The organism is Microbacterium sp. LB12, from assembly GCF_037150835.1.
Taxonomy (GTDB): Bacteria; Actinomycetota; Actinomycetes; order Actinomycetales; family Microbacteriaceae; genus Microbacterium.
In genome coordinates this window covers 1-56,118 of sequence record NZ_JBBCPF010000015.1, presented here as the reverse complement: position 1 = coordinate 56,118, position 56,118 = coordinate 1, and the positions used below count along the sequence as shown (strand labels likewise).

Below are 56,118 nucleotides of genomic sequence, written 5' to 3'. Positions count from 1 at the left end.
TCGCGGTGCTGACCGTGCGCAACATCCTTCTCGTCGTCCTTCTCGTGATCGGTGTCCGCGCCCTGCTGCGCGTGCCCGCAATCCGCCGTTCGAACCCCCAGGAGTGAAACCATGCTGATCGCCTTCTCCGTCGCCCCGAGCGGCACCCCCGCCGAGGGACCCGAACGCGCCGACGCCTCCGTGCACGACGCCGTGGCCGCAGCCGTGCGGGTGGTGCGCGAGTCGGGTCTGCCGCACCGCACCACGAGCATGTTCACCGAGATCGAGGGTCCGGACTGGGACACGGTCATGGATGTCGTCAAGCGTGCGACCGAGGCGGTAATGCCGTTCGGCTCGCGGGTGTCGCTCGTGCTGAAGGCCGACATCCGCCCGGGCTACTCCGGCGAGCTCGATGCGAAGATCGAGCGCCTGGAGGCGGCGATCGAGGAGTCCGACGGCCGCTAAGCTGATCCGGTGAATCCCTCGACTGAATCGAGGGGTGCGGCGAAGTGGGCGCTCCTCTCTCTCGCCATCGGCAGTTTCGGCATCGGCATGACCGAGTTCGTGGTCATGGGGCTGCTGCCGAACATCGCCGCCGACCTGCTGCCGTCCCTGTGGGCGACCAGCCAGGAGGAGGCGCTGAGTCAGGCCGGATGGCTCATCTCGCTGTATGCCCTCGGGGTGGTGATCGGTGCGCCGACCATCGCCGGCTTCGTCGCACGCTTCCCGCGGCATCGCGTGATGATCGTCCTCGCGCTCGCGCTCACCCTGTTCAACCTGCTCACGGTGGTCCTGCCCACGTTCGAGCTCGTCGCCGCGTCCCGGTTCCTCGCCGGTCTGCCGCACGGCGCGTACTTCGGCATCGGCGCACTCGTGGCGGCCGACGTGATGGGGCCGGGCAACCGTGCCAAGGGCGTCGCCTTCATCCTCACCGGGCTCACGGTCGCCAACGTGGTGGGCGTGCCGCTGGGGACCTTCCTCGGCCAGCAGTGGGGCTGGCGCGCGGCCTTCGCCGTCGTGGCCGTGGTGTTCGCTCTGGCGACCGTGTGCATCGCACTGTTCGTCCCGGAGCACCCGGGCGACCCCGGCCGCACGATGCGCCAGGAGCTGCGGGTATTCCGCATCCCGCAGGTGTGGTTCACGCTCGGCGTCGGGGCGATCGGCTTCGGTGGCTTCTTCGCGGTGTACAGCTACATCGCGCCGCTGGTGACCGAGGTCGCCGGATCGCCGGAATGGGTCGTGCCGATCATCCTCGTGCTAATGGGCGTGGGTATGACGGCCGGCAACCTGTTGGGCGGCCACCTCGCCGACATCGACCTGCGACGCACGTTGCTGGCGGGCCTCGCCGCGATGGCCGTCGTGTTCGCGCTCCTCGCGTTCCTGTCGTTCTGGATCGTCAGCCTCGGGCTGCTCGTGCTGATCGTGGGCTTCGTCTCCTCGGTGCTGAGCCCGACCATCCAGACGCGGCTCATGGACGTGGCCGGCGACAACCAGTCGATCGCCGCCGCGATGAACCACTCGGCGCTGAACATCGGCAACAGTCTCGGTGCGTTCCTCGGCGGCATCGTGATCGCCGTCGGCTGGGGCTTCACGGCACCCGCGTGGACGGGGGCGGCCCTCGCCGCTGCCGGCCTGCTGATCGCGCTGCTGTCGTATCGCGTCGAGGCCCGTCGCCCGGCCGCGGTGATCGTCGGGTCGTAGAGTGACGGGGTGAGTGCGCCCCAGGAGTCACTGCCCGTCGCCGGTACCGCGGTTCTGCTGCGTACCGCGGATCCCGGGTTCGAGGTGCTGCTGATCCGTCGCCCTGATCGGGGCTCCTTCGCGGGGGCGTGGGTCTTCCCCGGCGGCAAGGTCGAGCCGGGCGACCTCCATGCTGGTGATCCCGAGATCGAGGATGCGCGCCGTGCGGCGGTCCGGGAGACCTTCGAGGAGGTCGGGCTCACCGTGGACGGGCTCACCGCGCTGTCGCAGTGGCAGCCGCCGATCGAGGCGCCCACGCGCATCCGCACCTGGTTCTTCCTTGCGGAGGCGCCCGATGCCGAGCCGTCGCCGTCCGCCGACGAGGTCGCCGAATTCGCCTGGGTGAGTCCCGGCGAGGCACTGGCCCGGCATGGAGCGGGCGAGTGGACGCTGTACCCGCCGACCTGGATCACGCTGCACCAGCTGTCGGCGTTCGCAGACGCGGCAGGGGCCTTGGCCTCCACCGGTACGACGCAGCTGTTCCAGACCCGCGTGCTCGACGCCGGCCGCACGTTCGCCTGGGAGCAGGGACGCCTCGACGCCGGTGCTCTGCCGTGGCGGTTCACCGCCCGCTGAGCGGGTCAGTTGGCGAGCAGCCGCCGCAGGTTGGTGCCCACCGCCTCGGTCTCGATCAGGAAGCCGTCGTGCCCGAAATCGCTCGAGACGACCACCGCCTCACCGCCGATGACATTCGGGATGCTGCGGGCGATGCGCTGCTGCCCATCGACCGGGAACAGCCGATCGCTGTCGATTCCGAGCACGAGCGTGGTGGCCGTGACCGCGTGCAGCGCCTCTTCGACGCCGCCGCGTCCGCGACCGACGTCGTGCGAGTTCATGGCCTCGACCAGCGTGATGTAGCTGTTGGCGTCGAAGCGTCGCGTGAACTTGTTGCCGTGGAAGTCGAGGTACGACTCGACGGCGAACCGGCCCCCGTGTCCGAGCGGCGAGACATCGGACTGCCATGACCGCTGGAAGCGCTGGTTGAGCTCGATCGGGCTGCGGTAGTTCAGCAGCGCCATGCGCCGCGCCAGCGCGAGTCCACGGTGCGGACCGTCGCCGTCGGCGAGGTCGTAGTACTCGCCGCCCTGATATCGCGGATCCATCCGGATGGTCTCCAGCTGCACCGTGTTCAGGGCGATCTGATCGGCTGTCGTCACCGGGGGAGAGGAGAGCACGGCGAGCCGCTGCACCCGTTCGGGGTGGGTGACCGCCCACTCCAGGGCGTGCATGCCGCCCATCGATCCGCCGATGACGGCGGCCCAGGCGTCGATCCCGAGCGCGTCGGCGAGGCGCACCTGCGCCGCCACCTGGTCGCGGATGGTCAGGTACGGGAAGCGGGAGGCCCACTCATAGCCGTCGGGGGCGACGCTCGCGGGACCCGTGGAGCCCTGGCAGCCGCCCAGCATGTTCGGGGCGATCACGAACCACCGGTCGGTGTCCAGCGGGGCACCGGGGCCGGTGATGTCCTCCCACCAGCCGACGGTCGGGTGGCCGGAGCCGGCGGCGCCGCGCACGTGACTGTCGCCGGTGAGCGCGTGCAGCACCAGGATGGCGTTGTCGCGGGCGGCGTTCAGCTCGCCCCAGGACTCGTAGGCGAGGCGGATGCCGGGAAGCTCCGCGCCGCTCTCCGTCGCGAAGGCTCCGAACGCGGCGAAGCGGCGGCCGCCCACGGGGTCGCCGTCGCGCCATGCGCCGGTCGCCGGCGGTCGCGCGCGGAGCAGCCGGACGTCGGCCTCCGTCACGGGTGCCGACGGCACCGTGTCCTCGGAGGTCGTCTGCCAGTCCATGCCTCCATTCTCGCCTGGCGGGACGCCCGTCGGCGGCAGGTTACGGCCCGGTGTCGTCGTGTGCGGCGACGCACGCGTCTCAGCGCACGCGCGTGACGGTGGCGAGGTGGTCGCTGTTGCCGGCGGGCATCGTGGTCGAGGTGATCACTTGGAGTCCCCGCACGAACACCTGATCGATGCGGACCAACGGGACGCCTGCGGGCCAGGTCAAACCGAGTGTCCCGTCCGTCGGACGCGCCCAGTCCGCCTCGGAACGCAGGGCCGACAGACTCGGGTCCGTCGACGGGGCGTTGAAGTCCCCGACGGCGATGAGTGCGTCCGCCGGGTCGGCGGCGACCTGCGCCGCGAGACCGCTGAGCATGGTGTCGCGATCCTGCTGATGTCCGGGGCGCACCGACGCGGCGTGCAGCACGTACACGGCGACCGGCGCGGTCGGCGCCTGCACCTCGACGCGCAGTGCACGCTTCCAGCCGAGCCCGAGCGTGAGCGGCTCGACATCGGTGAGCGGGTATCGGCTCCAGACGGCGACGGTGCCGACCGCGTAGGTGTGCGGGTACTCGGCCGCGAGAACGTCCTGCGCGGCGGCGAGGCTGTCGCCGTCGAGCTCCACCAGCGCGATCACGTCGGCGCCGGTGCTCGCGAGCGCTGTGGCGGACGCGGCCGCACCGCCGGACTGCGCGCGGACGTTCTGACTCACGACGACCAGGTCGGAGTCCGCGGCCGTGCCGGGGAATCCGGGGAGGGCAGGGGCGATGGCGAGCACCCAGAGGAGCGCGGGAACCAGCACGAGGATGAGGGCGCGGCGGGCGAGGAACAGGGTCGTGACGAGCAGTACGAGGACGACGATGCCGAGCCAGGGGAGGATCGCCGCGACGGCGGTTCCGATGACGCCCGGAACCCAGCCGAGTGCCACGACGACAGCGAGCACGACACTCGCGACCGCGAGCCGCCGGCCGTGGATCGTCGCGGTACGCCGCACACGGGTAGGTCGTTGTTCGACGTCGATCATGCGCTCCTCACCGCGGGCATTCCATTCTCGACGGTGCTCCCTGTGGGCCGGCCGGGCGGCGGACGCGAAGATGCCCTCGACCGATCGGTCGAGGGCACCTTCGGACGGCTGAGCGTCAGGCGCGAGCGGCCTCCGACACGGCACGCGCCGCGGCGAGAGCCTGCTCCAGGTCGGCCTTGAGGTCGTCGACGTTCTCGATGCCGACGGACAGACGGACCAGGCCCGGCGTGACACCGGCGGTCAGCTGCTGCTCGGGGGTGAGCTGAGCGTGCGTGGTGGACGCGGGGTGGATGACGAGCGACCGCACGTCGCCGATGTTGGCGAGGTGGCTGAACAGCGACAGGCTGTTCACGAACTCGCGGCCGGCCTCCACGCCGCCCTTCAGCTCGAACGACAGCACGGCGCCGACGCCCTTGGGGGCGTACTCGTTCGCCTTGGCGTACCACGGCGAGGAAGGCAGGCCGGAGTAGTTGACCGTCGCGACGTCATCGCGGCCGTCGAGCCACTCGGCGATCTCCTGCGCGTTCTGCACGTGACGCTCGATGCGCAGCGACAGCGTCTCGACGCCCTGGATGAGGTTCCACGCGCTCTGCGGGGCGATCGCCGAGCCGAGGTCGCGCAGCAGCTGCACGCGGGCCTTGATGATGTAGGCGAGCGCGTCGCCGACCGCGGTCGTGTAGCTCGCACCGTGGTACGAGGGGTCGGGCACGGTGAGGCCGGGGAACTTGTCGACGTTCTTCGACCACTCGAACTTTCCGCCGTCGATGATCACGCCGCCGATGGTGGTGCCGTGACCGCCGAGGAACTTCGTGACCGAGTGCACGACGATGTCTGCGCCGAACTCGAACGGACGGATCAGGTACGGCGTGGCGATCGTGTTGTCCACGATGAGCGGCACGCCGTTCTCATGGGCGACATCGGCCACGGTGCGGATGTCGAGGATGTTGATCTGCGGGTTGCCGATCGTCTCCGCGAAGAACAGCTTCGTGTTCGGACGGACCGCGCGGCGCCATTCCTCGGCGTCGTCCTGGTTCTCGACGAACGTGACCTCGATGCCGAGCTTCGCGAGCGTGTACTTGAAGAGGTTGTACGTGCCGCCGTAGATCGAGCTCGATGCGACGAAGTGGTCGCCGGCCTGCGCGATGTTGAGGATCGCGAAGGTCGAGGCCGCCTGGCCGCTGGAGAGGACGAGCGCACCCGTGCCGCCTTCGAGGGCGGCGAGACGTTGCTCGAGCACGTCCTGCGTGGGGTTCTGGATGCGGGTGTAGATGTTGCCGAACTCCGCGAGGGCGAAGAGGTTGGCCGCGTGGTCCGCACTGTCGAACACGTAGGACGTGGTCTGGTAGATCGGCGTGGCACGGGCCTTCGTGACGGGGTCGGGGGCAGCGCCCGAGTGGATCTGCTTGGTCTCGAAACGCCAGGACTCGGGTGCGGACATGTGATTCCCCCAGAAGTAGTCGGAAGGTCGGATGGCGGATGCCGTTGCAGCGAGAGTACGGAACTCCGGTGCTTGTCAACAACAGCCGGGAAATGTGACGTAACACAGTGAAGGCGCGGAAACACGGGGCTGGACGGATCGGCGACCGTCCGTGCGGGGCCTGGCAATCGGTCGGGAACACCGTACGGTGGGAGGCATGGTGACGAGACGTGCAGTGGTGACGGGTGCGAGTTCGGGAATCGGCGCGGCGACGGTGCGTGCGCTTCGGTCGAGGGGATGGGACGTCGTCGGAGTCGCCCGCCGTGAGGACCGCCTGGCTGCGCTCGCCGCGGAGACCGGAGCCTCGGCGATCGCGTGCGATCTGACGGATGCGGCGGCGGTCGAGGCGTTGGTGGCGGAGCTCGCCGCGTCCGGCCCCGTGCACGCGCTGGTCCAGGTGGCGGGCGGGGCCCGCGGAACCGACCGGATCGAGGACGCCTCGGTGGACGACTGGCAGTGGATGTTCGACGCCAACGTGCTCGCGAGTCAGCGCCTGGTCGCCGGGCTGCTGCCCCTGCTGCGCCGCGCGGCATCGGAAGACGGCCACGCCGACACCGTGTTCATCACGTCGACGGCCGCGCAGACGGCGTACGCCGGTGGCGCGGGATACAACGCCGCCAAGGCAGCCGAGGGGATGCTCGTGAAGGTCCTCCGTCAGGAGCTCAACGGCGAGCCGATCCGTGTGGTCGAGATCGCGCCGGGCATGGTGCACACCGAGGAGTTCACGCTCAACCGTCTGGGCGGGGATGCCCTCGCCGCTGAAGCCGTCTACGCCGGAGTCGAGGCGCCGCTCGTGGCCGACGACGTCGCCGACGTGATCGCGTACGCCCTGGAGTCGCCGGGGCACGTGAACCTCGACCTGATCACGATGCGTCCGGTCGCGCAGTCGGCGCAGCACCTGCTCGCACGCGGTCCGCTCCGTGTGCGCTCGATCGACTGAAGATGTCGAGGACACTCGCCGAGCTCGCCGACGACGGGCAGATCGACGCGGGGTGGGCGCAGGCCCTCGCCCCGGCCCAGGAGACGATCACGGCTCTCGGAGAACGGCTGCGCGCCGAGCAGGAGGCCGGGCACGGCTACCTGCCGTCGGGCGCGAACGTGCTCCGGGCGTTCCGGCGACCGCTGTCGGAGGTGCGGGTGCTGATCACCGGTCAGGATCCCTATCCCACGCCGGGGCATCCGATCGGCCTCTCCTTCGCGGTCGACCGTGACGTGCGGCCGCTGCCGAGGAGCCTGTCCAACATCTACAAAGAGCGCGAGAGCGATCTCGGCATCCCGCCCGCGCCGCACGGTGATCTGGCGGCGTGGAGCGACCAGGGTGTCCTGCTGCTGAACCGGGTGCTCACGGTGCGTCCCGGGGTTGCCGGCTCGCATCGCGGCTGGGGCTGGGAGTCCGTCACCGAGCTCGCGATCCGTGCACTCGCCTGTCGCGATCAGCCGCTCGTCGCCGTGCTCTGGGGCAAGGATGCCGCGAATCTGCAGCCGCTGCTCGGCGAGACGCCCGTGATCGCCTCGGCCCATCCCTCGCCGTTGTCCGCGCGGCGGGGCTTCTTCGGCTCCCGCCCGTTCTCGCGCGTCAACGCCCTGCTGGCGGAACAGGGTGCAGAGCCGGTGGACTGGAGGGTGGAAGGCGAAGGGTCTCCGTCCCTAAGCTGAGCGCATGCAGTTCGAGCCGGGGGACCGTCGTCGTGTCCTGCCGCGCCATCTGCGTCCGGAGATCGAGCCCGAGGTCTTCTCCTACACGATCCGGCCCGCCCGGCCTGCGGATCTCCCGCACGTGCGGGAGATCTACAACCACTTCGTGAGCAACTCCGCTGTGACGCTCGACGAACGCCGCAGCAGCATCCCGTACTGGCGCGACAAGTACGCGCTGCTCACACGGCTCGAGCTGCCGTTCCTCGTCGCGGTGTCGCCGAGCGGAGGCGTGCTCGGGTATGCGCTGGCGCAGCCGTGGGCGGGCAAGAACGCCTACAAGTACACGGTTGAGGACTCGATCTACCTCGGGCCCGGTGCGGGAGGGAAGGGACTCGGAGCGGCTCTGCTCCGCGCCCTCATCGATGCGTGCGAGCAGATCGGTCTGCGCGAGATGGTCGCCGTGATCAGCGATCAGGGTGCTGAGGCGTCGATCCGGCTGCACGAGAAGCTCGGCTTCGTGGAGGCCGGGCGCATGGGTCGCGTGGGGTACAAGTTCGGACGCGATCTGGGCACGGTGTACATGCGGCGCGTGCTGCGGCCTACGGCTCGCCGTCGTTCCTTGTTCCGCTCGATGCGCTGACGACGCACCTTCCCCACGGCTCCCGACCCACCCCCTTCCGTGCGACCCACCCCCCTTCCACACGCACGCAGAGGGGCGGGTCGCGCCGAAAGGGGTGGGTCGGCGGGAGTATGAGTGGGCGCAGGTCAGGGGATCGTGGGGATCGCCGCGAGCAGCGCCTTCGTGTAGTCCTGCGTGGGGTGCAGAAGCACCTTCTGCGTCGCACCCCGCTCGACGATGTGCCCGTCCTTCATGACGACGACGGTGTCGCACAGGTTCTGCACCACGCCGATGTCGTGCGACACCAGCACCAGGGTGAGGTCGGTCGTCTTCCGCAACTCGATCAGCAGCTCCAGGATCTGCGCACGCACTGTGACGTCGAGTGCCGACAGCGGCTCGTCACCGACCAGGATGCGCGGGCCGTGCGCGATCGCACGCGCCAGGGCGATGCGCTGCCGCTGTCCGCCGGAGAACTCGTGCGGGTAGCGGTCGCCCATCTCGGGCTCGAGCCCGACCTGTTCGAGTACCTCGTGCACCCGCGCGCGGTGGTCGCCGTCGATGCCCAGTGCCCAGAGCGGCTCGCGCACGATCTGGCCGGCCGTCATCCTCGGGTCGAGCGAGGCGTAGGGGTCCTGGAACACGAGTCCGGTGTCGCGGCGCAGCCAGTGCAGCGATTTCGCGGACGCATTGGCGTCGACCCGACGTCCGTCGACGGTCACCGTGCCGGTCGTCGGCCGGTCCAGTCCCAGCAGCAGTCGCACCAGAGTGGACTTGCCCGAACCCGATTCGCCGATGATCCCGACGGACGACCCCTCGACGATGTCGAGGTCGGTGGGAGCCAGCGCGGTCTGGGTGCGGGTGCGCTCGAATGTCGAGCGCTTCGGCACGAAGAAGTCGCGCCCGAGCCCGCGCGCCTCGATCAGGCTCATGCGACACCGCCGTCCGGTCGCCACAGCGTCGCGGTCGCGTCGCGCAGGAGGCCCTGCGTGATCGGCGAGGTCGGAGCGGTCAGGAGCGTTGACACGGGGGCGGCCTCGACCACCCGCCCGTGTTCGAGCACGACGCCCTCGGTCGCGACCTGCGCGAGCACGGCGAGATCGTGCGTGATGAACACCAGCGACATTCCTTCGTCGGCGACGAGGGAGAGCAGCAGCGAGAGGATCTCGGCCTGGATCGTCACGTCGAGAGCGGTGGTCGGCTCGTCGGCGATCAGCAGTCGTGGTCGGCAGGCGAGCGCCATCGCGATCGCGACGCGCTGCCGCTGACCGCCCGAGAGCTGGTGCGGGTAGCGATCCACGATCGCCTGCGGATCGGGCAGCCGCACCCGGGCGGCTTCGGCGATCGCACGCTCCCTCGCCTCCCGTCGACCGAGCCCTTCGTGGATCCGGATCGATTCGGCGATCTGACGCCCCACCGTGCGGATCGGATTCAGGGCTGTCCGCGGCTCCTGGAACACGATGCCGATGTCGTCGCCGCGCAGGCGTGCGAGCTCGCGATCCGGCATCCCGATCAGCTCGGTGTCGTCCCAGCGGATGCTTCCGGTCGCGGTGGCGCCGTCGGGGAGCAGCCCGAGCAGGGCGAGTGCCGTGAGGGACTTGCCGGAGCCGGACTCGCCGATCAGGCCGAGTCGCGCGCCGTCCGGCACCTCGAAGGAGATGCCGTCGACCACGCGGCGCCCGTCGATCTCGATCACCAGATCCTGCACGGAGAGGCTCATGCGACCACCCCCGGAGTGTGGATCTCGGCGGTGCGGTGACGCAGGGTCGGATCGGTGGCTTCGCGCAGACCGTCGCCGAGCAGGTTCAGGGCGAGCACGGTGATCGTGATCGTGAGCCCGGGCCAGATCACCGAGAGCGGATGCACGCCGATGTAGCGCTGCAGGTCGGCGAGGAGCAGCCCCCAGCTGGGCTCCACCACGGAAGCGCCGAAGCCGAGGTACGACAGGCCCGCCTCGGCGAGCACGGCCACCGCCATCGACCACGACAGCTGAACGATGAACACCGGTGCGACGTTGGGCAGCAGGTGCCGTACGAGGCTCTGCGCGGGGGTGAGCCCCGAAGCGCGCGCCGCGAGGACGAAGTCGCTCTGCTGCACACGACGCAGTTCGGGGCGCGTGACACGGGCGATGTTGACGCCGAAGCCGATGCCGACCGCCCAGATGACCACCCACAGCGATCCGCCCCACACGGAGGAGATCATCATGGCGATGAGCAGCACCGGGAAGGCGATCAGGATGTCGACGAGCACGGCGACCGTCTCCCGCATCCAGCGCGCGGTGAGGGCGCCGAGAGCCGCGAGCGCGATGCCGACGAGGGTGGCGACGATGCCGGCGCCGATGCTCACGAACACGGTCGTCCGCGCCCCCGCCATCAGCAGACTGAGGATGTCGCGTCCGGTGTCGTCCGTCCCGAGCAGGTGCGGCCAGCCGGGCGGCAGCCAGCGGTCGCCGATGTTCGACGCCTGCGGGTCGAAGGGCGTCCAGAACAGCGACACGAGCGCTGCGGCGGCGATCACCGCCACGACGATGATCCCGAAGCGTCCTGTCGCCGTGTCCCAGAGTCGGCGGAGCCAGCGCGGCGTCATGCGGCCTCCCGCTGTCGGGGATCGATCGCGCGGTGCACGAGATCGACGAGGAAGCCGACGATCAGCACGAAGCCGGTGAGGACGAGGAGCTCGCTCTGCACCTTGATGAGGTCGCGGGTGCCGACGTCGGCGACCAGCATGCGCCCGATCCCGGGCAGGGTGAACAGTTGTTCGATCACGACCGAGCCGACGATGATGCCCGCCACCTGCAGTCCGAGTACGGTGATTATGGACAGGCCGACGGCCGGGATGCCGTGCTGGATCAGGGCGCGTGTGCGGGTGAGGCCCTTGGCCGCGGCCGTCCGTACGAAATCCTGTCCTGCCGCCTGCAGCGTGGCGCTGCGCACGAACCGCATGAGCATGGCGCCCTCGACGATGCCGATCGTGAGGGCGGGGAGCAGGAGCGCCTCGATCGCCTTCCCCGGCGTGGACCAACCGGTGCGCGGGAAGCCCTGCGGGGGGAGCCAGCCCAGCCAGACCGAGAACACGACGATGAGCATCATCCCGGCCCACACGACGGGTACGGCGGCCAGGGCCTGTGCGCCGACGCTCAGCGCCGTGCCGCCGCGGCGGTTGCGCAGGAGCGCGGCGAGGATGCCGAACGGCACCGCGATGAGCACCGCGATGAGGAGCGACATGATGCCGAGGGGCACGGTGACCTGCGCCTTGAGGAACAGTTCCTCGCCGACCGAGGCTCCCGACAGCAGCGAGGTGCCGAGGTCTCCTCGGAAGATCCCGCCGATCCAGTCGGCGTACTGCGCGAAGAGCGGACGGTTCAGGCCGAGGGATTCGCGCAGGGCGTCGACCTCCGCGGGCGATGCCTGGGTGCCGGCGATCAGCTGTGCGACGTCTCCGGGGAAGACCCGCAACGTCAGGAAGATGAGCACGCTCGACACGAGGAGCCCTGCGATGAGCAGGGCTCCTCGGACGAGCGCGTAGCGGATCACGAAGGGGTGACCGCTCGCTACTTCTCGGCGGAGACGGTGACGCCGGCCAGGTTGATGCGCGAGTTGATCGAGTCCTTCGGGAACCCGGTGACGATCGGGCTCACGGCCGTGATCGTCTCACCGTTGTACAGCCAGTCGGCCGCGTGGTCCTCGGAGACGATGCGCGCCGCCTGTGCGAGGAGGTCTGCGGACTTGTCCGGGTCGACCTCTGCGAGGGCCTTCGCGTACAGGCTCTGCACCTCGGCGTTGTCGTAGCCGAAGTAGTAGTCGGGGTTGGCGAAGTTGCCGAAGTCGCGCGGCTCGACGTGCAGCACGAAGCTCAGGTCGTAGTCGTGGTTGGTGTAGACGTCTTCGAGCCAGGTCGGGAACTCGACCGAGTCGACGTCGAGGGTCACGCCGACCTTGGCGAAGTCGGAGATCAGCACCTTCGGCACCGTGGTGCCGTAGAACGACGGGATCGTGAGGGTCAACTCCAGGTCCTTCTGACCGGCTTCCTCGAGCAGCTTCTTGGCCTTGTCCGGGTCGTAGGAGATGACATCGGAGAGGTCTTCGTAGCCCGGGTCGAGCTCGGGGATCGGTCCGTACAGCGTGGTGCCGGCGCCGACCGCCTCGATCAGGGCCTCGTGGTCGATCGCGAGACGCAGCGCCTCGCGCACGCGCACGTCGTCGAGGGGTGCCTTCTTGTTGTTGAAGGCGAGCGTGGCCTTGTCAGTCGTACGCCCCTTCGTGAGGGTGAAGTCGCCGGAGTCCTCGAGCTGAGAGGCGAGGTTGGGGTCGACGGCGGTGAGTACGTCGACGTCGCCCGCGAGTGCGGCGTTGACACCGGCGGTGAAGTCGGGGATGTACTGGAACTCGACCTGAGCGACTCCGGCCTTCTCGCCCCAGTAGGCGTCGTTGCGCGCGAACGTGATGGTGCTGCCCTTGTTCCAGCGCGTCAGGGTGAACGGACCGGTGCCGTTCTCCGCCGTCTTCAGGTCGGTGGTGTCACCCGTCTTGAACACGAGACCTGCGGGACCGGTCAGCGCGAACAGGAAGTTCTGGTTCGGCGCGGAGAGCACGATCTCGACCGTGGACTCGTCCGGTGCGGTGATCGAGGCGACGGACGCGAAGTCGGCGTTGCCCTGCACGGTCGTGTCGGTGCGCACGGCCTCGTAGGAGGAGACGACGTCGGCGGAGGTGAGCGGCGTGCCGTCGTGGAAGACGACGCCGTCGTTGAGCGTGAAGGTGTAGGTGAGGCCGTCGGATGAGACCTCGTAGTCCGACGCCAGGCGCCCTTCGATGTCGTTGTCCTGGGTGCGGCTGACGAGGCCCTCATAGATGTTGTCGATGAGGATCTGCTCGAGGGCGGCGCCGCTCGTGTGGCGGATGTCGAGGTTGGTCGGCTCCAGGACGAGGCCGACGTGGAGCGTCGCGTCCGGGTCGGGGGAGCTCGGGGCGCTGGACGGCGTCTCGGCGGGGGTGCCGGAGCAGGCGCTCAGGATCACGGCGGTGGCCGCGAGCGCGGATATCAGCGCAAGACGTCGGGTGCGTCGGAACATGGGCGTTTCCTCTCGGTACGGCAGCTGCTGTGTGCCGTGGGATCGAGCCTAGAGATGTGTGGCAGGGTGCGGGTCGGGTGTGGAACGGAACGTCACATTCCCCGGGCGGGGGACGCGGTGTCGATGAGTGTGGCCAGGGCGACGGGTGCGGTCTCCTGGACGTTGTGGGTCGCCTCCAGGACGACCAGCTGGGCGGTGGGTACGCGCTGCTGGAACGCGGCGGCATCGGCCTCGCTGACGAATCCGCGTTCGGCACGCACGAGCGTGATCGGTGCGCGGACGGCGGCGAGGTCGTCCCAGCCGGTCTCGTGCAGCGCCGACGGCGCCTCGGTGGTGCCCGGGTCGTGGGCGGCGAGGGCATGCGCGGCGAGGTGCGCGAAGTGGTGCTTCCACTCCACGCGTCCGTCGTCGCGGACGCGGGTGTTGAGGAAGACGCCGCGTTCGGTCTCGGCGCGCGAGCCGCCGAAGCCCAGCGACATCGCCTTGTCGACGAGCTCGTCGCGGGAGGCGAAATCGGTGGGGCCCGCATAGAACTCGCGGAGTGCCGCGGGGCCGGCAGTGACATCGATGCCGGGCGTGATGTCGATGATCACCAGGTCGGAGACGAGGTCGGGGCGGACGGCGGCGAGAGCGGCGCCGGTGAGCCCACCGAGCGACTGGCCGACGACGAGCTGCGGCTGCGTCGTCCAGGCGTCGAGTGCGGCGGCGACGTCGGAGGCCAGCCTGCGCGGGGAGTAGTCGGCGTCGTCGCGCCAGGAGGAGTCGCCGTGGCCCGCGAGATCGATCGCGAGCACAGGCTGCTGCAGCGCGAGCACCGTGGTGTCCCACGTGTGCGCGTTCAGACCCGCGCCGTGCAGGAGTGTGACCCGGGGGGCTCCGCTGCCGAAGCGCAGGGCGCTGAGCGAGCGCCCGTCTGCGAGAGTGAGAGCGAGTCGCTCGACCGCGGGGAGCGGGACGCCGAGCGCGTCGGCCTGTGCAGGAAGATAACTGAACTCGGTGATGTCGATCGCCACGTCCATATTCTGCGCCCTTTCCTCGACGCGGCGGAAATGCGAGAGCGTAGTGACAAGCTATGTGTCGAAATGTGTGGAAGTAATGCGTGGTGTGACCGCTTTTTTCGTGTCATTCTGCATTTTCCCGACGAGGCAACCCTCGGGGCATCTCAGGGGAACGCCGAATATCATGGAGGCATGAGCGAGACGCGCGTGCACCTGTCCAAGACCGAGCCGGCCGCCTACCAGGCCCTCGACGCCTTCTCGAAGACGGTCGGGCAGATCTGTGCCGCGAATGGCATCGACGATCGCCTCAAGGAGATCGTCATGATCCACTGCTCGCAGCTCAATGGATGCAGCTACTGCACCCGCATCCACGTCGACCGTGCCGTGGCCGCAGGCATCGACACCGACACCCTCACGCAGATCCCGACCTGGCGCGAGAGCGGCGTGTTCAGTGAGCGCGAGCGCGCTGCCCTCGAACTCGCCGAGGCATTCACGTTCATCGCGGAGGACGGCATCTCCGACGAGGTGTACGACCTCGTCGGCGGCGTGTTCACCGAGAAGGAGTACGCGGCGTTGAGTTGGGCCTGCGTCTCCATCAACGCCTTCAACCGGGTCGTGATCGCCGGTCGTTATCCGGTTCCCGCCCGGGCGCCGCAGGCGCAGGCATGACGATCCTCGTCGTCGACGGCGTCTCGAACGTCCGCGACGTCGGAGGTATCCCGGTGGAGGGTGGCCGAGTGCGCGCGGGTGTCCTGCTGCGCTCGGGCCAGCTGTCCGGGGCGACGACCACGGGGGCCTCGGCGCTCCGCGCGAGCGTGGATCACATCGTCGACCTGCGCGACGGCGAGGAGGTGGCGGCGGAGCCCACCGAGATCGAGGGGCCCGACACCACGCACCTCCCGCTGTTCCTGGGGTCGGTGCGCTCGTTCTTCGAGGCGGACACGAGTCTCGACGACCTCTATCTGCACCTGCTCGAGCAGAGCGGAGAGCGGCTGGTCGAGGCCATCCGCATCATCGCGCGTGGGCAGCGAACCCTCGTGCACTGCACCGTCGGCAAGGACCGCACCGGTGTGACCGTCGCCCTGGCGCTATCGGCCGTCGGAGCCGATCGGGAGGCGGTGATCGCCGACTACGCGCTGACGGAGTCGCAGCTGCCTGCGCAGCGCTCACGCCGGATCGCCGAGTACCTGCGCACCCAGCATCCCGAGGCCGTGCACGCGGTCGCACTCGCCACGCAGTCGCCGGCGCCCGTGATGCGTCGGCTCCTGGAGCAGGTGGATGAGCGATGGGGGTCGGCTGCGGGGTACCTGCGTGCGCAGGGGATGACTGAACACGAGCTGACCGCGCTCGCTGCAGCGCTCGTCGAGGTCGCGCCCTAGTCATCTGCGCCGGGGCTTGCGTAGATGTCTGCGGGCAAGGTTAGGCAAGCCTTCACTTGGTGTACGATGGGATCACCATGGAGACCTCGCTCGAGACCCGCAGCACGCGCGCAGAACGTCGCGCCGCGCGTCAGCGCGCGCACCACCTGGTGACGGCGGACGAGCAGTCGCTCGGTGAGCTCGAGGTGTTCCTGGCGACCCTTCCGCTGTGCGCATCGGGGCGGATCTTCATCGAGGTACCCGAGGTCGCAGACATCGGCGTGATCGACGCTCCCGGGCGGATGACGGTCACCTGGCTCGCCCGCGAGCAGCGTTCCGGTGTCCCCGGCAGCGGTCGTGCCTGCGCTCCGGGCCAGGCGCTCACGCGCGCGACGTGCGCATGGGCCGACGAGATGATGTGCGACGACGAGATCGAGACGCACGTCACGCTCCTCGGCGGCTACCTCGGCACGGCCGACATCGTCGAGCACCTGACCAGCGCACTCGAGGTTTCACCGACGCTCATCCACACGCCCGAGCGCTTCGGACTGCTTCCCGCCGACCGCTGATCGGCCCCTCCCGACGCGCGGGACGAGACCGTCAGCGCGTCCGCCGCACGTAGTTGCCGTCTTCCAGGCCCGCCTCGATCTCGAACCGGTTGTGGAGCGGGTCGCGGCCGGCGAACAGGTACAGCACCGGCATGAGGAACCCGTAGCGCAGCCACTGCGCCTTGTGCACGGCCTCGTGCCGCAGCACCGCGTCGGTCGGACGCGCATCGCCGGTCAGGAAGCACCCGCCCACGCAGACACCGCCACGATTGAACGTCCAGCTCGGCATGCCCCGGAAGATCCAGAGACCGGCGCGCCGCTCCACGGGACCGGTGCTCCACAGCGAGCCCCACACCCAGCCGACAGCCGTGCCCCAGGCGTAGCCCAGACGGCTCACGGGGGAGCGCAGCAGGAAGGCGGGGATGCGACGGTCGAGACGCCGTCCGCGTGCGAGTGCTTCCTCTGCCGCCGGGCGCCAGTCGTTCGGCGTCACGCCACAGCCCCGACGAGGCGCAGCAGGGCGCCGAGGTCTTCCACGGCATCGGCGGGAGACCTCGGGGCGAACCCCGCGATCGTCGCGCCCGCCAGAGGGATCTCCGTCCGCAGCGAGCGGATCGCGCTGCTCAGGGCGGCGGGGGAGAGTCCGAACGGGACCGAAGACGACACACCGGCGAACTCGGCCGGATCGAGCACATCCACGTCGATGTGCACCCACACGCGCGACGCTCCGGTTGCACGCACGGCGTCGAGCAGCGCCTCCGGGCGGTCCAGGTCGTCGACTGTCAGGTTCGTCAGCGGATCGAGCTGCTCGACCTCGGCGTCGTCGAGGTTGCGCATGCCGACAGTGACGACCCGCTCAGGCGGGACGCCGGGGGAGAGCACGAGCTGATCCTCGCCCTGCCCGAGGATCGCGCGCAGAGCCATGCCGGAGAACGCACCGGACGGCGACGTGTCGGGGGTGTGCATGTCGGCGTGCGCATCGCACCACACCACGGCGACGTCCTCTGTGCCGCCGGGGAGCGACTCGAGCGCGGCGACCGTGACGCTGCAGTCGCCGCCGATCACGACGGTGTCGCCGTCGAGGTGCCCGTGGACGAGGTCGCGCGTCCGCAACAGCGCACTCAGACGGCGGACGCCTGTGCCCAATGACTCTCCGGACTCGACAGGAACATCGAGCACGGTCGTGGACGCGCGGGGGAGGTCGCCGGCGATGGCTGTGGCACCGTCGACGAGGAGCATCGCGCGTGGGGCGGGCGAACCCTGCCACTGCGGGACGACGAGGAATCGCACCATGGGTGCCTCCGAAGAAGAGGGCGGATGCCCCGGGCCTGAGACCCAGGACACCCGCCGGTGGTGTCAGTTGCCTTCGATGGCCTGACGGGGAGCGCTGCCGCCGGCCTTGAGCTCGGCGAGACGGGCCTCGACCTCGGTCAGTTCGCCGAGGTCTTCCAGGCTCTCGAACTGGGCGTCGAGGCTGGACGCGGCCAGCTCGATCTTGCCCTGCGCGATGGCCTCCTGGCGGCGGACCTTGTCCTCGAACCGGCCCAGCTCACTGGTGGGGTCGAGGACGTTGATCGAGCCCACGGCGTCCTGCACCTTGGTCTGCGCCTCGGCGACCTTGGCGCGGGCGAGCAGCTCGCTGCGCTTGTTCTTGAGCTCGACGAGCTTGTCCTTCATGCCGTTCAGGCCGCTCTTGAGCTTGTCGACGATCTCCGTCTGCGCGGCGATCTGCGGCTCGGCACCGGTCGCCTCGCGCTCGGCGCTGATCTGGCGCTGCAGGGCGATCTTGGCGAGGTTGTCGAACTTGTCGGCGTCGGCGGTGTTGCCGCCCGCGCGCATCTCGTCGGCCTTGCGGCTCGCGGCGAGGGCCTTGTTGCCCCACTCGGTCGACGCCTGGACGTCCTCCTCATGGTCGCGCTCGAGCAGGCGCAGGTTGCCGATGGTCTCCGCGATCGCGGACTCGGCGTCGGCGATGCTGTTCGTGTAGTCCCGGACCAGCTGGTCGATCATCTTCTGCGGGTCTTCCGCAGAGTCCAACAGAGAGTTGATGTTCGCGCGGACGAGGGTCGAGATACGTCCGAAGATGGACTGCTTGGTCATGCGTGGTTCCTTTCAGAGGGCGTCTTCGAGAGCTTGGCGTAAATGTCTGTGTGGAGGATCAGAAGCGTCTACCTCCGGATCGGCCGCTGCGGCTTCCGCCGCCTCGGGAACCGCCGCCGCCGAAGCCGGAGCTGCGGTAGCCGCCGCCTCCGGACGAGCGCCAGCCGCTGCTGCTGCTGCTCCGGCGAGAGGATCCGCCACCGCTGGCGAGGAGCCCGCCGATGATGCCGCCGAGGATGTCGCCGCCGAGGCCGGATCCACCGGACGAGGTGCCGCCGAACGGACCGCCGCCACCACCCTGCGGGTAGCTGTAGGACTGCACGTCGGCCTGCGCCGCGGACGTGGCCTGTCCGGCGAGAGCGAGAGCGCGATTCGCCTCCGTCAGCGCCGATTCCGGGTCGGTGGCGCGGAGGTTGAGCGCCTGCGTCAGACTGGCCTCCGCATTCGCCAGGCGGGTGCGCGCGGTCGAGCCGACAGTGCCGCGTCGCGTCTCGATGAACTCGCGGGCGGCGCGGATCTCGGAGTTCGCCTGCGCGAGAGTCTGCTCGAGGAGCTGCTGCACCCGTCGGGTGCGCTCGACGCCCTCCCGGCCTCGGGCGATGGCGGCGTCGATCTGCGCGTTCGCCGCCGTGAGCGCCTCGAGCACCCGCTGCGGGTTGCGTGCGGAGCCGGCGAGGTCGGCCTGCGCGAGCTGGAGCTGCTGGGCGGTCGCGGAGGCGGCTGCCGCGATCGTGCCGTCGGCGTCTGGCAGCTGCTGCGCGGCGGCCAGATCACCCTGGAGCTCGGCGACGAGGGCCTGTGCCTGCGTCTCGATCGCCGCGAACTCGGCATTCAGAGTCGTGACCGCCTGTGCGAGCTGCGCGGCCTGCGCGACCGACTGCTCGGCTGTGCGGATCGCGAACGCGGCTTCGCCCGATCGCCCCGCCGCGAGCGCCTGAGTCGCCGCGTCGATCGAACGATCGGCGAGGTCGGCACGTTCGCGCGCCTGCGCGGGGTTGTCCGCCACCGTGCTGAGGGCCGCCGGTGCGTACGTCGTGGTCAGAGCGGCGAGGGCCGGATCAGCGGCGGCGAGGACGGGATCGAGTGCCGCACGCTCGCCGCGGACCCGCTCGAGCTCCTGCGGAGCATTCTGCTCGAGCTTGCGCAGTGCGTCGAAGGCCTCGGTGTTGTCATCGAGCAGGTCATCGATCTCTTCCGCGATCTGGATGATGCGGATGTGCCAGGCGCGGCGGTCGTGGATCGTGTCCTCGATCTCGTCGTCGAGCTTCTGCTTGAGGTCGAAGGCCTCTGCGATCTTCGTCTTCGCCGCATCGACGGCGCGGGAGAACTCCGCCGTCGCACCGTCGCCGAACTGCGCGACCGCGAAGCCGAGCTCCTCCCGGCTCGAGGTGATGGCGTCGTCGGCCTGCACGAGGGCGAGCCCGGCCTGCGTCTCGACCTGCTGGTCGGTGAGCGTGGAGAAGGGGTCTGCCGGGTCGGGTGTCTCCGGCATCGCGCCGCGTTCGCGGAGCTCCGCCCGGCGGCGGCTGCGGCGCACCAGGGCGATGACGAGCCACAGGAGCAGCGCGACCGCAACGATCGCGAGGACGACCAGGCCGATGCGCAGCGCGCCGGCACCCCCGTCGCCCTGGATCTCGTCGGCGGCGAGGGTGATCGCGCCGACCCAGTCGCCATCGGCGGCGAACGGGACCATCTTGTCTTCGATGCTGTCGAGCTGGCTGAAGCTCAACGGTCCGTCCGTCGATGCGGAGATGTAGTAGCTGCGGCCATGGACAGCGATCGCGAGCAGGTACTGCTGCGGCCCGAGGTTGTTGTTCTGCGCGACGGTGTCGGCCCATTCCGCGTTGTCGCTCGGATTGGTGAAGTCATCGACGAGCACCACGAACAGGTCGGCGTTGGAGTTCTCGGTGAGTTCCTGCAGCCGGGCTTCGGCAGCGGCCTCTTCGTCGGCGCTGAGAACTCCCGCCTGATCGGTGACATACCCTGCGTCGAGCGTGACCGGATCGGTCGCGGATGCCGCCGATGCGGAGAACACTCCGGCGGCCGTAGCCAGCAGGACCGCGGTCAGCGCGAGCCACCGTTTCGTCATCGTGATCCCTCCGACCGGCAGCCGAGCCCCATGTCACGAGTCTATGCACTGCATCCGACACGCGACAGCACTCGAAGACGGTTCGCCGTTCGCCCTGAGCGGAGACACATACGCTGGATGGCATGGACGATATGTACGGCGCGGATGTGCTGGCCGCCGGCTGGCGCGACCGCGGTGCGAAGCAGGTGCCGCAGGTCGCGGCCGAGACCGACCTCGTGGTCGAGGTGGCCGACGACGGATTCTGCGGCGCGGTCACGCGTGTGCAGGGCGGCACCGTCGAACTGGAGGACCGCGTCGGACGTCGCCGTCTGTTCCCACTCGGTGGCGGGTTTCTCATCGACGGCGCCCCGGTGCGGCTCGTCGTGCCTGCGGCGAAGGCCCAGGGGCCACGGCGCACCGCATCCGGGTCCTTCGCCGTCGCAGACCAGCGTGCCCGTGTCGCACTCCCCAGCCGCATCCTCGTGGAGGGCAAGCACGACGCCGAGCTCGTCGAGAAGGTGTGGGGCGCGGATCTGCGCGTGGAGGGCGTCGCCGTCGAGTTCCTGCAGGGCATCGATCTGCTCGACGACCTCCTCGCAGCGGAGCCCCCGAGCGCGACGCGACGATACGGGGTGCTCGTCGATCACCTCGTCCCCGGATCGAAGGAGTCGCGCATCGCGGACGCGATCTCGCGGGGTCCGCACGGGCGGTATCTGCGGATCGTCGGTCACCCGTTCGTCGATGTGTGGCAGTGCGTGACGCCTCGTGCGCTCGGGATCGCGAAGTGGCCGGAGATCCCGCGCGGCACCGACTGGAAGACCGGCATCTGTCGGGCCTTCGGCTGGCCGTACGAGACGCAGGGCGACACCGGTCGCGCCTGGCAGCACATCCTCTCGAAGGTGACCACCTACCGGGACCTGGAGCCGGCGCTGCTCGGCCGCGTCGAAGAGCTCATCGACTTCGTGACCGCCCCCGCGGACTGACGGGCAGCGCGGGAGCCCTCGGCGGCGACGGCTACCCTGGATTCATGCCCGAACCCCGTACCTTCCGAGACGAGCCGGTGTCGTTCGTACGTCGCAGCGGCCGGATGTCGGACGCGCAGGAGCGCGCCTTCTCCGAGCTCGGCCCGCACTACCTCCTGGACGTCCCGCGCGACGTCGCCTGGACCTCGGTGCACCCGGAGGCGCGGCTGGACCCTGCCACCGAGTATGGACGCGCGGCGGATCTCTACGTGGAGATCGGTTCGGGACAGGGACACGCCATCGTGGCCGCGGCGTCCTCGCGCCCGGACGACGACTTCCTCGCCGTCGAGGTGTTCCGCGCCGGGCTCGCCCGCACCATGCTCGACGCCGACCGTGCGGGTGCCCGCAACCTGCGCGTGGTCGAGGCGAACGCTCCCGAGGTGCTGTCGTCGTATCTGCCCGACGCCGCCGCCCGCGAGGTGTGGATCTTCTTCCCCGACCCGTGGCACAAGAAGAAGCACACCAAGCGTCGACTCGTGCGTCCGGGCTTCGGCGACACCGCGGCGAAGGCGCTGCGCGACGGCGGACTGCTGCGCCTCGCGACCGACTGGGAGGACTACGCGCTGCAGATGCGTGAGGTCCTCGACGCCGAGCCGCTGTTCGAGCGCGCGTTCGAGGGCGAGTGGGCGGAGCGCTTCGACGGCCGCGTGATGACCGCGTTCGAGCGCAAGGGAATCGCGAAGGGCCGGGACATCCGCGACCTCGTCTATCGACGCCGGGCCCGCGTGTGACCGACGTGCGGCGCAAGACAGCGCTGCGTGCGGATCTTGTTCCCGCGCTGCTCGTGTGCGCTGCCGCTCCCGCGTTCTTCGTGTTGGAGATTCCCTGGCTGGGCTGGGCGCTCCTGGCCGTGGGGATCGGTGTCGCCTGGCTGATCGAGCGGAATCGGCCGGTGGAAGCCCCGATCGTGACCGTCGGGGCGAGGCGGGAGAGCGCGCGCGTGGTCGGTGCGCCCCGACCTCCGTCGCTCACGAGGGATCTGTCGTTGATCGCGGTGGGCCTGCTGATCGTGAGCGTCATCCCGCTCGCCGCGGAGCTCGACAACCTCGCGATGCTGCGGTTCACGCTCGCTCTCGGCGGGGCGGTCGCCGTTCCGTATCTGATCTCGCGGTTCGTGTATCGCGATCGTGCGATCGGCTTCCCGTGGCGGACGCGCCGACGCTGGGGGCGGCTGCAATGGGGCTGGCTCGTCGCGGTGCTGGTCCTGGGGTGGTTGATCCTGCCCTTCTACTTCATCACCAGCGGCGTCTACCAGAACTGGCCGGTCGTCGACACGCCCGAGCTGATCGCCCGGCTCTTCGTCGGCGTCGGCGCGGTCGGTATCTGGGACGAGCTGTTCTTCATCTGCACGGTGTTCGCGCTGCTGCGTCGCCATTTCCCCGACCTCGCGGCCAACCTGCTGCAGGCGATCGTGTTCGTGTCGTTCCTGTGGGAGCTCGGCTATCGCGAGTGGGGTCCGCTCCTCACGATCCCGTTCGCCCTGCTGCAGGGGTACATCTTCCTGCGCACGCACTCCCTCGCCTACGTCGTGACGGTGCACCTGCTCTTCGACGCCGTCGTGTTCGCCGTCCTCGTGCACGCACACAACCCCGGCCTCCTGCCGATCTTCCTGGTCTGAGGTTCCGCGCTGAGTTGAAGGGAGGCGTGGGCGTGCTGGCTTGCCCCGTGGCGTCCCGACCGGGAGAATCAGCGCATGCTCATCGTCGGTCTCGTCCTCGCCGCAGCAGCGGCCGCCTTCCACGTCTTCATCTTCGCCCTCGAGTCACTGCGGTGGACGGAGCCGGAGACGCGGAAGATCTTCGGCGTGCCCTCCGAAGCGGACGCCATCACCATGAAGCAGCTCGCCTTCAACCAGGGCTTCTACAACCTGTTCCTCGCGCTGACGGCACTTCTCGGAATCGGCCTCGTCATCGTCGGCTCCCCGACCGTCGGGCTGACGCTCGTCTTCGCCGGAACGGGCATGATGCTCGCCGCCGCACTCGTGCTGGTCCTCTCCGATCGCTCCAAGCTCAGAGCCGCCACGATGCAGGGGACCCTGCCGCTGCTGGCCGTGATCGCCACCGCGATCGGCGTCTCGCTCGCCTGAGCGCAAGGGGTGACATCCACGCCCGCAGCCGTCACACTCGTTGCATGGCCGACTGGGTGCTGCACGTGGACATGGATCAGTTCATCGCCGCGGTCGAGATTCTGCGCAGGCCGGAGCTCGCCGGCCGTCCAGTGATCGTGGGAGGCCGAGGCGATCCCACGGAGCGCGCGGTCGTGTCGACGGCATCGTACGAGGCGCGGACGTTCGGCATCGGCTCGGGGATGCCGCTCAAGATCGCAGCCCGCAAGGCGCCCGCGGACGCGGTGTTCCTCCCCGTCGATCATGAGGCGTACGCGGTCGCCTCGGGAGAGGTGATGGCCGCGCTGCGGTCGCTCCCGGACCTGGTGCTCGAGGTCGTCGGGTGGGACGAGTGCTTCCTCGGCGTGACCACCGATGATCCGGAACAGGTCGCCCGAGCCGCGCAGGCGGCCGTCTTGGCCGCCACCGAGCTGCACTGTTCGGTCGGCATCGGCGACAACAAGGTGCGCGCCAAGATCGCGACCGAGTTCGGGAAGCCTGGTGGCGTGTTCCGGCTGACGGAGGACAACTGGTTCGAGGTCATGGGGGAGAAGCCGACTCGGGACCTGTGGGGCGTCGGGTCGAAGGTGCAGAAGCGGCTGGCGGATCACGGCATCAGCACGGTGCAGGAACTGGCCGATGCGGACGATCGGGTGCTCGTGGAGGAGTTCGGACCGCGCATGGGCGTCTGGTACCACGGGCTCGGCTCCGGGGAAGGGCCACGTGTCGTCGATGACACGCCCTGGGTCGCGCGCAGCCACAGCCGCGAGACGACCTATCAGGAGAACCTGACCGCGCCGGAGCAGGTCGAGGCCGCGATCGCGGAGCTCGCCGCGCAGGCCTTCGACGACTGTGCCGCAGAAGGCAGACCGGTCGTGCGGGTGCACCTCAAGGTGCGATACGCGCCGTTCGAGACCAAGACGATCGGCCGGAAGCTCGCCCATCCGACCACCGAGAGCGAGGTGTTCGTCGCCGCGGCCGTCGCGCTCGGCGAGAGCCTCGACGCCACCCGCGAGGTGCGCCTCCTGGGCGTGCGCGCGGAGATGACGATGCCCGACGACGCGGATGGCTCCGAACGGACGCCCGTGCGGGGCCGGATCTGATCAGTCGCGGATGACGGCCGCCACCGCGCTCACCTCGATGAGCGCACCCGGCACGCCGAGCCCGGCGACGATCGCCGCGGTGACGAGCGGTGGTGCGCCGTCGCGAGCGAGACGTGCCGCCACCGCTCCGTAGGCGGCGCGCAGATCGGCCTCCTGATGGATCAGGACGGTCCAGCTGATCACGTCGTCGAGACCGGCACCGGCCGACTCGAGGGCGATCCTGGCGTTCTCCACCGCGCGGAGCGACTGCTCGCCGGCATCGGACGAGACGACGGATCCCGAGGCATCGACGCCGTTCTGGCCGCCGACGTAGATCGTCGTGGCGCCCGGGGGCACCACCGCGACGTGACTGAATGCGGGGCTCACGACGAGTCCCTCTGGTTGAGCGAGTGTGATCTCCATGCGCACACTCTGCTCCCGGGGACGGACATCGGGAACCCCGATCCGGCGCGGAGGCGGTCAGAAGCGCAGCAGCACCTTGCCCACGCGTCCTGGCGTGTTGCTCGCCTGGACGGCATCGCGGATGTCCGCGGCATCGAAGACTCCGGCGACGGGGAGAGTGAGCGAGCCATCCGCCAGGCGCTGGAACAGCTCGCCGAACAGCGCACTGCGCGTCGTCGGGTCGAGCGCGGGGATCACCTTGCTGCCCCAGAAGCCCTTCACGGTGGCCTGCTTGAAGATCACATCGGAGGAGGCGATCTCCATGGTCGGCGAGTCCATGGCGCCGAAGGCGACCAAGGTGCCTCCCTCGGCCAGGAGCGAGAGCACCTGGCCAGCCGAAGCGCCGCCGACCGAGTCGACGCCCGCGACGATCGGTGCACCTCCGGTGAGGGCGGCGACCTGCTGCTCCCAGTCGCCCTGGTCAGTCGCGACGACGCGCTCGATGCCCTGAGCGCGCAGCTCCTCGACCCCGGCGGTGCGGCGCACCAGACCGACGACGTTGACCCCGCGCGCGGCACCCAGCTGCGCGAGCATCCGGCCGACCGCGCCGTTGGCGGCGTTCTGCACGATCCACTCGCCCTCGCTCACTCCGAGGAAATCGAGCAGGGTGATGGTGCTGAACGGCATCGAGACGAGCTGTGCGGCGATCTCATCGGGGAGCGCGTCGGGAACCGGGACGAGTCCGGCGGCGTTCGCCACGATGTACTCGGCCCAGGCGCCGAACGTTCCGCCCGTCGCGACGCGCTGACCCACGGCGAGGTGCTCGACACCGTCCCCGATGGCATCGACGACGCCGAGCGCTTCCGTGCCGGACGGAGCGGGAAGTGCGGGCGTGAAGCCGTAGGTGCCCCGGACCGTCCACAGATCGTGGTTGTGGATGGGGGAGAGCACGACCCGCAGGCGGACCTGGCCTGCCCCCGGTTCCGGGAGCGGACGGTCCTCGAGGTGGAGGACGTCTTCGGGAGCTCCGAAGGTGTCGTGGATGAGTGCGCGCATGGTGGTTCTTCCGTTCTGTGGGGCCGGGTCAGCGGCTGTCGTCGCTGCGCGTCGCCGCGCTGAGCTCGGAGGTGGCCTGCTGGAGGCGGGTGGTGATGTCCTGCAGCTCGGCGATGAGTCGCCGGCGGCGGGTGTCGTCGTGGAGGCCGGAGACCTCGGCGATCGTGGCGTGGATCGGGGCGACCTCGCTGCGCAGCGCCCGGCCCCTGTCGGTCAGCGCGACGGTGACGACGCGCTCATCGGACCCGCTGCGGGTCTTGACGACCAGACCGGCCTGTTCGAGGCGGCGAACCAGCGGCGAGAGGGTTCCCGAGTCGAGTCGCATGACGTCGCCCAGGGATCCGATCGTCTGGTCGCCGTCGAGCCAGAGCGCCGCGAGCACGAGGTACTGCGGGTACGTCAGGCCCCAGGGGGCGAGGAGGGCGCGGTACGCCTGCGTCGTCGCCCGGGCGGCGGAGTAGAGGGAGAAGCACGCCAGCTCGTCGGTCATCGGCATCCATAAACCATTGCACACAATTTGATTGTGCACAATTCACATACACGGAAGAGTCACACGGCCTCCGGCGGCACCAGAGGTGGCGCGCCCGGCTCGCTCGTGACGGTGCCGGTCCATCCGGCGTCCGCGAGCGCCGCCGAGACCGCGACCACAACCCCGGAGGTCGTGACAGCGCCGTGCAGCGGGTGGTGCCAGTACTGCAGACGGATGGTGAAGCGGGAGTCGCTCACGCCTGTGATGAGCGCGCGCACGATCTCGCGATGATGCACACCCTCTGCCGTCGCGGCAGCACGGGAGACCACGTCGACCACGTCGTCGAGTGCCGCCCCGCCATGCCGGACCCGCACCTGTACCTCGCTGCGACGCGCGCCGTGCGACGAGTCGTTGATCAACGGATCGGCGAGCAGTCGCGCATTCGGCACGTGCACCGTCCGTCCGTCCACCGTGAGCAGCAGCACGGAGCGCGCGTTGAGCTCGGTCACGGTTCCGGTGAGCGCACCGTCCGGGCCGTCGACCACGACCTCGTCGCCGACCTTGACGGTCTGTCGCGCCTGCAGGAGCACCCCCGCCGCGAAGTTGTCGGCGACGCCACGCAGTACCAGCACGGCGATGACGGCGAGCACGATGGCGATCGCCAACAGCGGCTGGATGTTCGCGCCGAGGACCGCGAGAGCGATCCCGAGCCCGAGGAGGAGCACCGCGTACCCCACGAACCGGGACACGAACGTCGCCACCGGCTCGGTCACACCGGGCGCTCGCCGCATGAGCGCGAGGATCCCCTTGCGGGCGAGGCGGGAGACGACCAGTGTCGTCACGGCGACGAGAAGCGCGATGAGCAGCTGCCACCAGTCGATGTCCGACGAGAAGAGGTCCTGGAGGTTCACCCGGCGCGACCCTTCTCGAGGTGGGGCAGGAGGTTGCGAATCCGACGGATGCGTCGGACGATACCCGCCTCACCCGGAATCCCGCACCGCTCGTGGCGCGAGTTCACCAGGGTGAGCCGACCGTCGGTCCGACGGGATCCCGGGTGTGCCGCCCGCGGCGCGCAGTACGCTTCACTCGATCCGACGAGGAGGCCCCGATGACCACGACGACACGACCCTCCTGGTTGTTCAGCACCCTCCAGGGGTACCAGCGGACGTGGATCCTCCGCGACATCGTGGCCGGCCTCTCTGCCGGAGCCGTGGTGATTCCGCAGGCGATGGCCTACGCCACCATTGCGAACCTGCCGGTGCAGGTCGGCCTGTACACCTGCATCCTCCCGATGCTCGTCTACGCGTTCCTCGGCGGCAGCCGGGCGATGAGCGTCTCGACGACCTCGACGATCGCGACGCTGACCGCGACGACGCTCGTGTCCGCGGGCGTGGCCGCGGGAGCCGACGACGCCATCGGGGCCCTGATGATGCTGACGCTCCTGGTCGGCGTGATCCTGTTGATCGCACGGCTGTGCCGACTCGGCTCCCTGGTCGAGAACATCAGCGGCGCAACGGTGCTCGGACTCAAGATCGGCGTCGGGGCGACGGTCGCGCTCGGTCAGCTGCCGAAGCTGCTGGGGGAGAGCGACAACTTCTCCGGCCACGGCTTCTTCCGTGCGGTGGCGGCGGTCGGGCAGGCCTTCGACAGCGTGAACTGGCCCACCGTCGCGCTGTCGGTCGGGTCGATCGCGGTCCTGCTCCTGCTCAAGCGCTTCGCCCCGAAGGTCCCCGGCACACTCGTCGTCGTGATCGGCGGCATCCTCCTGGTCTGGCTGGCCGGCATCGACGAGGCGGGTGTGGATCTGATCGCTGCCGTCCCGAGCGGGCTCCCCACCCCCGGCGTCCCTGACCTCGCTCTGGCGACGACGCTCGCCCCCGGTGCCCTCGCAATCGCCGTGATGGCGTTCCTCGAATCAGCCGCTGTCGCACGCAGCCTGCGCACGGCGACGGAGCCGCCGATCGACAGCAACCAGGAGTTGTTCGCGACAGGGGCGGCGAACACCGTCGGCGCATTCTTCGGGACGATGCCCGCCGCCGGCGGCTTCTCTCAGAGCGCCGTGAACCAGAACGCGGGGGCACGTTCGCAGGTGGCCACGGTCATCACCGTCGTGCTCGCCGTACTCGTCGCGCTCTTCCTCGGCCCCGTGCTGAGCCTCCTCCCGGAGGCGACGCTCGCCGCCATGGTGTTCGTCGCGGTCGCGGGGCTCATCAACATCCCGGAGCTGGTGCGGTGGGCGCGCATCAGCCGCGTGGACTTCTGGATCGCGCTGTCCGTCGCTGTCCTCGGTCTCACCGCGGGGTTGTTGCCCGCCGTCGCGATCGGCGTGGTCGTGACGCTGATCCTGGTGCTGCGCGAGCTCAACGTCCCGAAGCTCACGGTCGTCGGACGTGCCGGCGAAGCCCTCGGGATTCATCTCGAGCGCGGTCTCTACACCGCGAACGCAATGGCGAACGAACGCGCGATCCTCGATCTGGTCACCGCCCAGCAGGAGCCCGTGAATGCCCTGGTGTTGGGACTGAAGCAGCAGGAGGTGATGACGATCACGGTGCTCGAGGCGCTGGAGAACCTCGACCGCGAGCTGACCCAGCTCGGCGTCGTGCTGCACATCGCCGCGCTTCCGGAGTCGGGCGCCGCCGTCGCCCGCCGCACGCCCTGGTTCTCGGGCCTCGAATCCGCCGGCCGCCTGCACGACTCCGTGCGCGCCGGACTCGACGACCTGCGCGCGCACAGCGAATCGGCGACGCCTGGCCTTCACCAGGGTGAAGTGGGCGACGAGCGCTGACGAGCCGCAGATCGGTCTCTAGGCTGGCCCCACACGGGGAGCGGGCGACGGCGTCCTGCGGAAGGGGCGTTCACGGTGGATGACCAGGCGGGGATGTCGTGGCGGTGGTCGCGCTTCGGCCTGGGCGCTCTCTTCGCCCTGCCCGCACTGATCGTCGCCCCGTTCGACACCCCGCTCGCGGTCGCCTTCGGCATCGGCGTGATCCCGGCCGCGGCGTTCGGGCTCCCGCCGCGCCGCCGCGGGCGGGCGATCATCCCGTTGGTCGGCGCGCTCAGCGCACTGGGGCTGCTGGTCGGTTCGATCCTGTCGATGTGGCCGGTCGTCGCGGTTCTCGCGATGTTCCTCTTCGGAGTGCTCGCAAGCGTCAACGCCACGCGGGGCCGTCTGGGCCAGCTGGTGCTGGTGCTCGTGCTGCCGATGACGGGGATCGGACTGAGCTTCTCCTGGTCGCCGGTGACCCTCGCGTTCGCCGGGTGCATCGCCGTCGGGTCGGTGTACGCCTGGCTCGTGTGCCTCCTGTGGCCCGAGCGCGATGCCCCGCCGTTGAGTCCTGCCCCGACGCCGCGGGGGCGCGCGATGTTGATCTACGGCTGTCTGCTGGGCACGGCAGCCGCCGCGGCAGCGTGCCTCGGCTTCGTGTTCGAGCTCCAGCACGTGGGCTGGGCGACCGGTGCGGTGCTCCTGGTCATGCGCCCGGTGCGCGGACAGCTCATCACGCGCAGCATCGGTCGGGCTGTATCCGTTCTCGTGGGCGCGCTCGTCGCCGCAGCCATGGCCGTGCTCGCTCCGGGTGGGATCGTGATCGGGCTGACCGTGGGCGTCGTGATCGGGGCGATGTGCGCGACGCAGGGGAGCCGCTGGTATGTGGCGCCGGGATTCACGACGTTCCTCGCGCTGACGCTCATCCTGGTCACGTCACCGGAACCACCGGCCGAACGATTCCTGGAACGGACGATCGAGACCCTCATCGGAGTCGGCCTCGCCCTGCTGTTCGGCGCACTGATCCCCACGCTGCTCTCCCTGGTGCCGCGGCGCGCGACGACTTCATCCCTTCGTTAGACGAAAGTCGCTTGAGGGCCTGTTCGGGCGGTGTCATACTGCCCAACAGCGGGTCGTCGACGCGTCGATTGTCCAGTCGGGGGGTTCCGATGGCACTTGATTCTCGTGATTCCGACCTGGCGAGGTCTCTGATCCCCGCCGCGGTCGGTGGTGATGTGACGCGCACGCGTCTGCTCGCGCGGCTCACCGCGGCGATGGACGAGCCGTGGACGCTGACGCTCGTCTCGGCGCCGGCCGGTGCGGGGAAGACCCGATTGCTCACGCACTGGGCGCAGGTGATCGGCGCCGCCGCGGACACGGATGTCGTGTGGCTCTCGCTGCAGCGCTGGGACGACGACCTCTCCCTGCTGCGGACGGCCTTGGAAAGGATCGACGACGATCGGCTCCGCACCGGACTCGACCGGGTCCCCGATGGCTGGTCGACGGAGACCGCGAGGGCACTCGCACGGGCGCTCCGCGCGACGGACCGACGGATCGTCATCGTCATCGACGACATGCACCTCATCGAGACGAACCGGCTCGCCGACATGCTGTCGGCCTTCGTGCATGCCGTTCCCGGGAACGCGCATGTCGTGCTCTCCGGTCGCGGGACACGGATGATCCCGCTCGCCCGCCGACGCATCGCCGGTATCGCGCTGGAGCTCGACAACCACGACCTGGCGTTCACACCCGCCGAGGTGCGCACCTACTTCCGAGCCCGGGGGGTGAGCCTCTCTCAAGGAGAGATCACCACGGTTCTGCAGCGCACGGCGGGCTGGGCGGCCGGACTCCGACTGCTGGAGCTCGCGGCACTGCACGATCGCTTCGTCGCCGATCTGCCACTGCACGGCGACTCCCCGTTGGTGATGGACTACTTCGCGGAGGAGGTCTTCGTCGATCTGGACGACGAGCTCCGCGAGTTCCTCGAGCTGACGTCGGTGCCGGAGTGGTTCACTCCGGAGCTCGCGTATCGCCTCTCCCGAGGTGCGCCCGCGACCGTGCTGATCGAGCGGCTGTTCCGGCTCAACGTCCTGATCAGCCGGAGCGGCGATGAGCCGGCCCGCTATCACTATCACCCGCTGCTGCGGGAGTTCCTCTCCGCGCGGTTGGCGGACCGCGGGCCCGCGCTGCGGGAGGCGCTCGAGAAGTCCGCGGCGGAGTGGTTCGCCCAGGAGCAGGAGTACCTTCCCGCGCTCACGCATGCCATGCGCAGCGGCGACGGGGTGTGCATCTCGCTCATCCTGCGTCGATGCGGCATGCAGCTGATCCTGATGGGGCACGCGGACGAGGTCCTCGCGGCCACGGCGCGGATCCCGCACCCGCTGCTGACGGACCCCTCCGTGCAGATGCTCATCGCTGCGGCGGAGCTCGCTCTCGGCGATGCGTCGCCCGCCGCTGCGGTGCTCGCTTCACCGCAGTCCGAGGACGAATCGGCGGTGTTCCGTCGGTGGCAGACCGGCCTCGATCTGCACACGGCCCTGCGCCGTGGGGGGATCGCCCAGGCACTGGATCGACTGGATCCTGTGCTCGACGTCGTCACCGGCGAGTCTCAGCTCGACACGTACGCCTTCCTCCAGGCGGCCATGGGGGAGCTGTACATCGGTCACCTGGACCGCGCCGAGCAGTTCGCACGGTTCGCCGGAGACCACGCGCGTGCGACGGGAGCCGCCGCGGCAGAGCTGCAGGCCGCAGCGATCCTGAACACGGGTGACCTGTTCCGGGGTCGGATGCATGAGGTGCTGGCGTCCGGTGCGGTCCTGGACGAGCGCTGGCACGCGCTGGGTGAGCCGGTGAACTCGTTCTACGAGGTGACGAGGGTCTGGCGCTACTGGGTGCCGTACGAGCGCATGGTCGCGGTCGACACGGACCGAGCGCTGCAGACGATCAGCGCCGTCATCGAGAGCAGCCCCGAGCTGGCCATCGCCCGGGGTCTGCGCGCCATGATCGCGCTGCTGAATGCCGAGTCCGCCGCGGATCCGCATGCCGCCGCAGTCGCGCTCTTCGACAACCTCGTTCCGCGTGACGACATGCCCCTTCCGGTGCACTGGTACGCGATGATCGGCTCGTTCGCGGTGCACGCCTTCGACCGGCTGCACGAGCCGACGCTGCGCGACCGCTTCCTCGCCGGCACCGATGCCCTGCTCGGCGGTACGGGCGAGGCATCGGTCCTGCGCGCCATCGCCGCCCTGCATGACGACGACGACGAGACTGCACGCGCGTTGCTGACCCCGGTGCTCGCGGGCGCCACCCGGTGCCTGCTGCCCGCGTCGATGGTGGATGCCTGGCTGGTGGCCGCGGGACTGGATGCCCGTGCCGGTCGGGCCGACGAGGCTCAGGCGGCGCTGGCATCGGCGCTGTCCCTCGCCGAGCCGGAGGAGCACATCCGCCGGTTCGCCGCGGCCGGACCCGCCGTGGCACGTCTCCTCGCCGCCCGAGAGACCGGTGCGACTCGCTCCCGGTTCGCCGATCGCGTGCGCGAGTGTCTGGCCGCCGCCGGGATCATCGTCGATGAGGCACTCACGCAGCGTGAACGCATCGTGCTCGCGGCGCTCAGCCATAACGCCACGCTCCGCCAGATCGCGCAGCAGGAGTACATCTCCCCGAACACGGTGAAGACGCACGTACGCAACATCTATCGCAAGCTCGGCGTCTCCGACCGGGACGGCGTGACAGCGGCCGCGCACGCACTCGGGATCGAGTGAGCGTACGCGGCCGCTGTGCCGTGCGGGGCGCTCAGTCGCGCGCCATGGCCGCCGCCAGGTGCGCCTCCAGGTCGAGGTAGGCGTCGTCGGCGACATCGAACACGACCTTCGTGATCTCGCCGCCGGTGAAGTCGAACCCGTATCCGTAGAGGGATGAGACCGGGTCGGCGCTGTCCCGCCCGATCGTCAGACCTTCGCCGCAGAGCGAGAAGTGCCCGAGCACGGTACGGATCTGCTTCTCGCCGACCAGCTGGTCGTCGATGTAGAGCTTCACGGGCCCGGTGCCCTCACGATATTGACCCATCCCCTCCTTGGTGAACTCGACCCCGATGATGTGCTTCCCGGATGTCGGAACCGGAGCCGAGACGTGGTCCTCCGGAGGGATGCCGAGGAAGTTGTACACGTAGTGCACCTGCCCGTCCTTCACGACCAGAGCGTGCCCTCCGAAGCGCGAGCCGTTCGCGAAGATGACCCCCTCGGTGTCGGGCGTGAACTCCACTTCCGCGGCGATCTTGTACGAGACGCCGTGGACGTTCGCGGCCGAACGCTCCGGCACTTCGGTGGTGCCGGGATAGTAGATGAACTGTCCCGAAGGCGGCGCGGGCTGGTGGAATTCCATGGTGAGGAAAGTCTCGTAGTCCTTCGGGTTGCCGATGATCTGCAGGTCGTTGAGCGGCAGGACATCGTTCTCCTTGGCGACCCGCATCCACAGCTCTTTCAGCTGCTCCACCTTGTCGGGGTGCTCCGCGGCGAGGTTCGTGGCCTCTGCCCGATCGACGTCCGTGTGGTAGAGCTCCCACTCGTCGTCATCGAAGTGGCTCTTGCCGCTGACCGGACCGTGCACGGTGACGGCTTTCCATCCCTCGTGCCATATGCCGCGCTGTCCGAACATCTCGTAGTACTGGGTCGTCTTCTCGGTCTGGCCGTCCGGCGCGGCGTCGAACGAGTAGGTCATCGACACTCCGGAGAGCGGCGTCTGCCTGACGCCGTTGTAGACATCGGGGAACTCCACGCCGCAGGCCTCGAGGATGGTCGGAACGATGTCGGTGGAGTGGTGGTACTGGTGGCGCACCTCACCCCGGGCCTTCATCCCGGCGGGCCAGTGGATCACGAGCGGGTCGCACACGCCACCCTGATAGGTGTAGCGCTTGAACATCTTGTACGGCGTCGAGAACGCCGTCGCCCACCCGGTCGGGTAGTGGTTGTAGGTATCCGGCGAGCCGAGCTTGTCGACCATACGGAGGTTCTCTTCCTCGTCGTCCGGGTAACCGCCGAAGATCTTGCCCTCGTTCACCGAGCCGTTCGGGCTGCCCTCTCCGGATGCCCCATTGTCGGCGCAATAGATGATCAGCGTGTTGTCGAGCTGCCCCGACTCCTCGAGGTAGTCGACGATGCGCCCGACCTGGGCGTCGGTGTACTCGCTGAAGCCCGCGTACACCTCCGCCATACGGGAGAACATCGCCTTCTCCTCGTCGTTCAGCGAGTTCCACGGTCGCACCTCGTCCGCGGGGGAGAAGGTGCCGACAGGCATCGGGTTGATGGCGGTGAGCGCGGTGTCTGCGGGGAGGATGCCCTTCTCGACCATCCGCGCGAGCACCCAGTCGCGATACGCCTCGTAGCCGTCGTCGAACATGCCCTTGTACTTGTCGATGTACTCCTGCGGAGCGTGGTGCGGGGCGTGGTTGGCGCCGGGGCAGAACCACAGGTACCACGGCTTCTCCGGCTCGGTCTGCTTGACGTCGCGGATCATCTTCAACGCCTGGTCGGCGAGGTCCTTCGACAGGTGGTACCCCTGTTCAGGGAGGTACGGCTGGTCGATGTAGTGGTTGTCCTCCGCGAGCGACGGGTACCAGTTGTTGGTCTCGCCGCCGATGAACCCGTAGAAGCGGTCGTATCCCTGCGCGAGAGGCCAGTGCTTCTTCGACGCTCCGGCGGTCCACTCGTCGATCGGCACGTTGTGGTTCTTGCCCACCCAGAAGGTGGACCATCCCGCGTCTCGCAGCACGTGGGCCATGGTGACGTTCGAGTCGGGGATGTGCGAGTTGTACCCGGGGAAACCGGTAGACGACTCGGAGATGGTCGCGAACCCGTTCTGATGGTGGTTCCGCCCGGTCAGGAAGGTCGAGCGGGTGGGCGAGCACAGCGCCGTGGTGTGCCACTGCGAGTAGGTGAGGCCGTTCTGGGCGAGGCGATCCATCGTGGGCATGCTGATGCGTCCGCCGTACGGCGACCATGCGGCCATGCCGGTGTCGTCATAGAGGACCACCAGCACGTTGGGCGCTCCGGCCGGCGGCTTGTCGGGGAGGAAAGCATCCCAGTCCGCGACCGAGTCACGGACGTCGAGTTCGATCTTGCCCTGGAATTCGCGGGCCATGTCGGTCTCCTTCATCTCATTCAACGAGGCACGTGACGGTCGATGTCAACGTACTGCGGGGCGGGTTCGCGGTCACCGGGTGCCGGGGCCCTTCATCCGGGTGATCTCTCTGGGGGTCGGGGCGGTCAGAGCAGGGCGGCGATTCCCTTCTCCAGCTGCAGTGCGCCGATCACGAGGAGCAATGCGGCGTTGAGCACGTGCGTATTGCCGGCGATCCAGGTGCGCACCCGGTCGAGGAGCGGCTGTGCTTCGGCACCGCGGAGCACGACATACAGCACGGGAAGCGCGATCGGAAGCGTGCCGATCACGACGAACGCGATCGCCACCCACGCGCCTGCGGTCGCGCCGACGTCCGACAGCGAGATGTCAAGGGCGGCGAGGATCGCACACGAGGCATCGACGGGGTTCAACACGAACAGACCCACGCCGAGCAGGAGAGTGCGCCCTGGACGGAACGACTCCACCGAATGCAGCCAGCCCGGAAGCTGGGGCGATGCCGCCACGACGTCGTGCGGCGACGACGCCGCCGCCATCCGGGCGATGTGCACGCGTCCCTTGCGGTACACCCAGACAGCGGCCGAGACCAGGAACAGGCCGAGGAGCACGCGCACGATCGCCACCCAGAGGGGCGGTTCCCCGATCGCGTGCACCTCCAGCACGGGGAACAGCCAGAGGAACAGCGCCATGAGTCCCGCGAGCCCCACGAACCATCCGATGAGGTAGGCGATGCCGTTCATCCTGGCGTTGCGCGAGAGCAGCACCGCCACCAGCGCCATGATCGCCAGCGGACTCAGCACCACGCCGAGCGCGACCGGGACGAGCGCGAGGATCAGTTCGCCCATGTTTTCGTCCTGTCCCTGCGTTCGTCGGTGCTCAGCCCAGGAGTCGGGCCTTCGCCGCGTCGAACTCCTGCGCGGTCAGTGCCCCGGAATCGCGCAGCGCCGCGAGCTTCTGCAGCTCGCCCACGAGGTCGGTGCCACCTGCCGCAGCCGGGGGAGCGCTCGCGGCCGGTGCCGATGCGACCGCAGACGCCGCAGCGGAATCGATCGCCGCCTGCTGCTGCGCGGCCTCGTACTGCTCCTGCTCGTACTCGGCCTGGGACTTGCGCTGCTGATGGCGCATCATCCCGCCGGATACGGCGGTGGCCGTACCTGCGACGACCGCGGTGCGCGCGGCGAGGCCGAGCAGACCGGGGCGGCCGAACCGTCTCATCAGCGGCATCGTCGTCTCACTCTCCGGAGTCGACGACGTCGACGAGGGCGTTCACGACGGGGGCCGGGATCCGCTCGACCGCGAGGACGGTCGCGCCGGATGCGGCGAGGTCCGCGGCGAGCTTCGCCGCCCAGCGCAGCTCGAGACACACGAGGGCAGCCGAGGTTCCGGGTGGGATGAGACCGGCGAACTCCTCGATGTCCTCGTCGCCGGTGAGGCCGGCGGCGGCGATCTCGAGATCGACGAACCCATGCTCGGTGATGTCCTCCTCCACCTCGATCACCTCGACCTCGCCGTCGAGTGATTTGCGGATGAGGACCATGTCGAGCAGGCGGACGCTCGGATTGACGAGCAGATCCGCGAGCGCGGCCGCGACGCTCTGGTCAGGGTCATCGCCGGTGAAGCCGACGAGATAGAACTCGATCGGGCCGTATGCGGACTTTCCCATGTGCAGTTTCCTTTCGATCAGTGTCGGTTTGTCGATCAGTGTCGTTTGCGCGGAGTGGAGCGGCGCTAGAAGCTGCCGATGCCCTTGCCGATCATCGAGACGCCGATGACGAGCAGCAGGATGGCCATGATGACGGCGTTCTCGGCGGCGAGCCAGCCGCGCAGCGCGTCGAGGGGTGTGCGGAGTCGTTCGGCGGCGATCAGGTAGCCCACGACGGGGACGAGCACGGTCGAGGCGGCGAGCAGCGTGAACACGGCGATCACCACGATGGTCGAGCCGACGGGCAGCGCCTCCCCGCCGATGTCGACACCCGCGCCGGCCGCCATGATCAGATTCTTCGGGTTCAGTGCCGACAGCAGGAAGCCGAGACCGAACGCCGCGACGAACGAGAGCGTGTCGATGGCCTGCATCCATTTCGGGAGCACAGCCGCCTCGCCCGCCTTCGGGCGTTTGCGCCACTGCGAGAGCGCCAGCAGGAGCAGCAGGAGGCCGAGCACGATCTGCACCACCCCGCGAATGGGGCGGGAGGCATCGGGATCGTCCTCGGGGAGGATCGATGACAGCAGCGTGAACACGGTGACCGCCACGACGATGCCGATCACCCACCCCAGCAGGAACCCGACGCTCGTAACCCGCGCCCTGGGGGAGAGCAGCATGAGGATCGCGGCGATGATAGGGATCGGGCTGATCGCGACGCCGAGGGCGAGGGGCAGGATCTCCCCGATGACGGGACCCATCAGCGACCATCTCCTTCAGAGTTCGATGTGCCTGCGGCGGACGGCTCCGTCGCGGAGGGACTCAGATGCGTGATCGCGGCACGGTTGGTCGCGTACACCTGCTCGTCGTCGAGGAGGCCGAGGGCGGTGAGCCGGTGCAGGGTGTTGGGGCGCACGCGGCTGAAGGCGAGCGAGACCGACTGGGTCGTCAACCACTCCTTGAGCGATTCGAACGACTCGGCGCCGGTGATGTCGACGTCGGTGACGGCTTCCATGTCGACCACCAGATGGTCGACCGTGTGTGGCCCCGCCGAGCGGATCGCCTCCTTCACGGCGCTCGAGAACACGGCGCCGTTCGCGAAGAACAGGGGAGCGGCGAGGCGGATCACGATCACTCCCGGCGCGGTCACGGTCCCGGCCGGGGCATCCTCGAGCAGGGACTCGCCGGGATCGCCGCTGGACTCGAGCACGTCGATCGCGGGATTGGAGGCGCGCTTGGCGAGATTGATGAGGGCGAGCACGAAAGCGACGAGGATGCCGGGGATCGAGCCGATGAGAAGGGTGACGAGGAAGCACACGGCGCCGATCACGAACTCGAACCGGTCCTTCTGCCACAGTCCGATGAAGTCCCGGATCCCGAGCAGCGGGATGATCGCGACACCGACGATCGCGCCGATCGCCGGGGAGGGGATGTCGGCGAGCAGCGCCGTGCCGAACAGGAGCAGCAGGAGCGTGCCCGCCGCGAGGACCAGCGAGGGCAGTTGTGTGCGGGAGCCGGCCTGATCCATGGCGGCGGTGCGGGATGTCGAGGAACCCACCGAGAAGCTGCCCTGCGCGCCGGCGGCGATGTTGGCCGCGCCGAATGCCAGGAGGTCGCGATTCGCGCGGAACGGATACCCGTGCTTCTCGGCGTACGACCGCGACACCAGCAGTCCCTCCGCGGTCGTGACCAGGGTCAGCGCGATCGCCGACGGCACGAGCGCCAACCACATCGTCCAGTCGATCATCGGCCAGGTGAGCACCGGGGGCCCGGACGGCACGGCCCCGAGTACGTGGACGCCCTGCGCATCGAGGCCGGCGATCACGACCACGACCGTCGTGACGATCAGCACGATCAGTGCCCAGGGGACGCTGCGCAGGAATCGTCGTCCGAGCAGGAGCACCGCGACGGATGCCGCGGAGATCAGGACCGACCAGCCGTTGAGCGTCGTGAACCCGCCGACCAGGTCGCCGACCTTGCCCACGAAGTCCTTGCCCGAGTCGATCGAGACGCCCAGCATCTTCGCGATCTGGCTGACCATGATGTCGAGCGCCAGACCGCCGACGAAACCGACCAGTATCGGCTTCGACAGGAAGTTGGCGAGGAAGCCCAGCTTGAACACCGCGAGCAGTACGAACATGACGCCGCAGATGATCGCCTGGGCCAGCGCGAGCGTCGCATAGTCGGCACTGCCCGCGGCGGCGAGCCCGCCGATCGAGGAGGCGACGAGGGCGGCAGCAGCAGCATCGGGGGAGGCGACCAGCTGGCGGGACGAGACCACCAGTGCGTACACGATCGTCGGGACGATCAGCGCGTAGAGCCCGGCAGTGGGCGGAAGCCCGGCGATCTGCGCATAGCCGATGTTCAGCGGGATGGCGATGGCGAGGAGGGTGACGCCGGCGGTCAGCTCGGTGACGAGGTTGCCTCGGGTCAGCCCCGCGAGTGGGCGTTGCACATCGCCTCCCTTCGGCCGCGCTCCGCTGAGCGAGTTCGCGTCCACGATCCCATCGTGGGTGCGTCGGCGACCAGATCCGCCGGTCAACCTCCCCCTGGTGATTTACCGGCGGCGCGGAGCCGTGCTCAGGCCCGCCGCCGTCGGCGACGTCCGCGCGGAGGCGCGACGGGTTCGGGCTCCGGCGCGGGCGGCGGAGGAACGGCCGTGCGGTCCCCGGAGAGCCACCGCAGCCAGATCGCGCCGGGATCCCCCTCCAGCACCAGCGCGCGGGCGAGCAGCGTCAGCGGGATCGACAGGATCGCGCCGAGCGGACCGATGATGAACGTCCAGAAGATGACGGAGAAGAAGCTCAGCGTGAGGCTCAGATCCACGGCGTCGCTGACGAACTTCGGCTGCACGAGCACCTGCAGCACGACGTTCACCACGCAGTAGACGGCGATCACCCCGAGCAGCAGCGGCCATCCGCCGACCACGAAGGCGAGGATCGCGGGCGGGACCAGCCCGAGGACGAAGCCGATGTTGGGGATGAAGTTCGTCACGAACGCCAGGATCGCCCAGACGATCGGCGCCGGGATGCCCATCCACCACAGCGCCAGGCCGTCGATGATCGCCACGATCGCCCCGAAGGCCGCATTGACGATGTAGTAGCGCCGGATACCGCTGTTGAGGTGCGTGATCCTCGCGATGACCGCGCCCTTTGTCGCGCCGAACAGCGCGGGCGCCTGGCGGTACCGGGCGGCGTCGACCGCCATGAAGATGATGTACGCGCACACGAAGAACAGCGCTGTCGCAACACTGAGCACCGTGCTGCCCAGGCTCCCCGCCAACGCCAACAGCGTGGTCGGGTCGAGCACCGAGGCCGCGGCATCAGAGGCCTGCTCGTCGAGTCCCAGCGACTGCAGCCAGCCGACGAACTCGTCCGCCGTACGCGTCAGGCCGCCCTCGGACACGAGGTCGCCGATGAGTCGTGCGAACTGCGTGCCCGCGAGCCAGAGCAGCGCGCCCATCACGAGCAGGATCAGGTACGCCACGATGATCACGGCCGTCGTGCTCGCCCACGCGGGCCACCCGTGCCGGTCGAGCGGGCGGCGCAGCGGCTCGCAGATGATCACGATCACGATCGCCAAGGCGAGCGGACCGAACAGATCTCGCACGAAGTACACGCCGGCGAGGGCGACAGCGCTCGCCGCGAGCACCAGGAGGACGCGCAGGCTGGGCGAGAGCATCCGGTTCGCCGCGGGACCGGTCGGATCAGCAGTGGGGGTCACGCGGCCAGCGTAGCCTCCGTCGCCGACCACACCCGGCCGGAGCGGCGGTGGCGCCCTCGCCCGGTTCGGATGACCACATGCAGCGCCGCTCGCCGGGGAGGACGACACTGTCGACATGTCGACGACATCCCCACCGCGAGACCTGCTCACGGCCGCCCGCTCGCACGGCGAGTCGCGGGAGCGCGCGCGGGAGGCGATCGGGCTCCAGATCTCGATCTTCGCGTTCGTGGTCGCCGCTCTCGTCGCCGTCGCGGTGTTCCGACTGCAACCGGCATCGATCTCCGGCCCGGACTCGCTCGGCCAGTTCGCCGCGCTCGCGTCGGCCGTCACGGCGATCGTGGTCTTCGTGCTCGGGCGCATCATCGCAGCCGACCCGGTGCGAAGCCGTCGACTCGGCGTGCTCGACTACATCGACATCGGGGCCTTCGCGTTCGCTCATGCCATGATCGCGCTGCTGGGGTGGACCCTCGCCGCGACGATCGTGGAGGCGGGGCTCATCGGAGCCACCGTCTACCCGATCCCGGTCCTGATGCTCGCGGGTGCCGCTGCCGCCCTGACCGCGTACATCACGTACTACTCCGCGACACACCTCGACCTGCAACTGCTGGCGACCGTGCTGGCGGTGTTCCTGGTGCTCGGCATCCTCGCGAGCATGCTCACCGCGAGCGACCCGCAGTGGTGGAAGGAGAACCTCAGTGCGCTCGGCATGACCGACGACCTCTCGGCACGCGCCTTCAACCTGACGCTCATCGTGGCGGGCATCCTCGTGACGACGCTGGCCCGCTACGCGACCAGGGGTGTACCGACGACCCACCCACGCGGGGTGGCCTCCGTGCGCACCTGCCTCGTGATCGTGGGCATCTTCCTCGGGCTGGTCGGGGTGTTCCCGGTCGACCGGTTCTTCGGCATCCACACGGGCGTGGCCTCGGGGATGGTGGTCGCCTACGGGGTGCTGATCGTGGCGATCCGCCGCTGGATACCGGGGGTCTCGCGCACCTTCCTGCTGCTGGGCTACATCTTCCTGCTACTGATCCTGGTGCTCGCGGTGTTCTTCGCCGTCGGCTACTACACGCTCACAGCTGTGGAGCTGGTCGCGGGCACGGTCGTGTTCACCTGGATCATCCTGTTCATCCGCACCGCGGACGCCCTCAAACGCGACGCCGGAGCACGCGACGACGACTGAAGATCACCCGGGCGATGCCCTTGAGAGGGGTGAGGGCGGCCACTAGCTTGGGTGCCATGTCGCCCCCCGTACGCTCGACGAGCCAGGGTCCCACCGTGCGATTCCGGCCCCCGGCGCCACAGCCCGGCTCCATCCGACGCGATCGGGTGAGTGCGGAGATCGACCGCGCGGCGTCCGTCGGCGCGTTGACCGTGATCAGTGCTCCGAGCGGCTTCGGCAAGACGACGGCGGTCGGGGACTGGGCATCCGGCCTCGAGCAGACGGCATGGCTCGCGCTGTGCTCCTCCGACGCCGATCCCGCCCGTCTCACGCACGGTGTGGTCAATGCCCTGCTCGTCGGAGCGGAGCGTGCGGGGCGTCCGCTGGCGCTCTCCCGTGATCTCGACGACCCGTGGCGCGCGTACCAGGAGATCTGCGACGCACTGGAAGGCGTCGAGGAGCGCTTCCACCTCATCATCGACGACGCGCAGCGCGCCGGTGAGGACTGGCGGCGCGGCCTGCTCGGCATGCTCGTGGAACAGGCGCCGGACAGCCTGCACGTGGTCCTGGTCGGCACGACGATGCTTGAGTTGACGCTGTCACGCCACCGGCTCACCCACCCCGGTTCGTTCGTGGGTGCGGAGTCGCTCGCCTTCACGGAGGCGGAGGTGGCGCAACTCCTCGCGGGAGACACGCAGTGCGCGCTCTCTCCCGAGACGATCCTGGAGCAGACCCAGGGCTGGCCGATCGCCGTGCGGCTGATGACGATCGGAGGTGCGCGACGGGATCCGCACACCCAGGGCATGACGAGCTTCCTCGGCGACTACGTGCAGGAGCATGTGCTCGGTGCGCTCCCGGCCGACATCGCGCGCTTCGTTCTCGACGCGACGGTCTGCGTCGAACTCACCCCGGCCCTCGCCGCGACGGTGACAGAGCGCCCTGACGCGGCAGAGCTGCTCGACTCGTGTCTTCGGCTCGGACTGTTCCTCGATCGGTTCGACGGACCGCATGGCGCGGTGTACCGCTGGCACACGGCGTTCGCGCGGCAATGCGCCGAGATCGCCCGGCATGATCGCGACCGTCTCGCGGCATGTCATCGGCGCGCGGCCGCTGCCCTGGAGGCGGTCGATCCGGTCGCGTCGATCGCGCATTCGCTCCGGGCGGGAGACGTCGCGATCGCCCGGGCGACGCTGCTCCGGCACTGGCTGGGGCTGGTCGTCGGTCCCGGTGCGGGCGAGGTCGAGCGCACAGCGACCGAGCTGCTCCGACTGACCCCGGAGGATGCGCCGGTGCTGTTGGTGCGGGCATGCGCGAGCGACGTGCTGGGTGACCACCGCGTGGCGCGAGAGCTGTTCCGGCGGGCCGAGGCGGCGATGGGAGACGACGATGAGACCGTCGAATCGGGCGTGCTCCACATCGCCCGCCTGTTCATCGCCGATGAGCCCGCGACCGTCGAGCAGGCGTGCGCGCGTGTGCGCCGGATGCTGTCGGAGGCCGACCCGACCGAACTCGGCGACCGCGCCGCCCTCAATCACCTGATGGGGTGGGCGGAGATCCGGCATCGAGGCAACCCGGAACTCGCGATCGAATACTTCTCGGCCGCCGCGCGGGAGGCGCACGGCGGGGGCGATCCGGAGCAGACGGCGCGGGCCTTCGGACATCTCTCCTTCGGTCAGGCGCAGGCGGGGCGACTGGTCGACGCGCAGGAATCGCTCGCGATCGTCGGACGCTGGGAGGACGCTCGTTCCGGCGGGAACACCTACGCCGGGGGCAGCGCGGCCGCGGCCGCGGGATTCGTCGCCTATTGGGCGGGGGAATCCGATACGGCGATCGCGCACTTCGGCGAGCTCACGGCCACCCGCAGCGGCGATCGGTCGTTCGCGAGCCTGGCGCGCATGATGATCGCGTACTCCGCCGCCGAGACGCGCGACATCGCCGCCTGCCGCCGCGCGGCGATCGGCATCCAGGACATCCCGCTGCAGATCGCGCACGGCGTATCGTGGTCGGCTCTGCGCGAGTCGTCCGTCGCGCTGCTGGAGGAGGCGGTGGGCCGGCAGGAGCGGGCGATCCGGATCGCCCGGAAGTACCTCCACTGCCCGGACCTGCCCGTGGTGAGCGTGGCTCTCGCGGGAGTGCTCCGCCGCGCCGGGGATCTCCCGTCCGCGCTGGAGATGCTGCGGTCGGTGCGGGCGTTCGGCGAGGTGTCGTACGTGAAATCGGCGACCCTGATCACGGCGGCGCTCATCCGTCGACAGACCGGCCATGCGGACGAGGCGCACGAGCTGTGCGAGGCCGCGGTCGCGGTCGCGTCGGGGGAGAACATCCGCCTGCCCTTCGGCCCACGCGAGTCCGCCGTGCGCAAGCTGCTGAACGAGCATGTGCACTTCGGAACCCAGTTCGAGGACTTCATCGGCCGTTGTCTGGCCATCGACGCGGCCGGCTCCGTGATCGATGCGCTGTCGGAACGCGAACGCGACGTCTTCCAGCAGTTGCAGACGGCGCGGACCCTCCCCGAGATCGCCCGCGAGCTGCAGGTGTCGATCAACACGGTGAAGACCCATCAGCGGGCCATCTACCGCAAGCTCGGGGTGACCTCGCGGCGGGCGGCCGTGCAGACGACCGTCTGACGGGTGGGATCAGGAACGCTCCGCGTCGGCGAGCACCGCGTTGACCACCCTCGCGGGGATCGGCTGCGTCGCGACGACACGATCACCGCGCAGCCGCACGTCGCGCGAGAAACGTTCGCCCCAGGTCTGCTCGACCAGGATCAGCGCGGCGAGGGAGCCCACCGGCAACCCCGATGCGAAGTGACGCACATCGTCTTCGCTGATGAGACCGGGGGCCTCGAGTCCGAGCCCGGCGAGGGCGAACTCGTCGCCGTCGACCTCGGCGAGGTGGAAGGCGTCGCCCCCGAGACGCCGGATGACGAGGAAGTCCAGCAGACGGACCGCCCCGGCCTCGACCTGCCGGAGCAGCGCTTCGAGCACGACCGGACTGAGGTGGTCGTCGTCGAGGTGCACGACGACGAACTCCACGTCGCCGAGCGGATTCCTCATCACGCCGGCCACCCCGGTCCCACGATCAGCCGAGCGCACGCGCCTTGATGGCGGCGAACTCGTCCTGGGTGATGGTGCCGGCGGCGAGGAGCTTCGACGCCTTGTCGATCTCGTCGCTGGGGCTGGAGGCCGCGACGCTGCGGATGTACGAGTCGGCGGCATCCTGCTGCTGGCGATAGGAGGTGACGCTGCGTTCGTTCATCCCCCGTCCGCGTGCGATCAGATACACCAGCGCGGTGAGGAACGGCACGAAGATCAGGAAGATGATCCACAGGGCCTTCCACCATCCGTTCAGGGCATGGTCTCGGAACAGGTCCGCCACGATGTTGAAGAGCACCATCAGGTAGGAGATGAACACGAAGACCCAGAAGAACCACCAGATGATGTCCCAGAAGCTTTCCCATACGGACATGTCCGACTCCTCTCGTCGAATGACTGCGTTCCGTGATCGTCGCAGTGCGGCAACCCTGCCCGGGGGTGATGCTCACCCGGTTGGGGTGAGCACGGGGCTGCGGGAGGAGGGGGCGATGCCAGCATGAGATCGTCACCTCAGGAAGGCGGATCCCATGCCACTCAGGAGAGTCGGTCGTCCCGGTCTGATCGGGCTCGCCGCGCGGACGGCCGTCGTCGCCGGCACCGCGAGCGCCGTCAGCGGAGCAGCCGCGCGCGGCCAGCAGCGCAGAGCGCAGAGCGCCTACGAGCAGCAGCAGTACGAGGCTGCGCAGCAGCAGATGCAGATCGACGCCGCAGCGCAGAACGCGGTGGCGAACGCGGCTCCGCCGAGCGCCCCGGCGGCGAGCGGAGGCGACGATATGATCGCGAAGCTGCAGCAGCTCGCCACGCTGAAGGAATCCGGAGTGCTGTCCGACGAGGAGTTCGCTGCGGCGAAGCAGAAGCTGCTGAGCTAGACGGTTCCGCTCCTCGGTCGGAGCCTGCGGAATGAGACACGTGCGGTGGACGAGGAGAGCGAATGAGCGAACTGGACGACCTGCGGGCCCGGGTCCAGCTGTTGGAGCAAGAGAACGCGACGCTCAAGGCGCCGCGCCGCCGTCGGCCGATCGCGCGCAGCATCGTGGCCGGTATCGCTCTCGCGGTCGCGGTGCTGATCGCACCGATCGCGGCCATGGGCACGTGGGCGCGCCTCCAGCTCGTCGACACGGATCGATTCGTGGAGACGTTCGCTCCGCTCGCCCAGGATCCCGACGTGCAGGATTTCGTCGCCGACCAGGTCAGCAAGGCGATCCATGAGCAGGTCGACTTCGACGCGGTGGTGGGGGAGGTGTTCGACGGTCTGAAGGCCCTCGACCTCCCGCCGCGCGCCGCCTCGGCACTCTCGCTGCTGCAGGCGCCGGCCGCGAGCGGATTGACATCGCTCGTGGACGGGGTGATCCACAACGTCGTGGCGTCCGATCAGTTCGCCGACATCTGGGCCCAGTCGTTGCGTGTCACGCATGAGCGGGCGATCGCGATCATGCAGGACAGCCCGGACACGGCGCTGCAGCTCGCGGACGACGGTGTGCTGTCGATCGATCTGGGTCTGGTGGTGGATCGGGTGAAGGCTGCGCTGCAGGAACAAGGTGTCGGCGCTGCCGATCTCATCCCGGAGATCGACCGCTCGATCCCGATCGCGCAGGCCGATGCGCTCGTTCTCGTGCGCACGCTGTACCAGATCGCCGTCGCCGCGGGTTTCTGGCTGCCGTGGGTGGTGCTGGGGCTCGTCGTCGTCGGCATCCTGCTGGCCAGGAACCGTCTTCGCGCGCTGTTCTGGACGAGTGCGGCGTTCGCGGCGGCATTCCTGCTGCTCGCGGGTGGCATGGGCATCGGTCGCACGTTCTTCATCCACAGCGTGAGCCCGTCGATCATGACGGCCGCGGCCGCGCAGTCCCTGTTCGACGAGGTCACGTCCTTGCTCAGCTCGACGATCGTGGCGCTCGCGCTCGTCGGCGTGCTGATCGCCGTGTGGGCGTGGCTCGCCGGGTCGAGCCGCAGCGCCCGAACTCTCCGTGGCCTGTTCGAGAGCGGGTTCGCCGCGGTCCGGGGTGCGGCAGAGAGGCGCGGCGTATCGACCGGACGATTCGGTCAGGCCGTCGATCGCTTCCGCGGGCCGATCCTCATCGCGGGGATGGCCCTTGGGGTGCTCGTGCTCGTCGTGACGCGCCCGGTGTCGTTCGGCAGCGTCTTCGGCGTCGCGATCGGGCTCGTGGTGCTCGTGATCATCGTCGAGCTGCTGCGTCGGCCCGATCCTGAACTCGACGCAGACGCAGAGGGCGAGGCCGCGGAGGCGGCGACGGAGGAGCAGGTCACCCTCCCGGGGTGACGCCCGCCCCCGAAGCGACCGCGAATCCCCGATACTCGGCTCCAGACAGGTTCTTCGTACCTCGTGACCGAAGGAGAGACGATGTCGGGATTCAACTCGGACTTCGCCGGAGAGATCAAGCTCGACGTACGGGACTCGATTCCCGACTGGTCGCCGTACGAGCTCAAGGCGGCACCGGAGGGCGCCCCCAACGTGCTGATCGTGTTGTACGACGACACCGGCCTCGCTTCCTGGTCGCCGTACGGCGGGCGCATCAGCATGCCGACCCTGGACCGACTCGCCGCGGGCGGGCTCACGTACACGCAATGGCACACCACCGCGCTCTGCTCGCCGACACGGTCGACGATGCTCACCGGCCGCAATCACCACGTGAACCGCGCCGGCGTCATCATGGAGGGAACCAACGGATTCCCCGGGTTCGCGGGTCGGCTGCCGGAGGAGTGCGCGACGATCGGGCAGATCCTGCAGAAGAACGGATACTCGACGTTCTGGGTGGGCAAGGACCACAACGTCCCCGAGGAGGACAACGCCCCCGGAGGGGATCGTTCGATGTGGCCCGTGCAACTCGGCTTCGACCGGTTCTACGGGTTCCTCGGCGGCGAGACCAACAACTGGTATCCCGACCTCGTCGAGGACAACCACTTCATCGAGGCGCCGGCCACTCCCGAGGAGGGGTATCACCTCTCCAAGGATCTGGCGGATCAAGCGCTCGCGATGATCCGCAACCAGCAGGCATCCAACCCATCGAAGCCCTGGTACCTGTGGTTCTGCCCCGGTGCGAACCATGCGCCGCACCACGCTCCCGAGGAGTACATCGCGAAGTACAAGGGGGCCTTCGACGACGGGTACGACGCCTACCGCGAGTGGGTGCTCGCCCGCATGATCGAGAAGGGGGTGCTGCCCGAGGGGACCGCCATGACCCCGGTCAACCCGCTGCCCGACGAGGTCGCGAACCCCGCCGACCATGTGCGCCCGTGGGCCGAGCTGAACGACGACGAGCGCCGGCTGTTCGCCCGGTTCGCCGAAGTGTTCGCGGGTTTCTCGGAGTACACCGACGCGCAGGTCGGCCGCATCATCGACTACCTCGAGGACACGGGACAGCTCGACAACACGCTCGTGTTCTACTGCGCCGACAACGGCGCGTCGGGAGAAGGGTCGCCCGACGGATCCGTCAACGAGAACAAGTTCTTCAACGGCTACCCGGACGACCTCGCCGAGAACCTGACGATGATCGACCGGCTCGGTTCGGCCGACACCTACAACCACTATCCGACCGGGTGGGCGACGGCGTTCTCGACGCCGTTCCAGATGTTCAAGCGCTACTCCCAGTTCGCCGGAGGGACCTGCGACCCCATGGTCATCCACTGGCCGAAGGGGATCGAGGCCGCGGGCGAGCTGCGCCACCAGTACCACCACTCGGTGGACGTGGTCGCGACCGTGCTCGATGTCATCGGCATCGAGATGCCGGAGACGTTCCGCGGCGTGGCGCAGCACCCGCTCGACGGTGTCTCGATGAAGTACAGCTTCGATGCCGCGCCGGATGGCCCGACGCAGAAGAAGGTCCAGTACTACTCGATGCTCGGAACCCGCGGGATCTGGAAGGACGGATGGAAGGCCGCTGCCGTGCACGCGCCCCTGAGCGGGAAGGGGCACTTCGACGACGACGTGTGGGAGCTGTACCACGTCGCCGAGGACCGCTCCGAGTCGCACGACCTGGCGGACGCGCATCCGGAGAAACTCCAGGAGCTGATCGCCGCATGGTTCACCGAGGCGGAGGCGAACTTCGCCCTGCCGCTCGACGACCGCTCGGCGCGGGATGTGCTGAACGTCGAGCGGCCGCAGGCCGAGCCGCCGCGCGAACGCTACGTGTACTTCCCCGGCACTGCCGCCGTGCCCGAGAGCGTCGCGGTCAACGTGCGGGGGCGCTCGTACAAGATCGTCGCCGATGTCGTGCTCGAGGAGGGCGCGCAGGGGGTGCTGTTCGCGCACGGCTCCCGGTTCGGCGGACATTCCCTCTTCCTCAAGGACAACCGGCTCACCTACGTGTACAACTTCCTCGGTATTCCCCCGGAACAGTCGTTCACGTCGGAGGAGCTCGCTCCCGGACCGCACACGCTCGGGGTGGAGTTCGTGCGGGAAGGAGCGGGAGAGCACGGCGAGTCGGTGGGTACCACCACGCTCTACGTCGATGATCATGCCGTCGCCTCCGGCCCGATGCGCGCGCAGGTGGGCAAGTTCACGCTGTGCGGAGACGGCCTGTGCGTCGGTTGGGACAGCGCGGATCCGGTCAGCCGGCAGTACCGCAACCCGTTCCCGTTCACCGGAGGGGAGCTGCTCGGCGTCGCCGTCGATGTCAGTGCCGAACAGTACCTCGATCTCGAACGCGAGGCGGCCGCCATGCTGTCTCGCGAATAGCCGAATCGGAGACACGCAGATGCCCAGCGGCGATGAGAAGACGATGTTCCCGGTCACGGTGGATCGGAATCACCTGCCCGCACCGGAATGGTCGTATCCGAACGCGGAGATCGGTCTGCATGCGACCGAATCGGTTCCGGACTTCCCGCCACCGAGGTCGGCACGCCCCGATGCCCCCAATATCCTTCTCGTGCTGATCGACGACGTCGGGTTCGGATGGCCGAGCGTCAACGGCGGACTGGTGCGGATGCCGACGGCCGAGCGGCTGGCCGGGCGCGGTCTGTTCTACAACCAGTTCCACACCACGGCGCTGTGCTCGCCGACGCGGGCAGCGCTGCTCACCGGCCGCAACCATCACACCGTCGCCACCGGGGTGATCCAGGAGATGGCGACCGGCTATCCCGGGTACAGCGGCATCATCCCCAAGGGCACGGCGACGTTCGCCGAGCTGCTGAAGAACGCCGGCTACACCTCCGCCTGGTTCGGCAAGAACCACAACGTGCCCGACAACCAGACGAGTCCGGCCGGTCCGTTCGACAACTGGCCGACCAGCCAGGGCTTCGACTACTTCTACGGGTTCATCTCCGGCGAGACCGATCAGTTCTACCCGTCGCTCTACGAGGGGACGCGGGCCGTCGAACCCCCGGCCCGCCCCGAGGACGGCTATCACCTCACGACGGACCTCGCCGACAAATGCATCTCGTGGATCGAGACGCAGAAGGCCATCGCACCGGATCGACCGTTCCTGGCGTATCTGTCGACCGGCGCCGCGCATGCACCGCATCAGCCGCCGCGCGACTGGCGTGGACGAAACGCCGGGAGGTTCGACGCCGGGTGGGACGAGTACCGGCGCATCGTGCACCAGAACCAGCTCGACGCGGGGATCATCCCCGCCGGAACGGCGCTCACCGAGCGGCCGGACCAGATCCCGTCGTGGGACAGTCAGCCCGAGGAGCACCGTCGCCTGTTCGCTCGTCAGGCCGAGAACTTCGCCGACTTCCTCGAGCATGCCGACCACGAGGTGGGTCGTGTCGTCGATGCGATCGACGGACTCGGTGAGACCGACAACACGGTCGTGATCTACATCATCGGAGACAACGGCTCCAGCGGGGAGGGGTCGCTGGTGGGCACGCCGAACGAGCTCATGAGCCTGAACGGCCGACAGCCCACGATCGACGAGGCCATCGGCTTCCTCGACACGTGGGGCGAGCCGGGCACCTCGCCGCACTACGCCGTCGGATGGGCGCACGCAGGGGACACGCCGTTCCAGTGGACCAAGCAGGTCGCGTCGCACTTCGGCGGCACCCGGAACAGCATGATCGTCTCCTGGCCGCGTCGGATCAGCGATGTCGGCGCGATTCGGTCGCAGTTCCACCACGTGATCGACGTCGCCCCCACGCTGCTCGAGATCGTCGGGATGACCGCGCCGACCGAGGTCAACGGCGTCATTCAGAAGCCCCTGGAAGGAACCAGCTTCGCGTACACGTTCCTCCCCGAGCATGCCGAGACCCCGAGCCGCCATCGCAAGCAGTACTTCGAGATGTTCGGCAACCGCGCGATGTACGCGGACGGGTGGATCGCGTCGTGCCGGCACGGACGCCTGCCCTGGGAGACCTCGGGAACGTACACCTGGGCCGACGACGTCTGGGAGCTGTACGACGTCGCGCGTGACTTCAGTCAGTCCGATGACCTCGCCGCGCGTGAACCGGGGCGGTTGCGAGCGCTCCAGGACATGTTCATGGCGGAGGCCGCCCGCTACGGGGTGCTGCCGCTGGATGACACGTTCGCCGAAAGACTCGACGTCACTCTGCGCCCGAGCTTCTTCGCCGGTCGCGACCGCGTCACCTTCCACGAGGGCATGGTGCGACTGCCGGAGGGAAGCGGACCGAAGCTCGTCAGCGTCCCGCTCACCCTGACCGCCGAGGTCGAGGTGCCGGATTCCGGCATGGACGGGGTCGTCTTCGCGCTGGGCGGTGACGCGGCCGGATGGTCGTTGTTCGGGTGGCAGGGGAAGGCGCGCCTGCACTACAACTTCTTCGGCATCCGCAGGTACGACCTCATCTCCCTGGAAGGGCTCGAACCGGGCGCGCACACGATCACCGTGACATTCGCACCCGCATCCGCCGTCCCCGGGGGACCCGCCGAGGTGAGCATGACGATCGACGGCGCTGCCGTCGGCGACCTGCACCTTCCGGAGCAGATCCCGATGCGGTGCGGCACCGAGACGATGGATGTGGGCATGGACTGCGTGTCGCCCGTGTGCGCCGACTACGCCGATCGGGGGCTGTTCCCGTTCACGGGGCGGATCAACGCCGTGACATTCGATCTGCCGGCGGTGCGTGAGGCGACCGGACATGAGCGGCTCAAGCTTGCCACCCAGTTGGATTGAGGGGCGTCGGACTCAGATCGACGTGTTCGCGAAGATCGTGTCCCAGTCGTCGCGCACGCTGACGACGCAGTAGCCGCTGTCGTCGGCGGCCGCGAGTGCCTTCTCGGCGCCGGCATCGTATGGCGTGTCACCGCGGTCCGGGTCGTCGTGGTGGATCAGGAGCGCGAACCCCGGGCGGGGGCCCCGTCGGGAGAAGTCGAGCATGGCCGTGTCGCCGTTGGAGTTGCCACCGGCGAACAGGGGGCGTCGACCGATCCGCGTCCAGATGCGCACGGGCTTCTCCGGGCCGTCGTCGAAGAACGCCAGCGACGACGAGTAGCGCACGGTCGCGGCATCGTCGTCCCACGCGAGCCCGAAGGCGGATCCGACCACGCGCTCCGGCGGGATGCCGTAGTTGGACTGCGTCATCGGCCGCATGAAGTCGCGTTCGCCGCCCGACACGATGTAGCACGTGAAGCCGTGCTGCTCGAGGTAGCGGAGCAGCTCGACCATGGGCTGGTACACCGCCGCGGAGTAGGGACGCCGCAGGATCGGATGCTGCGCAGTGCGATAGAACTCCTCGACGGAGCGGGCGTAGTCCTCGACGCTCATGCCGTCGGTGAGCCCGACGAGCGCCTGGATGATGATCGTGAGGTCGGAGTCGTCGCCGGTGTAGTGCTTGTCGATCGCGGATCCCAACCAGCCGAAGTCTCCGCTCACAGCGGCGAGGTACGGCTGTCGGGTCGCGAGGTCGGGGTTTCGCTCGGCGGCCGCGCGCCACTGCTCCACCACGTAGTGCAGCTGGGTGGGCATCGGCTTCTCCGACCAGAGCGTGCCGTCGTTGTCGAACACCGCGATCCGCTCGGCGACCGGAACGGCGTCAGGCCCTTCGGTCACGGAGGCGACGAACGCCTCGATGTCGGCGCGGGTCCGGGTGTGACGCCAGGAGGGGAGGGTATCGGCGGCGGTCATGGGGTCCTCGTCTCTCGGAGGGCGGGGTGGATTGGCCCACTCTGACAGCGCGCGCGGGGCGTCGCCGATGCTGCTCACCCGGGCGGGGCGAGGGATCCTCGCATTCGCGGAATACCCTGGGAGGGTATAGGGTTGGAGTCATCGAGTACCCCAGAGGGGTATGAGACCGCGAGAGAGGAAACGTCATGAGCACGAGCGAATACCAGGTGACCGGAATGACCTGTGGACACTGCGAGATGGCGATCCGTGACGAAGTGGGCCAGATCCCCGGCATCGACGGCATCGAGGTGAGTGCGCAGACGGGGCGTCTGGTCGTGACCGCCGCGCAGCCCGTCGACGATGCTGCGGTCTTCGCCGCCGTCGACGAGGCCGGGTACCAGGCGGTTCGCGCCTGATGAACGCCCCCGGCCGTCTCGGCATCTACGGGGCGGGCATGGTGATCGTGTTCGGCGCCGCGTTCGCGGCGGCCGGCGCACTCGTGCCCGACAGCGCGGTCGCGGACTGGACTGCGCGCAGCGCGACGGGCCATCAGGATGCCGCCGCAGACGAGGCTCCCGGAGAGGGAGCAGAGGAAGGAACGGACGTGAACGGACTCACGCTCGAGGCATCGGGATTCGTGCTCGACGCGATCGAGGCGCCGGGGGAGGTCGCGACCGAGGGGGAGCTGTCCTTCCTGATCCGCGACGCCGCCGGCGACCCGCTCGTCGCCTACGAGACCGCACACGGCAAGCAGCTGCACCTCATCGTGGTCCGCAGCGATGGATCCGGCTACCGGCACGTGCACCCGACACTCGACACCACGACCGGTGCCTGGTCGCTGCCGTGGACCTGGGAGGCGGCGGGAACCTATCGGGTCTTCGCCGACTTCACCGCCGACGGCGGCACGAGCGCGACGCTCTCGCGCACCGTCGACGTCGCCGGCGACGTGCAGCCGCGGCCGACGACCGTGCAGCGGACCGCCCGTGTGGACGGCTTCGACGTGACGATCACCGGCGACCTCGTGGCAGGCATGGGGAGCGAGTTGACCGTCGAGGTCACCCGTGACGGCGCTCCCGTCACCGCTCTGCAGCCGTACCTGGGGGCGTTCGGACACCTCGTCGCGCTGCGTCAGGGAGATCTGGCCTACCTGCACGTGCACGCGCACGGCGAGGAGCCGGAGCCGAACGACCTGGCCGGCCCCACGGTGACGTTCACCGCGCAGACGCCGACCGCCGGACGATACCTGCTCTACCTCGACTTCCAGGTCGATGGAGCGGTCCACACCGCGCAGTTCGCGCTGGATGCGGACCCCGGCGACACCGAGGGTGCAGTCACCGACGACGAGGGCCACAGCGGGCACTGAGCCCGCGGCCCCGCAGAACATTCCGCGTCCCGCGACGCGATCAGCAAGGATCGAGGAGATCGACATGACGGATACGCCGTCGGCAACCGGTACGACCAGCGTGGAGCTGGAGATCGGCGGGATGACCTGCGCATCGTGCGCGATGCGGATCGAGAAGAAACTCAACCGGATCGACGGTGTCACGGCGACGGTGAACTACGCGACCGAGAAGGCGAAGGTGAGGGCTCCGGACGGATTCGATCCGTCGCTGCTCATCGCCGAGGTCGAGAAGACCGGGTACACCGCGGCGCTTCCCGCCCCGGTCTCGCCGCAGCGTACCGATGATGCCGATGAGCCGCAGGACGACGAGCTGCGGAGTCTGCGCAACAGGCTCATCGCCTCGATCGTGCTGACGGTGCCCGTCATCGCGATGGCGATGATCCCGGCGCTCCAGTTCCTGTACTGGCAGTGGCTGTCGCTTGCCCTGGCCGGCCCCGTGATCGTGTGGGCGGCGTGGCCGTTCCACAAGGCGGCCTGGACGAACCTCCGCCACGGCGCCGCGACCATGGACACCCTGATCTCGATGGGCACCCTCGCCGCCCTGCTGTGGTCGCTGTACGCGCTGTTCTTCGGAACGGCCGGTGTCCCGGGAATGACGCACCCGTTCGAGTTGACCGTCGCGCCGAGCGACGGCGCGGCGAACATCTACCTCGAGGTGGGCGCGGGCGTGACGATGTTCATCCTCGCCGGACGCTACTTCGAGAAGCGCTCGAAGCGCCAGGCAGGGGCGGCGTTGCGCGCGCTGCTGGAGCTCGGCGCCAAGGAGGTCGCGGTCATCCGCGACGGTGTCGAGACCCGCATCCCCACGGGGGAGCTGAAGGCCGGTGATGAGTTCGTCGTGCGTCCGGGCGAGAAGATCGCCACCGACGGGATCGTCGTGTCCGGCACGTCTGCCGTCGACGCGTCGATGCTGACCGGCGAATCGGTGCCGGTCGAGGTCGGTGAGGGCGACGCGGTCACCGGGGCGACGGTCAACGCCGGGGGCCGCCTGCTCGTCCGCGCGACCCGGGTCGGATCCGACACGCAGCTCGCGCAGATGGCGAAGCTCGTGGAGGAGGCGCAGACCGGGAAGGCCGAGGTCCAGCGTCTGGCCGACCGGGTCTCCGGGATCTTCGTGCCGATCGTCATCGCGATCGCGCTCGCCACACTCGGAGCCTGGCTCGGCGCCGGGTTCCCGGCATCCGCCGCCTTCACCGCTGCGGTCGCCGTGCTCATCATCGCGTGCCCGTGCGCGCTGGGACTGGCCACCCCCACCGCGCTGCTGGTGGGAACGGGCCGGGGGGCGCAGCTGGGCATCCTGATCAAGGGACCCGAGGTGCTCGAGTCCACCCGCCGCGTCGACACGGTCGTGCTCGACAAGACCGGCACCGTCACCAGCGGGAGGATGACCCTCGTCGCCGTGCACACCGCGGACGGCGTCGAGCGCGCCGACCTGCTGCGGCTCGCGGGAGCGGTCGAGGACGCGTCGGAGCACCCCATCGCCCAGGCCGTCGCGAAGGCGGCGACCCAGGAGGTCGGTGCGCTCGCAGTGCCCGAGGAGTTCGTCAACATCGAAGGCCAGGGCGTGCGCGGGATCGTCGACGGACACGTGGTGCTCGTCGGACGCGAATCGCTGCTCGCCGACTGGTCGCAGCATCTTCCGGCCGAGCTGACCGCGGCCAAGGCGGC

Annotated in this window: 54 protein-coding genes (1 of these 54 only partly in view); 27 read left to right on the top strand and 27 right to left on the bottom strand. The window is 69.2% G+C overall.

The genetic code is table 11. The features are described 5' to 3' along the window. The 4 genes in view from WFM69_RS18255 to WFM69_RS18240 are tightly spaced (at most 9 nt apart) and all read left to right on the top strand, a layout consistent with a single transcriptional unit that may run on beyond the window. Positions 1-107, top strand: partial view of a hypothetical protein gene (locus WFM69_RS18255; RefSeq protein ID WP_337007130.1) — the end only. The gene continues 1,132 nt to the left of window position 1, outside the view; only the last 107 of its 1,239 coding nucleotides appear in the window; its start codon lies beyond the left edge, outside the window; the stop codon is at positions 105-107. A 4-nt stretch (positions 108-111) separates the two neighbouring features. Beyond that, positions 112-444, top strand: a complete 333-nt coding sequence (locus tag WFM69_RS18250) for a thiamine-binding protein (RefSeq protein WP_337007128.1) — start codon at positions 112-114, stop codon at positions 442-444. A gap of 9 nt (positions 445-453) precedes the next feature. After that, a complete protein-coding gene (locus WFM69_RS18245) occupies positions 454-1,680 on the top strand; it encodes an MFS transporter (RefSeq protein WP_337007126.1) in 1,227 nt (408 codons plus the stop codon). 9 nt (positions 1,681-1,689) lie between these two features. Next, positions 1,690-2,295 (top strand): NUDIX hydrolase, encoded by a 606-nt coding sequence (locus WFM69_RS18240; RefSeq protein ID WP_337007124.1) that lies wholly within the window; start codon positions 1,690-1,692, stop codon positions 2,293-2,295. Positions 2,296-2,300: 5 nt separating this feature from the next. Here the strand turns inward: WFM69_RS18240 and metX are convergent, their stop codons facing one another. From metX to WFM69_RS18225, 3 genes are all read right to left on the bottom strand, one after another. After that, the gene (metX, locus tag WFM69_RS18235; protein WP_337007122.1) at positions 2,301-3,506 is read right to left on the bottom strand and encodes a homoserine O-acetyltransferase MetX; all 1,206 of its coding nucleotides are present in this window, start codon (positions 3,504-3,506) and stop codon (positions 2,301-2,303) included. 79 nt (positions 3,507-3,585) lie between these two features. After that, positions 3,586-4,515, bottom strand: coding sequence for an endonuclease/exonuclease/phosphatase family protein (locus WFM69_RS18230; protein ID WP_337007120.1), 930 nt, complete (start codon positions 4,513-4,515; stop codon positions 3,586-3,588). 115 nt (positions 4,516-4,630) lie between these two features. Beyond that, complete coding sequence (locus WFM69_RS18225; RefSeq protein ID WP_337007118.1) at positions 4,631-5,953, bottom strand: bifunctional o-acetylhomoserine/o-acetylserine sulfhydrylase; 1,323 nt, start codon at positions 5,951-5,953, stop codon at positions 4,631-4,633. Positions 5,954-6,149: 196 nt separating this feature from the next. Here WFM69_RS18225 and WFM69_RS18220 point away from each other — a divergent pair, with 196 nt between their 5' ends. The 3 genes from WFM69_RS18220 to WFM69_RS18210 are packed head-to-tail and all read left to right on the top strand — an operon-like array spanning position 6,150 to position 8,267. Next, entirely contained in the window at positions 6,150-6,932 is a 783-nt protein-coding gene (locus tag WFM69_RS18220; RefSeq protein WP_337007116.1) for an SDR family oxidoreductase, read from the top strand. A gap of 2 nt (positions 6,933-6,934) precedes the next feature. Next, positions 6,935-7,648, top strand: coding sequence for a uracil-DNA glycosylase (locus WFM69_RS18215; protein WP_337007113.1), 714 nt, complete (start codon positions 6,935-6,937; stop codon positions 7,646-7,648). A gap of 4 nt (positions 7,649-7,652) precedes the next feature. Further along, positions 7,653-8,267 (top strand): GNAT family N-acetyltransferase, encoded by a 615-nt coding sequence (locus tag WFM69_RS18210; protein WP_337007112.1) that lies wholly within the window; start codon positions 7,653-7,655, stop codon positions 8,265-8,267. A 125-nt stretch (positions 8,268-8,392) separates the two neighbouring features. Here WFM69_RS18210 and WFM69_RS18205 read toward each other — a convergent pair whose 3' ends face one another. The 6 genes from WFM69_RS18205 to WFM69_RS18180 all read right to left on the bottom strand — a co-directional run bounded on the left by WFM69_RS18205 (position 8,393) and on the right by WFM69_RS18180 (position 14,333). Next, a complete protein-coding gene (locus WFM69_RS18205) occupies positions 8,393-9,175 on the bottom strand; it encodes an ABC transporter ATP-binding protein (RefSeq protein WP_337007110.1) in 783 nt (260 codons plus the stop codon). Further along, positions 9,172-9,963: an ABC transporter ATP-binding protein gene (locus tag WFM69_RS18200; protein ID WP_337007108.1), complete on the bottom strand. Its 792-nt coding sequence runs from the start codon at positions 9,961-9,963 to the stop codon at positions 9,172-9,174. The genes WFM69_RS18205 and WFM69_RS18200 overlap by 4 nt, the downstream gene beginning before the upstream one ends. Beyond that, the gene (locus WFM69_RS18195; RefSeq protein ID WP_337007106.1) at positions 9,960-10,829 is read right to left on the bottom strand and encodes an ABC transporter permease; all 870 of its coding nucleotides are present in this window, start codon (positions 10,827-10,829) and stop codon (positions 9,960-9,962) included. The genes WFM69_RS18200 and WFM69_RS18195 overlap by 4 nt, the downstream gene beginning before the upstream one ends. Further along, positions 10,826-11,776 carry an ABC transporter permease gene (locus WFM69_RS18190; protein WP_337007104.1) on the bottom strand — a complete coding sequence of 317 codons (951 nt, stop codon included), beginning with the start codon at positions 11,774-11,776 and terminating at the stop codon, positions 10,826-10,828. Before WFM69_RS18190 ends, WFM69_RS18195 begins: the two co-directional genes overlap by 4 nt. Before the next feature lie 17 nt (positions 11,777-11,793). Next, a complete protein-coding gene (locus WFM69_RS18185; RefSeq protein ID WP_337007102.1) occupies positions 11,794-13,314 on the bottom strand; it encodes an ABC transporter substrate-binding protein in 1,521 nt (506 codons plus the stop codon). A gap of 92 nt (positions 13,315-13,406) precedes the next feature. Next, entirely contained in the window at positions 13,407-14,333 is a 927-nt protein-coding gene (locus tag WFM69_RS18180) for an alpha/beta fold hydrolase (RefSeq protein WP_337007100.1), read from the bottom strand. 171 nt (positions 14,334-14,504) lie between these two features. Between WFM69_RS18180 and WFM69_RS18175 the strand changes: the two genes are divergently transcribed. From WFM69_RS18175 to WFM69_RS18165, 3 genes are all read left to right on the top strand, one after another. Beyond that, positions 14,505-14,981: a carboxymuconolactone decarboxylase family protein gene (locus tag WFM69_RS18175; protein ID WP_337007098.1), complete on the top strand. Its 477-nt coding sequence runs from the start codon at positions 14,505-14,507 to the stop codon at positions 14,979-14,981. Continuing rightward, the gene (locus WFM69_RS18170; RefSeq protein ID WP_337007096.1) at positions 14,978-15,691 is read left to right on the top strand and encodes a tyrosine-protein phosphatase; all 714 of its coding nucleotides are present in this window, start codon (positions 14,978-14,980) and stop codon (positions 15,689-15,691) included. The genes WFM69_RS18175 and WFM69_RS18170 overlap by 4 nt, the downstream gene beginning before the upstream one ends. A gap of 77 nt (positions 15,692-15,768) precedes the next feature. Further along, positions 15,769-16,239 carry an SIP domain-containing protein gene (locus WFM69_RS18165; RefSeq protein WP_337007093.1) on the top strand — a complete coding sequence of 157 codons (471 nt, stop codon included), beginning with the start codon at positions 15,769-15,771 and terminating at the stop codon, positions 16,237-16,239. 31 nt (positions 16,240-16,270) lie between these two features. Here WFM69_RS18165 and WFM69_RS18160 read toward each other — a convergent pair whose 3' ends face one another. The 4 genes from WFM69_RS18160 to WFM69_RS18145 form a co-directional block, all read right to left on the bottom strand. Further along, a complete protein-coding gene (locus tag WFM69_RS18160) occupies positions 16,271-16,711 on the bottom strand; it encodes a Fe-S oxidoreductase (protein ID WP_337007091.1) in 441 nt (146 codons plus the stop codon). Next, entirely contained in the window at positions 16,708-17,511 is an 804-nt protein-coding gene (locus tag WFM69_RS18155) for an arginase family protein (protein ID WP_337007089.1), read from the bottom strand. Before WFM69_RS18155 ends, WFM69_RS18160 begins: the two co-directional genes overlap by 4 nt. A gap of 63 nt (positions 17,512-17,574) precedes the next feature. After that, on the bottom strand, positions 17,575-18,318 hold the full coding sequence (locus WFM69_RS18150) for a PspA/IM30 family protein (RefSeq protein WP_337007087.1): 744 nt from the start codon (positions 18,316-18,318) through the stop codon (positions 17,575-17,577). 58 nt (positions 18,319-18,376) lie between these two features. Beyond that, positions 18,377-20,407, bottom strand: a complete 2,031-nt coding sequence (locus WFM69_RS18145) for a TPM domain-containing protein (RefSeq protein ID WP_337007085.1) — start codon at positions 20,405-20,407, stop codon at positions 18,377-18,379. Between the two features lie 122 nt (positions 20,408-20,529). On the opposite strand from WFM69_RS18145, the gene WFM69_RS18140 reads away from it, so the two are divergent. The 5 genes from WFM69_RS18140 to WFM69_RS18120 all read left to right on the top strand — a co-directional run bounded on the left by WFM69_RS18140 (position 20,530) and on the right by WFM69_RS18120 (position 24,615). Continuing rightward, complete coding sequence (locus tag WFM69_RS18140; protein WP_337007083.1) at positions 20,530-21,369, top strand: DUF3097 domain-containing protein; 840 nt, start codon at positions 20,530-20,532, stop codon at positions 21,367-21,369. Positions 21,370-21,413: 44 nt separating this feature from the next. After that, a complete protein-coding gene (gene trmB, locus WFM69_RS18135; RefSeq protein WP_337007081.1) occupies positions 21,414-22,139 on the top strand; it encodes a tRNA (guanosine(46)-N7)-methyltransferase TrmB in 726 nt (241 codons plus the stop codon). After that, positions 22,136-23,026 carry a CPBP family intramembrane glutamic endopeptidase gene (locus WFM69_RS18130; RefSeq protein ID WP_337007079.1) on the top strand — a complete coding sequence of 297 codons (891 nt, stop codon included), beginning with the start codon at positions 22,136-22,138 and terminating at the stop codon, positions 23,024-23,026. Before trmB ends, WFM69_RS18130 begins: the two co-directional genes overlap by 4 nt. 75 nt (positions 23,027-23,101) lie before the next feature. Then, on the top strand, positions 23,102-23,494 hold the full coding sequence (locus tag WFM69_RS18125) for a DUF1304 domain-containing protein (RefSeq protein ID WP_337007077.1): 393 nt from the start codon (positions 23,102-23,104) through the stop codon (positions 23,492-23,494). Positions 23,495-23,538: 44 nt separating this feature from the next. Further along, the gene (locus WFM69_RS18120; protein WP_337007075.1) at positions 23,539-24,615 is read left to right on the top strand and encodes a DNA polymerase IV; all 1,077 of its coding nucleotides are present in this window, start codon (positions 23,539-23,541) and stop codon (positions 24,613-24,615) included. Here the strand turns inward: WFM69_RS18120 and WFM69_RS18115 are convergent, their stop codons facing one another. Genes WFM69_RS18115 through WFM69_RS18100 form a run of 4 tightly spaced genes read right to left on the bottom strand, consistent with a single transcriptional unit; the run spans position 24,616 to position 27,432 of the window. Then, entirely contained in the window at positions 24,616-25,017 is a 402-nt protein-coding gene (locus tag WFM69_RS18115) for a RidA family protein (protein ID WP_337007073.1), read from the bottom strand. Between the two features lie 57 nt (positions 25,018-25,074). Beyond that, the gene (locus WFM69_RS18110) at positions 25,075-26,052 is read right to left on the bottom strand and encodes a zinc-binding dehydrogenase (protein ID WP_337007071.1); all 978 of its coding nucleotides are present in this window, start codon (positions 26,050-26,052) and stop codon (positions 25,075-25,077) included. A 28-nt stretch (positions 26,053-26,080) separates the two neighbouring features. Continuing rightward, a complete protein-coding gene (locus WFM69_RS18105) occupies positions 26,081-26,548 on the bottom strand; it encodes a MarR family winged helix-turn-helix transcriptional regulator (RefSeq protein ID WP_337007069.1) in 468 nt (155 codons plus the stop codon). Between the two features lie 53 nt (positions 26,549-26,601). Then, positions 26,602-27,432 carry a mechanosensitive ion channel family protein gene (locus WFM69_RS18100; RefSeq protein ID WP_337007067.1) on the bottom strand — a complete coding sequence of 277 codons (831 nt, stop codon included), beginning with the start codon at positions 27,430-27,432 and terminating at the stop codon, positions 26,602-26,604. Positions 27,433-27,629: 197 nt separating this feature from the next. Between WFM69_RS18100 and WFM69_RS18095 the strand changes: the two genes are divergently transcribed. From WFM69_RS18095 to WFM69_RS18085, 3 genes are all read left to right on the top strand, one after another. Then, entirely contained in the window at positions 27,630-29,306 is a 1,677-nt protein-coding gene (locus tag WFM69_RS18095) for a SulP family inorganic anion transporter (protein ID WP_337007065.1), read from the top strand. Between the two features lie 75 nt (positions 29,307-29,381). Beyond that, the gene (locus WFM69_RS18090; RefSeq protein WP_337007062.1) at positions 29,382-30,365 is read left to right on the top strand and encodes an FUSC family protein; all 984 of its coding nucleotides are present in this window, start codon (positions 29,382-29,384) and stop codon (positions 30,363-30,365) included. Between the two features lie 89 nt (positions 30,366-30,454). Beyond that, the gene (locus WFM69_RS18085; protein ID WP_337007060.1) at positions 30,455-33,046 is read left to right on the top strand and encodes a LuxR C-terminal-related transcriptional regulator; all 2,592 of its coding nucleotides are present in this window, start codon (positions 30,455-30,457) and stop codon (positions 33,044-33,046) included. 31 nt (positions 33,047-33,077) lie between these two features. Here WFM69_RS18085 and WFM69_RS18080 read toward each other — a convergent pair whose 3' ends face one another. The 7 genes from WFM69_RS18080 to WFM69_RS18050 all read right to left on the bottom strand — a co-directional run bounded on the left by WFM69_RS18080 (position 33,078) and on the right by WFM69_RS18050 (position 40,779). After that, positions 33,078-35,420, bottom strand: a complete 2,343-nt coding sequence (locus WFM69_RS18080; RefSeq protein WP_337007057.1) for an arylsulfatase — start codon at positions 35,418-35,420, stop codon at positions 33,078-33,080. A 125-nt stretch (positions 35,421-35,545) separates the two neighbouring features. Continuing rightward, positions 35,546-36,262, bottom strand: a complete 717-nt coding sequence (locus WFM69_RS18075) for a GAP family protein (protein WP_337007055.1) — start codon at positions 36,260-36,262, stop codon at positions 35,546-35,548. A gap of 31 nt (positions 36,263-36,293) precedes the next feature. Beyond that, positions 36,294-36,632 carry an SHOCT domain-containing protein gene (locus WFM69_RS18070; RefSeq protein ID WP_337007053.1) on the bottom strand — a complete coding sequence of 113 codons (339 nt, stop codon included), beginning with the start codon at positions 36,630-36,632 and terminating at the stop codon, positions 36,294-36,296. 16 nt (positions 36,633-36,648) lie between these two features. Continuing rightward, complete coding sequence (locus tag WFM69_RS18065) at positions 36,649-37,080, bottom strand: DUF6325 family protein (protein WP_337007051.1); 432 nt, start codon at positions 37,078-37,080, stop codon at positions 36,649-36,651. A gap of 65 nt (positions 37,081-37,145) precedes the next feature. Then, complete coding sequence (locus WFM69_RS18060) at positions 37,146-37,817, bottom strand: GAP family protein (RefSeq protein WP_337007049.1); 672 nt, start codon at positions 37,815-37,817, stop codon at positions 37,146-37,148. Further along, positions 37,817-39,511: a SulP family inorganic anion transporter gene (locus tag WFM69_RS18055; RefSeq protein WP_337007047.1), complete on the bottom strand. Its 1,695-nt coding sequence runs from the start codon at positions 39,509-39,511 to the stop codon at positions 37,817-37,819. Before WFM69_RS18055 ends, WFM69_RS18060 begins: the two co-directional genes overlap by 1 nt. A gap of 125 nt (positions 39,512-39,636) precedes the next feature. Further along, entirely contained in the window at positions 39,637-40,779 is a 1,143-nt protein-coding gene (locus WFM69_RS18050; RefSeq protein ID WP_337007045.1) for an AI-2E family transporter, read from the bottom strand. A 115-nt stretch (positions 40,780-40,894) separates the two neighbouring features. Between WFM69_RS18050 and WFM69_RS18045 the strand changes: the two genes are divergently transcribed. Both WFM69_RS18045 and WFM69_RS18040 read left to right on the top strand, forming a co-directional pair. Beyond that, a complete protein-coding gene (locus WFM69_RS18045) occupies positions 40,895-41,962 on the top strand; it encodes a DUF998 domain-containing protein (RefSeq protein WP_337007044.1) in 1,068 nt (355 codons plus the stop codon). A gap of 146 nt (positions 41,963-42,108) precedes the next feature. Continuing rightward, positions 42,109-44,568, top strand: a complete 2,460-nt coding sequence (locus WFM69_RS18040) for a LuxR C-terminal-related transcriptional regulator (RefSeq protein ID WP_337007042.1) — start codon at positions 42,109-42,111, stop codon at positions 44,566-44,568. 9 nt (positions 44,569-44,577) lie between these two features. Here the strand turns inward: WFM69_RS18040 and WFM69_RS18035 are convergent, their stop codons facing one another. Together WFM69_RS18035 and WFM69_RS18030 are read right to left on the bottom strand one after the other, a co-directional pair. Further along, positions 44,578-44,997: a DUF6325 family protein gene (locus tag WFM69_RS18035; RefSeq protein ID WP_337007040.1), complete on the bottom strand. Its 420-nt coding sequence runs from the start codon at positions 44,995-44,997 to the stop codon at positions 44,578-44,580. Between the two features lie 25 nt (positions 44,998-45,022). Continuing rightward, complete coding sequence (locus tag WFM69_RS18030; protein WP_337007039.1) at positions 45,023-45,409, bottom strand: SHOCT domain-containing protein; 387 nt, start codon at positions 45,407-45,409, stop codon at positions 45,023-45,025. Between the two features lie 154 nt (positions 45,410-45,563). Here WFM69_RS18030 and WFM69_RS18025 point away from each other — a divergent pair, with 154 nt between their 5' ends. The 4 genes from WFM69_RS18025 to WFM69_RS18010 all read left to right on the top strand — a co-directional run bounded on the left by WFM69_RS18025 (position 45,564) and on the right by WFM69_RS18010 (position 52,118). Further along, on the top strand, positions 45,564-45,905 hold the full coding sequence (locus tag WFM69_RS18025; RefSeq protein WP_337007038.1) for an SHOCT domain-containing protein: 342 nt from the start codon (positions 45,564-45,566) through the stop codon (positions 45,903-45,905). Positions 45,906-45,967: 62 nt separating this feature from the next. Then, a complete protein-coding gene (locus WFM69_RS18020) occupies positions 45,968-47,314 on the top strand; it encodes a hypothetical protein (RefSeq protein ID WP_337007036.1) in 1,347 nt (448 codons plus the stop codon). Between the two features lie 81 nt (positions 47,315-47,395). After that, positions 47,396-49,729, top strand: a complete 2,334-nt coding sequence (locus WFM69_RS18015) for an arylsulfatase (protein WP_337007034.1) — start codon at positions 47,396-47,398, stop codon at positions 49,727-49,729. Positions 49,730-49,748: 19 nt separating this feature from the next. Continuing rightward, the gene (locus WFM69_RS18010) at positions 49,749-52,118 is read left to right on the top strand and encodes an arylsulfatase (RefSeq protein ID WP_337007032.1); all 2,370 of its coding nucleotides are present in this window, start codon (positions 49,749-49,751) and stop codon (positions 52,116-52,118) included. Between the two features lie 12 nt (positions 52,119-52,130). Here WFM69_RS18010 and WFM69_RS18005 read toward each other — a convergent pair whose 3' ends face one another. Then, positions 52,131-53,069 (bottom strand): HAD family hydrolase, encoded by a 939-nt coding sequence (locus WFM69_RS18005; RefSeq protein ID WP_337007030.1) that lies wholly within the window; start codon positions 53,067-53,069, stop codon positions 52,131-52,133. Positions 53,070-53,254: 185 nt separating this feature from the next. On the opposite strand from WFM69_RS18005, the gene WFM69_RS18000 reads away from it, so the two are divergent. The 3 genes from WFM69_RS18000 to WFM69_RS17990 all read left to right on the top strand — a co-directional run. Next, positions 53,255-53,464, top strand: coding sequence for a heavy-metal-associated domain-containing protein (locus WFM69_RS18000; RefSeq protein WP_337007028.1), 210 nt, complete (start codon positions 53,255-53,257; stop codon positions 53,462-53,464). Continuing rightward, the gene (locus tag WFM69_RS17995) at positions 53,464-54,411 is read left to right on the top strand and encodes a heavy-metal-associated domain-containing protein (protein ID WP_337007026.1); all 948 of its coding nucleotides are present in this window, start codon (positions 53,464-53,466) and stop codon (positions 54,409-54,411) included. The genes WFM69_RS18000 and WFM69_RS17995 overlap by 1 nt, the downstream gene beginning before the upstream one ends. A 64-nt stretch (positions 54,412-54,475) precedes the next feature. Next, positions 54,476-56,118: heavy metal translocating P-type ATPase (locus tag WFM69_RS17990; RefSeq protein WP_337007024.1), on the top strand; the 1,643-nt coding region annotated here is incomplete at its 3' end.

What these genes read in the sequence shown, in the direction of transcription:
- WFM69_RS18060 (WP_337007049.1), bottom strand. Translation starts at nt 37,817, where the DNA reads ATGGGTCCCGTCATCGGGGAGATCCTGCCCCTCGCCCTCGGCGTCGCG.
- WFM69_RS18075 (WP_337007055.1), bottom strand. Translation starts at nt 36,262, where the DNA reads ATGGGCGAACTGATCCTCGCGCTCGTCCCGGTCGCGCTCGGCGTGGTG.
- WFM69_RS18095 (WP_337007065.1), top strand. Translation starts at nt 27,630, where the DNA reads ATGACCACGACGACACGACCCTCCTGGTTGTTCAGCACCCTCCAGGGG.
- WFM69_RS18220 (WP_337007116.1), top strand. Translation starts at nt 6,150, where the DNA reads ATGGTGACGAGACGTGCAGTGGTGACGGGTGCGAGTTCGGGAATCGGC.
- WFM69_RS18250 (WP_337007128.1), top strand. Translation starts at nt 112, where the DNA reads ATGCTGATCGCCTTCTCCGTCGCCCCGAGCGGCACCCCCGCCGAGGGA.
- WFM69_RS18165 (WP_337007093.1), top strand. Translation starts at nt 15,769, where the DNA reads ATGGAGACCTCGCTCGAGACCCGCAGCACGCGCGCAGAACGTCGCGCC.
- WFM69_RS18010 (WP_337007032.1), top strand. Translation starts at nt 49,749, where the DNA reads ATGCCCAGCGGCGATGAGAAGACGATGTTCCCGGTCACGGTGGATCGG.
- WFM69_RS18080 (WP_337007057.1), bottom strand. Translation starts at nt 35,420, where the DNA reads ATGGCCCGCGAATTCCAGGGCAAGATCGAACTCGACGTCCGTGACTCG.
- WFM69_RS18020 (WP_337007036.1), top strand. Translation starts at nt 45,968, where the DNA reads ATGAGCGAACTGGACGACCTGCGGGCCCGGGTCCAGCTGTTGGAGCAA.
- WFM69_RS18175 (WP_337007098.1), top strand. Translation starts at nt 14,505, where the DNA reads ATGAGCGAGACGCGCGTGCACCTGTCCAAGACCGAGCCGGCCGCCTAC.
- WFM69_RS18195 (WP_337007106.1), bottom strand. Translation starts at nt 10,829, where the DNA reads ATGACGCCGCGCTGGCTCCGCCGACTCTGGGACACGGCGACAGGACGC.
- WFM69_RS18045 (WP_337007044.1), top strand. Translation starts at nt 40,895, where the DNA reads ATGTCGACGACATCCCCACCGCGAGACCTGCTCACGGCCGCCCGCTCG.
- WFM69_RS18185 (WP_337007102.1), bottom strand. Translation starts at nt 13,314, where the DNA reads ATGTTCCGACGCACCCGACGTCTTGCGCTGATATCCGCGCTCGCGGCC.
- WFM69_RS18065 (WP_337007051.1), bottom strand. Translation starts at nt 37,080, where the DNA reads ATGGGAAAGTCCGCATACGGCCCGATCGAGTTCTATCTCGTCGGCTTC.
- metX (WP_337007122.1), bottom strand. Translation starts at nt 3,506, where the DNA reads ATGGACTGGCAGACGACCTCCGAGGACACGGTGCCGTCGGCACCCGTG.
- WFM69_RS18085 (WP_337007060.1), top strand. Translation starts at nt 30,455, where the DNA reads ATGGCACTTGATTCTCGTGATTCCGACCTGGCGAGGTCTCTGATCCCC.
- WFM69_RS18035 (WP_337007040.1), bottom strand. Translation starts at nt 44,997, where the DNA reads ATGAGGAATCCGCTCGGCGACGTGGAGTTCGTCGTCGTGCACCTCGAC.
- WFM69_RS18015 (WP_337007034.1), top strand. Translation starts at nt 47,396, where the DNA reads ATGTCGGGATTCAACTCGGACTTCGCCGGAGAGATCAAGCTCGACGTA.
- WFM69_RS18180 (WP_337007100.1), bottom strand. Translation starts at nt 14,333, where the DNA reads ATGGACGTGGCGATCGACATCACCGAGTTCAGTTATCTTCCTGCACAG.
- WFM69_RS18125 (WP_337007077.1), top strand. Translation starts at nt 23,102, where the DNA reads ATGCTCATCGTCGGTCTCGTCCTCGCCGCAGCAGCGGCCGCCTTCCAC.
- WFM69_RS18030 (WP_337007039.1), bottom strand. Translation starts at nt 45,409, where the DNA reads ATGTCCGTATGGGAAAGCTTCTGGGACATCATCTGGTGGTTCTTCTGG.
- WFM69_RS18150 (WP_337007087.1), bottom strand. Translation starts at nt 18,318, where the DNA reads ATGACCAAGCAGTCCATCTTCGGACGTATCTCGACCCTCGTCCGCGCG.
- WFM69_RS18215 (WP_337007113.1), top strand. Translation starts at nt 6,935, where the DNA reads ATGTCGAGGACACTCGCCGAGCTCGCCGACGACGGGCAGATCGACGCG.
- WFM69_RS18210 (WP_337007112.1), top strand. Translation starts at nt 7,653, where the DNA reads ATGCAGTTCGAGCCGGGGGACCGTCGTCGTGTCCTGCCGCGCCATCTG.
- WFM69_RS18140 (WP_337007083.1), top strand. Translation starts at nt 20,530, where the DNA reads ATGGACGATATGTACGGCGCGGATGTGCTGGCCGCCGGCTGGCGCGAC.
- WFM69_RS18155 (WP_337007089.1), bottom strand. Translation starts at nt 17,511, where the DNA reads ATGGTGCGATTCCTCGTCGTCCCGCAGTGGCAGGGTTCGCCCGCCCCA.
- WFM69_RS18230 (WP_337007120.1), bottom strand. Translation starts at nt 4,515, where the DNA reads ATGATCGACGTCGAACAACGACCTACCCGTGTGCGGCGTACCGCGACG.
- WFM69_RS18000 (WP_337007028.1), top strand. Translation starts at nt 53,255, where the DNA reads ATGAGCACGAGCGAATACCAGGTGACCGGAATGACCTGTGGACACTGC.
- WFM69_RS18225 (WP_337007118.1), bottom strand. Translation starts at nt 5,953, where the DNA reads ATGTCCGCACCCGAGTCCTGGCGTTTCGAGACCAAGCAGATCCACTCG.
- WFM69_RS18145 (WP_337007085.1), bottom strand. Translation starts at nt 20,407, where the DNA reads ATGACGAAACGGTGGCTCGCGCTGACCGCGGTCCTGCTGGCTACGGCC.
- WFM69_RS18120 (WP_337007075.1), top strand. Translation starts at nt 23,539, where the DNA reads ATGGCCGACTGGGTGCTGCACGTGGACATGGATCAGTTCATCGCCGCG.
- WFM69_RS18115 (WP_337007073.1), bottom strand. Translation starts at nt 25,017, where the DNA reads ATGGAGATCACACTCGCTCAACCAGAGGGACTCGTCGTGAGCCCCGCA.
- WFM69_RS18105 (WP_337007069.1), bottom strand. Translation starts at nt 26,548, where the DNA reads ATGCCGATGACCGACGAGCTGGCGTGCTTCTCCCTCTACTCCGCCGCC.
- WFM69_RS18205 (WP_337007110.1), bottom strand. Translation starts at nt 9,175, where the DNA reads ATGAGCCTGATCGAGGCGCGCGGGCTCGGGCGCGACTTCTTCGTGCCG.
- trmB (WP_337007081.1), top strand. Translation starts at nt 21,414, where the DNA reads ATGCCCGAACCCCGTACCTTCCGAGACGAGCCGGTGTCGTTCGTACGT.
- WFM69_RS17995 (WP_337007026.1), top strand. Translation starts at nt 53,464, where the DNA reads ATGAACGCCCCCGGCCGTCTCGGCATCTACGGGGCGGGCATGGTGATC.
- WFM69_RS18005 (WP_337007030.1), bottom strand. Translation starts at nt 53,069, where the DNA reads ATGACCGCCGCCGATACCCTCCCCTCCTGGCGTCACACCCGGACCCGC.
- WFM69_RS18025 (WP_337007038.1), top strand. Translation starts at nt 45,564, where the DNA reads ATGCCACTCAGGAGAGTCGGTCGTCCCGGTCTGATCGGGCTCGCCGCG.
- WFM69_RS18110 (WP_337007071.1), bottom strand. Translation starts at nt 26,052, where the DNA reads ATGCGCGCACTCATCCACGACACCTTCGGAGCTCCCGAAGACGTCCTC.
- WFM69_RS18200 (WP_337007108.1), bottom strand. Translation starts at nt 9,963, where the DNA reads ATGAGCCTCTCCGTGCAGGATCTGGTGATCGAGATCGACGGGCGCCGC.
- WFM69_RS18170 (WP_337007096.1), top strand. Translation starts at nt 14,978, where the DNA reads ATGACGATCCTCGTCGTCGACGGCGTCTCGAACGTCCGCGACGTCGGA.
- WFM69_RS18070 (WP_337007053.1), bottom strand. Translation starts at nt 36,632, where the DNA reads ATGAGACGGTTCGGCCGCCCCGGTCTGCTCGGCCTCGCCGCGCGCACC.